This is a genomic window from Oscillibacter sp. KLE 1745, from assembly GCF_000469445.2.
In the GTDB taxonomy this organism is placed as follows: Bacteria; Bacillota; Clostridia; order Oscillospirales; family Oscillospiraceae; genus Oscillibacter; species Oscillibacter welbionis.
In genome coordinates, this window is record NZ_KI271768.1 from 10,372 (window position 1) to 51,670 (window position 41,299).

The 41,299-nt window shown below is 63.3% G+C and carries 43 protein-coding genes; 14 read left to right on the forward strand and 29 right to left on the reverse strand.

Annotation, left to right across the window (positions count from 1 at the left end; genetic code table 11):
* Positions 1-1,751, reverse strand: a 1,751-nt coding sequence (locus HMPREF1546_RS16045) for an FtsW/RodA/SpoVE family cell cycle protein (protein ID WP_021752136.1), incomplete at its 3' end; no start/stop codon positions are given.
* Between the two features lie 302 nt (positions 1,752-2,053).
* Here HMPREF1546_RS16045 and HMPREF1546_RS16050 point away from each other — a divergent pair.
* Together HMPREF1546_RS16050 and HMPREF1546_RS16055 are read left to right on the forward strand one after the other, a co-directional pair.
* The gene (locus tag HMPREF1546_RS16050) at positions 2,054-2,941 is read left to right on the forward strand and encodes a 4Fe-4S cluster-binding domain-containing protein (RefSeq protein WP_025544173.1); all 888 of its coding nucleotides are present in this window, start codon (positions 2,054-2,056) and stop codon (positions 2,939-2,941) included.
* Positions 2,942-2,999: 58 nt separating this feature from the next.
* Positions 3,000-3,917 carry a ketopantoate reductase family protein gene (locus tag HMPREF1546_RS16055; protein ID WP_021748577.1) on the forward strand — a complete coding sequence of 306 codons (918 nt, stop codon included), beginning with the start codon at positions 3,000-3,002 and terminating at the stop codon, positions 3,915-3,917.
* Between the two features lie 117 nt (positions 3,918-4,034).
* On the opposite strand, the gene HMPREF1546_RS16060 is transcribed toward HMPREF1546_RS16055, so the two are convergent.
* Positions 4,035-5,390 (reverse strand): MATE family efflux transporter, encoded by a 1,356-nt coding sequence (locus HMPREF1546_RS16060; protein WP_036629894.1) that lies wholly within the window; start codon positions 5,388-5,390, stop codon positions 4,035-4,037.
* 293 nt (positions 5,391-5,683) lie between these two features.
* Here HMPREF1546_RS16060 and HMPREF1546_RS16065 point away from each other — a divergent pair, with 293 nt between their 5' ends.
* Complete coding sequence (locus HMPREF1546_RS16065) at positions 5,684-5,878, forward strand: hypothetical protein (RefSeq protein ID WP_021748579.1); 195 nt, start codon at positions 5,684-5,686, stop codon at positions 5,876-5,878.
* Positions 5,879-5,900: 22 nt separating this feature from the next.
* On the opposite strand, the gene HMPREF1546_RS16070 is transcribed toward HMPREF1546_RS16065, so the two are convergent.
* The 3 genes from HMPREF1546_RS16070 to HMPREF1546_RS16080 all read right to left on the reverse strand — a co-directional run bounded on the left by HMPREF1546_RS16070 (position 5,901) and on the right by HMPREF1546_RS16080 (position 8,773).
* On the reverse strand, positions 5,901-6,590 hold the full coding sequence (locus tag HMPREF1546_RS16070; RefSeq protein ID WP_021748580.1) for a hypothetical protein: 690 nt from the start codon (positions 6,588-6,590) through the stop codon (positions 5,901-5,903).
* A gap of 46 nt (positions 6,591-6,636) precedes the next feature.
* Entirely contained in the window at positions 6,637-7,680 is a 1,044-nt protein-coding gene (locus HMPREF1546_RS16075; RefSeq protein WP_021748581.1) for a Zn-dependent alcohol dehydrogenase, read from the reverse strand.
* Positions 7,681-7,807: 127 nt separating this feature from the next.
* Positions 7,808-8,773 (reverse strand): metal ABC transporter substrate-binding protein, encoded by a 966-nt coding sequence (locus tag HMPREF1546_RS16080; RefSeq protein WP_051320058.1) that lies wholly within the window; start codon positions 8,771-8,773, stop codon positions 7,808-7,810.
* Between the two features lie 170 nt (positions 8,774-8,943).
* Between HMPREF1546_RS16080 and HMPREF1546_RS16085 the strand changes: the two genes are divergently transcribed.
* The 6 genes from HMPREF1546_RS16085 (at position 8,944) to HMPREF1546_RS16115 (ending at position 13,707) form a co-directional block, all read left to right on the forward strand.
* Entirely contained in the window at positions 8,944-9,372 is a 429-nt protein-coding gene (locus HMPREF1546_RS16085; RefSeq protein ID WP_021748583.1) for a hypothetical protein, read from the forward strand.
* A gap of 368 nt (positions 9,373-9,740) precedes the next feature.
* Positions 9,741-10,319: a 2-oxoacid:acceptor oxidoreductase family protein gene (locus HMPREF1546_RS16095; protein WP_021748585.1), complete on the forward strand. Its 579-nt coding sequence runs from the start codon at positions 9,741-9,743 to the stop codon at positions 10,317-10,319.
* Complete coding sequence (locus tag HMPREF1546_RS16100) at positions 10,316-10,624, forward strand: 4Fe-4S binding protein (RefSeq protein ID WP_021748586.1); 309 nt, start codon at positions 10,316-10,318, stop codon at positions 10,622-10,624. Before HMPREF1546_RS16095 ends, HMPREF1546_RS16100 begins: the two co-directional genes overlap by 4 nt.
* 15 nt (positions 10,625-10,639) lie before the next feature.
* Positions 10,640-11,818: a pyruvate flavodoxin/ferredoxin oxidoreductase thiamine diP-binding domain protein gene (gene porA / locus HMPREF1546_RS16105; RefSeq protein WP_021748587.1), complete on the forward strand. Its 1,179-nt coding sequence runs from the start codon at positions 10,640-10,642 to the stop codon at positions 11,816-11,818.
* Between the two features lie 15 nt (positions 11,819-11,833).
* Positions 11,834-12,766 carry a thiamine pyrophosphate-dependent enzyme gene (locus HMPREF1546_RS16110; RefSeq protein WP_021748588.1) on the forward strand — a complete coding sequence of 311 codons (933 nt, stop codon included), beginning with the start codon at positions 11,834-11,836 and terminating at the stop codon, positions 12,764-12,766.
* A 167-nt stretch (positions 12,767-12,933) separates the two neighbouring features.
* Positions 12,934-13,707, forward strand: coding sequence for an HpcH/HpaI aldolase/citrate lyase family protein (locus HMPREF1546_RS16115; protein ID WP_021748589.1), 774 nt, complete (start codon positions 12,934-12,936; stop codon positions 13,705-13,707).
* 49 nt (positions 13,708-13,756) lie between these two features.
* Here the strand turns inward: HMPREF1546_RS16115 and HMPREF1546_RS16120 are convergent, their stop codons facing one another.
* From HMPREF1546_RS16120 to HMPREF1546_RS16145, 6 genes are all read right to left on the reverse strand, one after another.
* Entirely contained in the window at positions 13,757-14,929 is a 1,173-nt protein-coding gene (locus HMPREF1546_RS16120; RefSeq protein WP_021748590.1) for a 5-bromo-4-chloroindolyl phosphate hydrolysis family protein, read from the reverse strand.
* 5 nt (positions 14,930-14,934) lie between these two features.
* Positions 14,935-15,144, reverse strand: a complete 210-nt coding sequence (locus HMPREF1546_RS16125) for a DUF896 domain-containing protein (protein WP_021748591.1) — start codon at positions 15,142-15,144, stop codon at positions 14,935-14,937.
* A 15-nt stretch (positions 15,145-15,159) separates the two neighbouring features.
* Positions 15,160-15,366 (reverse strand): DUF4177 domain-containing protein, encoded by a 207-nt coding sequence (locus HMPREF1546_RS16130; RefSeq protein WP_021748592.1) that lies wholly within the window; start codon positions 15,364-15,366, stop codon positions 15,160-15,162.
* 16 nt (positions 15,367-15,382) lie between these two features.
* A complete protein-coding gene (locus HMPREF1546_RS16135) occupies positions 15,383-16,174 on the reverse strand; it encodes an RNA-binding protein (protein ID WP_021748593.1) in 792 nt (263 codons plus the stop codon).
* Positions 16,161-17,921 (reverse strand): ABC transporter ATP-binding protein, encoded by a 1,761-nt coding sequence (locus HMPREF1546_RS16140; protein WP_036629895.1) that lies wholly within the window; start codon positions 17,919-17,921, stop codon positions 16,161-16,163. The genes HMPREF1546_RS16135 and HMPREF1546_RS16140 overlap by 14 nt, the downstream gene beginning before the upstream one ends.
* Before the next feature lie 120 nt (positions 17,922-18,041).
* The gene (locus HMPREF1546_RS16145) at positions 18,042-19,001 is read right to left on the reverse strand and encodes an SH3 domain-containing protein (RefSeq protein WP_021748595.1); all 960 of its coding nucleotides are present in this window, start codon (positions 18,999-19,001) and stop codon (positions 18,042-18,044) included.
* A 207-nt stretch (positions 19,002-19,208) separates the two neighbouring features.
* Here HMPREF1546_RS16145 and udk point away from each other — a divergent pair, with 207 nt between their 5' ends.
* Complete coding sequence (udk, locus tag HMPREF1546_RS16150) at positions 19,209-19,826, forward strand: uridine kinase (protein WP_025545130.1); 618 nt, start codon at positions 19,209-19,211, stop codon at positions 19,824-19,826.
* Between the two features lie 63 nt (positions 19,827-19,889).
* On the opposite strand, the gene HMPREF1546_RS16155 is transcribed toward udk, so the two are convergent.
* The 8 genes from HMPREF1546_RS16155 to HMPREF1546_RS16190 all read right to left on the reverse strand — a co-directional run bounded on the left by HMPREF1546_RS16155 (position 19,890) and on the right by HMPREF1546_RS16190 (position 24,537).
* On the reverse strand, positions 19,890-20,378 hold the full coding sequence (locus HMPREF1546_RS16155) for a YbaK/EbsC family protein (protein ID WP_021747362.1): 489 nt from the start codon (positions 20,376-20,378) through the stop codon (positions 19,890-19,892).
* Positions 20,375-20,992 carry a chromate transporter gene (locus HMPREF1546_RS16160; RefSeq protein WP_021747363.1) on the reverse strand — a complete coding sequence of 206 codons (618 nt, stop codon included), beginning with the start codon at positions 20,990-20,992 and terminating at the stop codon, positions 20,375-20,377. The genes HMPREF1546_RS16155 and HMPREF1546_RS16160 overlap by 4 nt, the downstream gene beginning before the upstream one ends.
* Positions 20,989-21,531 carry a chromate transporter gene (locus HMPREF1546_RS16165; RefSeq protein WP_021747364.1) on the reverse strand — a complete coding sequence of 181 codons (543 nt, stop codon included), beginning with the start codon at positions 21,529-21,531 and terminating at the stop codon, positions 20,989-20,991. Before HMPREF1546_RS16165 ends, HMPREF1546_RS16160 begins: the two co-directional genes overlap by 4 nt.
* 19 nt (positions 21,532-21,550) lie before the next feature.
* Positions 21,551-22,555, reverse strand: coding sequence for a biotin--[acetyl-CoA-carboxylase] ligase (locus HMPREF1546_RS16170; protein WP_021747365.1), 1,005 nt, complete (start codon positions 22,553-22,555; stop codon positions 21,551-21,553).
* A gap of 135 nt (positions 22,556-22,690) precedes the next feature.
* Complete coding sequence (locus HMPREF1546_RS16175; RefSeq protein ID WP_021747366.1) at positions 22,691-23,128, reverse strand: DUF523 domain-containing protein; 438 nt, start codon at positions 23,126-23,128, stop codon at positions 22,691-22,693.
* Between the two features lie 4 nt (positions 23,129-23,132).
* Positions 23,133-23,507 (reverse strand): DUF3783 domain-containing protein, encoded by a 375-nt coding sequence (locus tag HMPREF1546_RS19030; protein WP_051320059.1) that lies wholly within the window; start codon positions 23,505-23,507, stop codon positions 23,133-23,135.
* Between the two features lie 41 nt (positions 23,508-23,548).
* Complete coding sequence (locus tag HMPREF1546_RS16185; RefSeq protein ID WP_021747368.1) at positions 23,549-24,073, reverse strand: GNAT family N-acetyltransferase; 525 nt, start codon at positions 24,071-24,073, stop codon at positions 23,549-23,551.
* Positions 24,070-24,537 carry an 8-oxo-dGTP diphosphatase gene (locus HMPREF1546_RS16190; protein ID WP_021747369.1) on the reverse strand — a complete coding sequence of 156 codons (468 nt, stop codon included), beginning with the start codon at positions 24,535-24,537 and terminating at the stop codon, positions 24,070-24,072. Before HMPREF1546_RS16190 ends, HMPREF1546_RS16185 begins: the two co-directional genes overlap by 4 nt.
* Positions 24,538-24,686: 149 nt before the next feature.
* Between HMPREF1546_RS16190 and HMPREF1546_RS16195 the strand changes: the two genes are divergently transcribed.
* Positions 24,687-25,448 (forward strand): MerR family transcriptional regulator, encoded by a 762-nt coding sequence (locus tag HMPREF1546_RS16195; protein WP_021747370.1) that lies wholly within the window; start codon positions 24,687-24,689, stop codon positions 25,446-25,448.
* Between the two features lie 54 nt (positions 25,449-25,502).
* Here the strand turns inward: HMPREF1546_RS16195 and HMPREF1546_RS16200 are convergent, their stop codons facing one another.
* From HMPREF1546_RS16200 to HMPREF1546_RS16210, 3 genes are all read right to left on the reverse strand, one after another.
* A complete protein-coding gene (locus tag HMPREF1546_RS16200) occupies positions 25,503-28,091 on the reverse strand; it encodes a cation-translocating P-type ATPase (RefSeq protein WP_021747371.1) in 2,589 nt (862 codons plus the stop codon).
* Positions 28,092-28,309: 218 nt separating this feature from the next.
* Entirely contained in the window at positions 28,310-29,647 is a 1,338-nt protein-coding gene (locus HMPREF1546_RS16205; protein WP_021747372.1) for an APC family permease, read from the reverse strand.
* Between the two features lie 376 nt (positions 29,648-30,023).
* Positions 30,024-30,476 (reverse strand): YjbQ family protein, encoded by a 453-nt coding sequence (locus tag HMPREF1546_RS16210; protein WP_025545446.1) that lies wholly within the window; start codon positions 30,474-30,476, stop codon positions 30,024-30,026.
* A gap of 105 nt (positions 30,477-30,581) precedes the next feature.
* Between HMPREF1546_RS16210 and HMPREF1546_RS16215 the strand changes: the two genes are divergently transcribed.
* Genes HMPREF1546_RS16215 through HMPREF1546_RS16225 form a run of 3 tightly spaced genes read left to right on the forward strand, consistent with a single transcriptional unit; the run spans position 30,582 to position 31,976 of the window.
* Entirely contained in the window at positions 30,582-30,833 is a 252-nt protein-coding gene (locus tag HMPREF1546_RS16215) for a hypothetical protein (RefSeq protein ID WP_025545444.1), read from the forward strand.
* A 16-nt stretch (positions 30,834-30,849) separates the two neighbouring features.
* A complete protein-coding gene (locus tag HMPREF1546_RS16220; protein ID WP_021747375.1) occupies positions 30,850-31,665 on the forward strand; it encodes a carbon-nitrogen hydrolase family protein in 816 nt (271 codons plus the stop codon).
* A complete protein-coding gene (locus tag HMPREF1546_RS16225; protein WP_021747376.1) occupies positions 31,662-31,976 on the forward strand; it encodes an MGMT family protein in 315 nt (104 codons plus the stop codon). Before HMPREF1546_RS16220 ends, HMPREF1546_RS16225 begins: the two co-directional genes overlap by 4 nt.
* 44 nt (positions 31,977-32,020) lie before the next feature.
* On the opposite strand, the gene HMPREF1546_RS16230 is transcribed toward HMPREF1546_RS16225, so the two are convergent.
* The 7 genes from HMPREF1546_RS16230 to trmFO all read right to left on the reverse strand — a co-directional run bounded on the left by HMPREF1546_RS16230 (position 32,021) and on the right by trmFO (position 40,743).
* Complete coding sequence (locus HMPREF1546_RS16230; protein WP_036629202.1) at positions 32,021-33,217, reverse strand: pyridoxal phosphate-dependent aminotransferase; 1,197 nt, start codon at positions 33,215-33,217, stop codon at positions 32,021-32,023.
* A gap of 360 nt (positions 33,218-33,577) precedes the next feature.
* A complete protein-coding gene (locus HMPREF1546_RS16235; protein WP_021752138.1) occupies positions 33,578-36,136 on the reverse strand; it encodes a DNA translocase FtsK in 2,559 nt (852 codons plus the stop codon).
* 194 nt (positions 36,137-36,330) lie between these two features.
* Positions 36,331-37,170 (reverse strand): undecaprenyl-diphosphate phosphatase, encoded by an 840-nt coding sequence (locus HMPREF1546_RS16240; RefSeq protein ID WP_036631136.1) that lies wholly within the window; start codon positions 37,168-37,170, stop codon positions 36,331-36,333.
* Between the two features lie 164 nt (positions 37,171-37,334).
* Positions 37,335-38,018: a ribonuclease III gene (gene rnc, locus HMPREF1546_RS16245; protein WP_021750890.1), complete on the reverse strand. Its 684-nt coding sequence runs from the start codon at positions 38,016-38,018 to the stop codon at positions 37,335-37,337.
* 51 nt (positions 38,019-38,069) lie between these two features.
* Entirely contained in the window at positions 38,070-38,318 is a 249-nt protein-coding gene (gene acpP, locus HMPREF1546_RS16250; protein WP_021750891.1) for an acyl carrier protein, read from the reverse strand.
* 83 nt (positions 38,319-38,401) lie between these two features.
* On the reverse strand, positions 38,402-39,436 hold the full coding sequence (plsX, locus tag HMPREF1546_RS16255; protein WP_021750892.1) for a phosphate acyltransferase PlsX: 1,035 nt from the start codon (positions 39,434-39,436) through the stop codon (positions 38,402-38,404).
* On the reverse strand, positions 39,433-40,743 hold the full coding sequence (gene trmFO / locus HMPREF1546_RS16260; protein ID WP_021750893.1) for a methylenetetrahydrofolate--tRNA-(uracil(54)-C(5))-methyltransferase (FADH(2)-oxidizing) TrmFO: 1,311 nt from the start codon (positions 40,741-40,743) through the stop codon (positions 39,433-39,435). The genes plsX and trmFO overlap by 4 nt, the downstream gene beginning before the upstream one ends.
* Between the last annotated feature and the right edge of the window lie 556 nt (positions 40,744-41,299).

A 41,299-nucleotide genomic window follows, 5' to 3' on the forward strand; every position in this document is an offset into this window, starting at 1 on the left:
CCCCGCCGGCGGGCCGCCTGGGTCAGGCGCCGCTGGTGCTTGCGGGCGATGGCAAAGCTGGCGTTCTCCCGGGTATCTGTGGCCTTCAGATAGGCTAGGAGCCCCCACGCGGACATCATAGCGGAGCCGCCGTTGGAGACAAAGGGGAACGTGACGCCGGTGAGGGGCAGCAGGTCCACGGAACCGAACACGTTCAGGCAGGTCTGAAACACCAGCAGGGACGATGCCGCGCAGGCTGCGATGGTGTAAAAGCTGGACCTCCCCACCCGGCAGGCCCGTGCGGCGAAAAACGCCAACGTGATGATGGCGCCCACTGCCAGCACGGCGATCAGCAGCCCCCACTCCTCGCACAGCATACCGAACACCAGGTCTGTGTCCGCCGCCGCCACGTTATGGAGCCAGCCGTTGCCGGCCCCCATACCCAAAAGGCCCCCGGAGGCGGCGGCGGACATGGTGCGGGTCTGCTGGTAGCCGGTGGTGGAGGCGGCCTCCCAAGCGTGGCCCCAGGAGGCGAAGCGGCTGAGGATATAGGGCTTGAACTTCAAAATGATGCCCGCTCCAAACACAGCGCCGCCGCAGATCAAAGACAGTGTGGCGAAATCCCCGGACCGCATATAGGCGATCACCAGGAAGGTGACGAAGAAAATGGCCGCGGTGCCGAAGTCGCTCATCAGGCCCAGCAGGCCGATACACACGCCTGTCAACACGATGAAGAGGGTCAGGTTCCGCTTGTGGAACAGCCGCTCCAGTGTGGCGGCGCCGGCGAAGATATAGCAGATCTTGGCGATCTCCGACGGCTGGAAGGACATGCCGCCGATGGAGATCCAGTTGACGGCGCCGTATTTGGAGTTGCCGATCACCAGGGTGATGCCCAGCAGGCCCATGGCGGCGGCCGCCATGAGCCAGCGGTTCTTCTGCACCCGGCTGAGGTCCCGCAGGAACAGTCCCAGCACCAAAAACAGCGCCAGCCCCAGCAAAATAGCCAGGAACTGCTTGAACAGACTGCTCTGGGCACTGGAGGCAGTGATGGACAGTGACAGCGTGGAGAGGAAGAAGGCGATGGTCTCCATCTCAAAGCCCACGCAGCGAGTGGCCCGCAGGGCCGCGTAATAGAGCCACATCAGCACCGTCAGCCCCAGGAAGGCCAGGGGGATGGCGATGGTGGCCTCAGTCCCGGCGGCCACGAGCAGCTGCAGACAGGCCAGCACCTGAAACACCGTCAGCCACAGGAAAGACGGCCAGATGGCGGCGGGGCGCTCCGCCCGGCGCTTCGCCTCCTGCTCCTCCCGCTCCGCCACGGTCTGAGGCAGGAAGATCAACGGCACGCCCCCTAAAGTGATGGTATCCCCCAGCTTCACGGGAACGGAGGACGCCACCTTCTCCCCATTCACCGCCGTGCCGCCCTTGGACCCCAGGTCGTACAGCGTCCAGTTCTCATCTTCGCCCCGGCAGAGGGCGGCATGCTGCCGGGAGATGCTGGGATAGTTCAGATAGATGTCCGCCGTCTTGCTCCGGCCCAGGATGTTCTCCCAGTGGGTCAGGGGCAGGGACGTGCCGTTTGGCAGGCTCAGCTGGCCCCAGTTCTCCGGCGTGTGGGGAATCCGCAGCAGAGAGCGGACCGCCCGGTACAGGATCAGCACGGCCAGAGCCGGAAACAGAAAGCGCACAAAGGCCATATACCACTCCCCCGCCAGCGGATGTGCCGCCAGCAGGGCCGTCAGGTTGTCCAGCAGCCCCTGCAGAATCTCCATGGGTCCGCCTCCTCTCTTGAAACACAATTGCATAGTTTGTTATTATAGCATTTTCTCCGGGAAATGTACAGCCCTGCCTTCACCGGCATCTTTCCACCGGGGCGGCGCTGCAGGCGGGATTTGTGCAGGTTTTCCAGAAGTGTCAGCGTTTTTTCGGAGTTTCTCACGGGGAATTTCCCTTTTACTCTTGACCTCTGTTGAAAAATCCTTTAGAATATAACATTGTCTGCAAGACCTTCAACGCGGTTTTTGGAGACCATTTTTTCACGGATTTTCCATTTTACTCTGAAAGGCCGATCGATATGAAACATCCCTATAAGACGCGGGAGGGCGGCGCCACGGTGACGATCTTTGTCCCTTACGACTGCAAGAACCACTGCCCCTTCTGCATCAATAAAGGCGAGTATGCGGATATGACAGGGTTTTCCCTGGAGAAGATCTGCCGGAGCATCGAGCGGATGGACGCCATCACGCCCGACTGCGACTTCGTCTTCACCGGGGGTGAGCCCTTCGCCAACCTGGAGTCCCTCCAGGTGATGCTGGACAAAATCCCCACTACCCACAAGGTATATATCAACACCACCCTTCCCGTCTCCGAGCACCAGTCCGAGGCGGACATTCTGGCATTTGCGGAGCGGAACAGACACAAGATCACCTGCATCAACGTCTCCCGCCACATGCAGCACTATGTGGTGGAATCCAACGACGGCCTGCTTTCCAAGCTGCCGGTGCCCTTCCGGGTGAACTGCGTGCTGTACAAGAACTATCCCGCCGAGCAGCTGGTGCCCTATATGGAGCGGTTCCGCAAGCTCCCGGGCGCCTCCATTCAGTTCCGGTTCGACTACACCGCCACCACACCGGAGAACCTCTATGAGGAGGAGGGGGACAAAATCCTCCAGGATCTGAAGAAGGTGGCCCGGTACACGGGACTGGACGGCTGCCGGATGCGCTGCGGCTTCCATTTCGACTACAAGGGAATGGAGCTGACATACCACAAGACGCTGCCTTACTCCACCATCGTGGAGACGGACCCGGTGAGCGGCGTCACCTACGACATCCTCTACGACATCCTCATCAAGCAGAACGGCGACATCCACTCCGACTGGGACGGCACGCCCCTGGATGTGGACGCCTATGAAAAGGTCGTGTTTGAGCCCTACGATCTGCGGTGGCTGGCTCGGATCGCGTAAGCAACAGGGGCGGCGGAGCATTCCGCCGCCCTGTTTTGATGAACAGGAGGAATGATTGATGAAACCCATTCAAACAGCCGGCGTCATCGGCCTGGGTTCCCTTGGCGTCCTGTACGCCACGCTCTTCACACGGGCGCTCGGCAAGGAGCAGGTCCCCGTTCTGGCAGACGGCGCATGGATCGCCCGCTACCGGAAGCAGGGCTTTTGGTACAACGACGCACCCTGCGACTTCAATTACACCGATGCCGCCGCTCGCACAGAGCCGGTGGACCTACTGCTGTTCGCCGTCAAGTTCGGCGGTCTGCAGAACGCCATCGAGACCTGCCGCCACCTGGTGGGACCGGACACGCTCGTGATCTCGGTCCTCAATGGCATCTCCAGCGAGGAGATCCTGGGAGATGCCTTTGGTCCAGAGCATGTGGTCTGGTGCGTGGCGGAGCGGATGGCCGCCAAGAAGGAGGGCAACCGCGTCGTCTGCGACCCCATTGGGGAACTGGCAGTGGGCGTCCCCGCCGGGGAGGACACCAGCCGCCTCCAGCGGCTCACCGCGTTTTTTGACAGCATCGGCTTCCCCTATGTCGTACCGGCGGACATCCGCACCCACATGTGGAGCAAGCTGCTGTGCAACACCGGCTGCAACCAGGCCGCCCTGGTGTTCCAGTGCGATTACGGCCCGCTGCAGGTGCCCGGAAAGCCCCGGGACACCATGATCGGCGCCATGCGGGAGGTGGCCGCCGTGGCCAATGCAGAGGGTGTCCCGCTCTCTGAGAAGGACGTGGCCGCATGGGTGGACATCATTGACCACCTGCCCTCCAACGGTGAGACCTCTATGCGGCAGGACGGCAAAAACCACCGGAAGAGCGAAGTGGAGCTGTTTGCAGGCACCATTCGCCGGCTGGCCGCCAAACACGGCATTTCCGTCCCTGTCAACGACTGGCTGTACCAGCAGATCCAGGAGATGGAGCGGAACTACTGAGCCTGTCCAGCAAAGGGACAAGTGCAGGTCTTCTGTCCTGCACTCCAATGATTCCGTCCCGCTGCCTGCGGACAGGCACGCTGGAAAGCCCCGGCACGAAGGTGCCGGGGCATCTTTTTATTTCCGTATCAGCCCCAGCCGGTTCAGCCGGTGGGAGCGCCGCAGGTACCAGATTCCACACAGGAAAATCTGCACCACCGTGGAGGCAGGGGTGGCCAGCCCCAGATGGAACAGAGAGCTGTCCGCCGCCCGGCTCACCAGCAGCGCCACCGGCAGCCGGACCCCCAGGGCCCCGACCATTCCTTGCGCCATGACGAACAGCGTCTTCCCGCAACCGTTGAAAAAGCCCACAAAGCAGAACAGGAAGCTGGTAAGCAGGCAGTCAATGGCGTAGGCCTTGAGATACTCCCAGGCGGCGGCGATCACCGCCGGGTCGTCCGCGAAAATACCCGCCAGCACATCTCCGTGAAAGAATGCCGCCCAGCCCATGAGGAGGCCCGCCATCAGGGAGGACAGCACGCCGTACAGCAGCGCCCGCCGGGCCCTGGTCTCCAGCCCGGCGCCGATGTTCTGCGCCACGAAGGCGGACATGGACTGCATATAGGCAGAGGGCACCAGCATGACGAAGGCGCACAGCTTCTCCGCCACGCCCACCCCGGCGGAGGGAATGGTGCCCATAGAATTGGCGATGGCGATGATCACCAGGAAGGTGATATTCACCAGCAGGTCCTGAAGCGCCACCGGGCTGCCCAATTTCAGAATCCGTCCAATGATGGCACCGTCGAACCGGATGTCCTGCCGCCGGAGTATGAAGGCCAAGTGCTTTCCACGGATCAGCAGCAGGGACAGCGCCACGCTCATTGCCTGGGCAAAGACTGTGGCGATGGCTGCGCCAGCCACATTCAGGCCGAAGCCCCCCACCAACAGCAGGTCGCCGCCGATATTCAGAATACAGGCAATCAGCACAGTGATCAGCGGTACCCGGGAGTCTCCGATCCCCCGGAAGATACTGCCCAAAAGGTTGTAGGCCACAATGAACACCGCGCCGCCGGAGCAGATCCGCACATATTCCACCGTGCCGTCAAAGGCATCCGCCGGGGCGTGCATGAGCATTGCCAGCTGAGGTGCCGCCAGCTCCAGCGCCACTGTGGCAGCCACTGCCACCACCAGAAACAGGCAGATGCCGCTGCCCACAGCCGCCCCCGCCTCCTCCGGCCTGTCCTCACCGATCTTCTGTCCCAGCAGGACCGTGATGCCCATAGCCAGACCTGTGATGACGATGGTCACGGTCTGCATGATCTGGCTGCCGGTGGAGACGGCCGAGATGTCCGCCGCAGTGCCGAATTTGCCCACCACCTGCAGGTCCACTGCGCCGTACATGGCCTGCAGCAGCAGAGCCAGCAGCACCGGCAGGGCAAATTTCAGCAGGGTCGACAGGATCGGCCCCCGTGTAAAGGTCTGTTCTGTTTCCATGATGTCCCTCCTCAACTCCGGAAAGGCGCGAAAAAAAGCCGGACAAGAAACCGGGCGCCCCCCAGCATCTTATCCGGCTTTGTGACTGCGGCCACAAGCCCTCCGATGAACAGCCAATACTTTACCATGCCACCGCAGGGGTTGTCAAGCCCCGTTTTTCCGCCTGCGCAGAGGTTTTACCCCCGCTTTACCATTTCAAGGTGGCAGGCCGTTGGGAAAAAGACTACACTGACAGCAGAGTCCTGCCCCGGCCGTGTCCGGGCGGAGAATATCCGAGATCGGAGGAGTGTCCCATGCTGCCCTGCCAAACCGGCTGTCCGTCCTACCGGGAGGGCTGCCACAAGACCTGCCCTCAGTGGCGGCTGTTTCAGGAGAAGCAGCGCGCCCAGCGCCAGGCCAAGAAACAGTATCTCCAATTTTACAACGCTCTCTGTGCCCAAGTGGTCCGCCAGTGCAGGGCCATCGAGTACCGCCGCATAGCCTGGTGAGGACCGGCCTGCGCCCGGTGTCTCAGTCCTTTCCGTGCATCCTGCCGGGGACGGCGACTGGGCAAGGCTCACTGCGCCTCTTCACGGCCTCATAATAATCCACACAGTCCTCCGCGTCCCTGTACTCGATCATGTTGCACTCCAGCGCCGGAAGCGGCGGGATCAGCAGCGACAGCCAGGCCGTACGCCGCCCGCTCTGATCCGTACAGAGAATCAGCTGTTCGCGCATCTCCGTGTGAAAATACCTGACAAGAACTCTGCCCGGCTCCGCTTTCTGCTTCCCTGCCTTTTCCGCGGCGTCCCGCCGGATGGCCTCCAGCAGCTTCAGGGTCTCCCCGACCTCCTCGGAGATGGAGTCCGCCCCTCTGCCCTCGATCTCAGCCGCATCTTTCATATAGGCGGTTCCGGGCTGCGCCAGCAGGTATTCCACTGTCCCGCCCCTGGCCACGCAGTCGGTCAGGATGCGTCTGTATGCATGGGTGAACCCATAGCCGGACAATGCCAGAAGCTGGATCGCCCGTGCCTCTGCCAGCTGCTTTTTCAGTGCTCGGCTGTGCTCTCCCGGGGCATAGACCCGCTTGATCCCGTTATTCCGGTGGTCGATCCGGATCTGCAGCCGTGTCACAAGCGCGGACAGGAAGCCCACGGTGATCACGCTGGAGATCACCGCCGACAGGATCGTTCCCGCCAGCCACTGCATCCCATCATCCATCTGCCTCTCTCCTCTCTGTCTCTTCGGAGCTGTTGTCCTGCTGTCCTCACGCCATGCTGCAGTCCACCGCCACCTTGATGACACCGTCCCGCCGGTGCTCGAACAGGTCATAGGCCGCCGCGATATCCCGCAGAGGGACAGTGTGGGTGATGAGGGGCGTGGTGTCCAGCTTTCCCGCCGCGATCAGGTCCAGAATCTCCTGGCTGTCACAGCCGTCCACGCCGCCGGTTTTGAAGGTGAGATTCTTCCCGTACATCTCCGGCAGGGGCAGGAGCTGGGGCCTATCGTAAAGCGCCACCACCGTCACCACCGCATTGGGGCGGGCGCACTGCCAGGCCAGGCGGAAGGTCTCCTCCGCCCCGGCTACCTCCAGCACCCGGTCCGCGCCGCCGTGGTCGCTGTGGGCCTGTGTGAAGGCCAGCACCTCCTCCGGCCCCACCGTCAGCACCTGGGGATAGTGCTCCCGGACAAACCGGAGACGCGCCGGGTCCTTTTCGCAGACGATGACCTGCTTAGGCGCTTTCAGCAGCACGCACAACAGAGTGCAGATGCCTGTGGGGCCCGCTCCTAGGATCAGCACCGTGTCCTCCGGCCCGATCTCCGTGATGCGGGCCGCCCAGAAGCCGGTGGCCAGGATGTCGCCAGCAAACAGTGCCTGCCGGTCCGTAACGCTCTCCGGGATTTTCGTCAGACCCTGGTCCGCGTAGGGCACCCGGACGTATTCCGCCTGTCCCCCGTCGATCCGGCAGCCCAGGGCCCAGCCGCCGCTGGGATCCGTACAGTTGTTGACATACCCGTGGCGGCAGAAGAAGCACTCGCCGCAGAACGTCTCCACATTCACGCTCACCCGGTCGCCGGGGCGGACCGTCCGGACGCCGGGACCCACCGATTCCACCACACCTACCATCTCATGGCCCACGGTGATACCGGGCACCGCCCGGGGCACGGAGCCGTGCTTGATGTGCAGGTCGCTGGTGCAGATGCTGGACAGCGTCACCCGGACCAGCGCGTCTCCAGGTTCCCGCAGCACAGGCTTCGGCTTGTCCGTCAGCCGGAAGGTTCCTTTTTCCAAATAGGTATAAGCCAGCATACCATCTCTCCTCTCTGACTCCTATGATACGGCGGAAGCACGCCCCTGTCAAAGGCTTCTCCGCCGTTTCCCATAAAAAAGCCGGGGCTGCGACATCCGCTGCAGCCCCGGCGCTCTTCTTTTCAGATCACAGATTCTCCCGCAGCGTCTCCAGATTCTGCTCCATCAGGGACACGTAAGTGGCCCCCGCCTCCAGTTCGTTCGTGGATACATTGTGGCAGGTGTGGAACAGGGCCGTCTTGACGCCCGCGGCCTCCGCAATGCTGTCCGCCACCAGATGATTGGAGAACTCAATGTACCAGACCGTGGGGATCCCCTCTTCCCGCACCTTGTCCGTCAGGAAGGCGATGGTGGCTGCCGAGGGCTCTGTCTGGGTGCTGCACCCGGGGAAGGCAGCGTAGTAGTCGATGTCGAATTCCTCCGCGAAGTACCGCAGGGGAAATCGGTCCCCGAACACCATGGTCCGGTCCTCCACTCCGGCGAAGAAGTCCGCGAATTCCCGGTCCAGGGCCTCGATCCTGGCGGCGTAGCCCTCCGTGTTGGCGGCGTAAGTCCCGGCATTGGCCGGGTCCAGCTCCGCCAGCCTGTCCCCCACCGCCCGGGTGATGGCGGCGGCATTTTTCGGGGATGTCCACACGTGCTCATCGTAGCCCACCACTTCTCCCAGGCCGGGCCCCTCCGCATGGTCGTGGTCATGGCCCTCGTGGTCTTCCATGCCCTCCACTGTCTCCTCCTCCAGCAGGTCCACACAGTCCACCATCCGCAGGGCCTCGCCCTGCATGTCCACGGACTCCAGAATCGTCTCCACCCAGGCGTCGGATTCGCCGCCCAGATAGAGGAACAGATCGCACTCCTGCACTGCCAGAATGTCCGCCGGGGTGGGCTCGTAGGAATGGCTCTCTGCTCCCGGCGGCAGCAGAAGCCGCACCTCTGCCAGCTCTCCCCCGGCGGCCCGGGCGAAATCATAGGCGGGGAATACCGTAGCCACCACTGTCAGCCGCTCTTCCCTCTCATGCTCCGCCGGAGCCTGTCCGCAGGCGGTCAACAGAAGCACCATCGCCAGCGCGGCACACAACCGAATACGTTTTTCCACAGTCTGATCTCCTTTGAAAATGAGAATTGTTTTCAGATTATGCAGTATAGCACACCTCGTCCTCAAATGCAAGGTCCGGTTTGCGAGTCCCATGCAGCGGATTAGTCTTGGCAAACTTGCAAAACTCTGGTAAAGTTAAGAAAACGCTAAGATTTCAGAGGAGGCGCACCATGAGAAAGGCACTGGAGTTTCCCCGAATCGACGAAGGCAAGCTGGACGCGGTGGAGGCCCTGATTGCAGCCATTGCAGACAAAGAACCCGGTACCGCCGGCGCGGAGCTGGAGGACCTGGCCGCTCTCACGGGCAAAGTCCACACTGATGTGGAATTTGCGGAATACTGGAGCTGGACGGACCTGGACACATTGGCACGGCTCACACTGGCGCCGGAACCGCCCTGTGTCCCCGACCTGTCCCGGGAGGAACTGGTAGAGCTTGTGGAAATCATCCAGCACTGCTCTGTCACCGGCCGGGAATGGGCGATGCGCTACTACACGGCGCTGCTGCGCCGCTCCCTCTCCCTGCCCAATGTCATGGACTTTGTGGCCTCCGGTGAAGATGTGGAGGTCATTGCAGAGAAGCTGCTCCAGGCGGCCCGGTAAGCGGCTTTCAAATACATCCCGCGGCTCCCGGCGCCCACGACGGTGCCGGGAGCCGCTTTTCACCTGTGCTGCGGCTGCCCAGCCTGTCAGCCATACTGGAGTATGCTACTTCCAGCGAGCAAAGCGCCGAAAAAAAGGACTCTTTTTTATGCAAAAAGGCAGGAATACAGAACAGAGTCCCCAGCTATTTGCGCACTTATAACAAAAAGAAGCCGCTGGCATTCACAGATTTCTATACTGTCTAATTTGTTATAGAATTGACATTCCTCGCAGAAAGGGACTATACTATACATGCTGACAAGCACTCAAAACGGCAAATTTCGAGACGGCCCCCGCTTGGGGGCCAAACCGAACGAGGAGGATCAAGCATGAAAGACATTGTAGAGATCCGATGGCACGGCCGGGGCGGCCAGGGCGCCAAAACGGCGTCGCTGCTGCTGGCGGACGCGGCGTTCAACACGGGCAAGTATGTCCAGGGCTTCCCGGAGTACGGTCCCGAGCGCATGGGCGCGCCCATCACCGCCTACAACCGGATCAGCTCCGAGCGGAGCACCGTCCATTCCAACATCTACTTCCCGGACTATGTGGTGGTCGTGGATGAGACCCTGCTGTCCGCCGTGGACGTGACCGCCGGATTGAAGAAGGAAGGCGCCATCGTCATCAACTCCAGCAAGTCCCCCGCGGAGCTGCGGCCCCTGCTGAAGGGCTACGAGGGCCGGGTCTGCACCATCGACGCCGGTAAGATCAGCGAGGAGGAGCTGGGCAAGAACTTCCCCAACACCCCCATGCTGGCCGCCATCGTGAGGGTGTCCGGCGTCATCGGGGAGGAGGAGTTCATCAAGGATATGGAGGGCTCCTTCAAGCACAAGTTCGCCAGCAAGCCCCAGGTCATCGAGGGCAATATGCGGGCGCTGAAGAGATCTCTGGAGGAGGTGCAGGTAGGATGAGCCATCTGGCGAAGGATATGACCCCGGACGTGACCTGGAAGGACATCACCCCGGGCTGCAACATTTATGAGGGCGGCACGTCCAGCGTGGTGGAGACCGGCGACTGGCGGACCATGAAGCCCGTGATCGACTGGGACAAGTGCCGGCAGTGCCTGCTGTGCGCACCGGTGTGCCCGGATATGTCCATCCCGGTGAACGGCGAGGGCAAGCGGGAGGACTTCGACTACTTCTTCTGCAAGGGCTGCGGCATCTGCGCCAACACCTGCCCCTTCGGGGCCATCACCATGGTCAAGGACGAGAAATAAGGAGGGGAAGGAACAATGGGAATCAGAGAAAGACTTTCCGGCAATGAGGCAGTGGCCTATGCCATGAAGCAGATCAACCCGGATGTGATGGGCGCGTATCCCATCACGCCGTCCACGGAGATCCCCCAGTACTTCTCTACATACGTGGACAACGGGGAAGTGGACACGCTGTTCATCGCGGTGGAGAGCGAGCACAGCGCCATGTCTACCTGCATCGGCGCGGAGGCTGCCGGCTGCCGTGCCATTTCCGCCACCTCCTCCTGCGGCCTGTGCTACATGACGGAGATGCTGTACGTGGCGGCCTCCGACCGGCTGCCCATCACGCTGGCCGTCTCCTGCCGCGCCCTGTCCGGCCCCATCAACATCAACAACGACCACTCCGACGCCATGGGCGTGCGGGATGCCGGCTGGCTGATGCTGTTTGCGGAGACGAACCAGGAGGCCTACGACAACTACCTGCAGGCCATGCGGATCGCGGAGGCGGTGAGCCTGCCCATCATGGTGTGCCAGGACGGCTTCATCACCTCCCACGCCATCGAGAACATCGAGCTGGTGGAGACAGAGAAGGTCAAGGAGTTCGTGGGTGAGTACAAGCCCGCCCACGCGCTGCTGAAGCCCGGCGAGCCCATGGCCGTGGGCGCCTACGCCACGCCCGTGTACTACATGGAGGCCAAGCGGCAGCAGGCCCAGGCCATGATGGACGCCAAGGACGTGATCCGCAAGGTGGGCAAGGAATTCGGCGAGATGACCGGCCGGACCTACGGCCTGATCGAGACCTATATGATGGACGACGCTGAGGAGGCCATCGTCATCATCGGCTCCTCCGCCGGCACCGCCAAGGAGGCCATCAACGAGCTGCGGGCCCAGGGCAAGAAGGTGGGCCAGATCAAGGTCCGCTCCTTCCGTCCCTTCCCCAGTGAGGACATCTGCGAAGCCCTGAAGAACGTGAAGGCCTTCGCCGTGATGGACAAGGATGACAGCTTCAACGCCCACTGCGGCCCCATGTTCGCGGAGGTCACGGCCAGCCTGTACGCGGCGGGCATCAGCGGCCCCAAGGGCATCAACTACATCTACGGCCTGGGCGGCCGCGACGTGCGGGTGGAGAGCATCCAGCACGTGTTCGCGGAGCTGGAGAAGATCGCGGCCACCGGCGAGGTGGGCGAGACCTATCGCTACCTGGACGTCCGGGAATAAGGAGGGAAAACAGTCATGGCATATAGTCTGAAAGAAAACCTGATGAAAGAGGACCGCCTGTCCGGCGGCCACAGAATGTGCGCGGGCTGCGGCTCTCCCATCGCGGTGCGGACGGTGCTGCGTGCCCTGAACCCGGAGGACAAGGCGGTGGTGTGCTCCGCCACCAGCTGCCTGGAGGTCTCCACCTTCATGTACCCCTACACGGCGTGGAAGGACAGCTTCATCCACAACGCCTTTGAAAATGCGGCGGCCACGATCTCCGGCGTGGAGACGGCATACCGGGCGATGAAGAAGCGGGGCAAGCTGGATGATACGTACAAGTTCATCGCCTTCGGTGGCGACGGCGGCACCTACGACATCGGCTTCCAGAGCCTGTCCGGCGCCATGGAGCGCGGCCACGACATGGTGTATGTCTGCTACGACAACGAGGCGTACATGAACACCGGCATCCAGCGTTCCTCCTCCACCCCCCACTTTGCCGACACCACCACCACGCCTCAGGGCACGGTGATCCCCGGCAAGATGCAGCAGAAGAAGAACCTGACGAAGATCATGGTGGCCCACGGCATCCCCTATGTGGCCCAGACCACGTTCATCGGAAACTTCAAGGACATCACGGAGAAGGCCCACAAGGCCATCTACACCCCCGGCGCGGCGTTCCTGAACGTGATGGCGCCCTGCCCCCGCGGCTGGCGGTATCCCAGCGAGAAGCTGATGGAGGTCACCAAGATGGCGGTGGAGACCTGCGTGTGGCCGCTGTACGAGGTGGTTGAGGGCAAATACATCCTCAGCTACAAGCCCAAGAACAAGCTGCCGGTGGAGGAGTACCTGAAGATGCAGGGCCGCTTTGCCCACATGTTCAAGCCCGGCAACGAGTGGATGATCGAAGAGGTCCAGAAGGAAGTGGACAAAAACTGGGAGGAGCTCCTCAAGCTCTGCGAGCTGTAAGCAGTCCTTCCGCACTCTCCATATCAGTACGAAGGGGTTGGCCTTTGGGCCAACCCTTTTGCTGTTTTTGGCATGATTTTTGGAGGGTTTTGCCCGCTACTCCGGAATTGACAGGCATCCTCCGGGGGGTATAATAGAATCAATGATTTTCAGGAGGATCGGATGCTATGGAAAATACTGTTTTAGAAAAATTTCACCAGGGCCGCCAGAGCCTGGGAACCTTCTCCGCCATCGGCAGCCCCCTGGCGGTGGAGAGCCTGCGTTATACCGGACTGGACTATGTGATCGTGGACACGGAGCACTCCCCCGCCGGGATCGAATCCGCTGCGGCCCAGATCGCCGCCGCCCAGGGCGCAGGCCTGACGGCCCTGGCCCGGGCCAATGAGATCTCCCGCACGGCAGTGCTGCGGCTGCTGGACGTGGGTGCCCAGGGTGTGGTGGTCCCCTGCGTGGAGACCGTGGAGGAAGTCCGGGAGCTGGTCCGGTATGCCAAGTTCGCGCCTCTGGGGAACCGGGGCTTCTGCCCCACCCGGGACGGCGGCTGGGGCCACGCCGCCCATGCGGTCTCCATTTCCGGCTATATGGAGACCAGCAACCGGGAGACGCTGCTGCTGCCCCAGTGCGAAACTGTGGGCTGCCTGGAGCACATTGAGGAGATCACCGCTATGGACGGTGTAGACGGCATCTTTGTGGGGCCCTTTGACCTGTCCATTGCCCTGGGCCACCCCGGCGAGTTCAACGCACCGGTGGTCCATGACGCCATCCTGCGGGTCCAGGCGGCCTGCAAGCGCAGCGGCAAGCTCTCCATCATCTTTACCGGCAGTGCGGCAGCCAGCCGCCAGCGGTTTGCCGAGGGCTTTGACAGCGTTACCATGGGCATGGACTCCCTGTTCTATGTAGAGATGTACAAAAATCTGGTAGCGGACGTTTGGGGCAAGTAAGTCCCCGACGCAAAGAAACCCGGCGCGGATTTCCGCGCCGGGTCCCTTTTTATTCCGTCTCTTCCAGCTTCTGTTCCGCTGCGAACTCTCCCAGGCCAAAGTCCTTTTCCACACTGGCAGTATCCCGCTCCAGCATGGTCTCCATTACCCGGATGTCGCTGTCCACATCCATGGCGTCGGCCTTGTACAGCTCGTCCAGCTGGTGCTCAAAGCCCTTGATAATCAGGTCCATGGTGGACTCGATCCGGGCTTTGGCCTGGCGGAGGTTCTCCCCCTCCACCCCGGCAGCCTCAAACTCCGCGTAGGAGTCCAACAGCTTCTGGGTAGTAGGCAGGTAGTAGTTCAAGAAGGTATCGATCCGGTCTCGCTTCTTCGGGTCCTCCTCCACCGCCCGGAAGATCTTGGCGGTGATGGTCTCCAGCCGGTCGATCTTGGCAGAGAGTCCCGGGTCCGCGATGGCGTCGTTGGCCCGGCGGATCCTCCGCAGGATTCCGGAGCAGCCCTCCTCCGTCTCCTTGGGGGGCGGCGCCGCGGCCGCCTCCTCCTGCCGGCGCTTCTGTTTCAGGTCCGCGTCCGCCTGGCCGCTGCGGAAGAGATACCCCAGCTCCATGTTCAGATACGCCTCATCCCCGAAGTAGCCTTTATCGATCATCTTCTGCAGGTCCTTCTCCACCCGGTCCCTGGAATAGCCCAGGGTGCGGCACAGCTGTTCCACTGCCATAGCCTCGTAATTCCCAACCACGGCCAGATACTTGTTGTACCGCTTCAGACTGCGGCCGATGGAGACCCCGCTGCAGAACATAGCCCCACCGGCAGCAGCAATGGCTAAGGCCCACAGCAGCTCTTCGATATACCAAGGCTCCACGCCGCCCAGCCAAATCATCATCTCGATGGTGGACCAGCAGGCCGCCAGGCCGCAGACCGCCAGCACCGCGCCAATGATCTTCAGCCACTTGGCGTTAGACTTCTTCACCGCCGGGGACTTCATGGCGCTGCGCACGGCCTTTTTGGTCCTGCCGGCAGTCCCGGCGGATGCGGCGGCCGCCGGCTCCGGCGCCGCCGTCTGCAGCGGGGGCGGGGCCTGCCTCCGCTTCTGCCCGTCGTTTCCGAAGAGTTTGACCAGCAGCATCACCAGGGCGATGGGCCACAGGCCGACGGCGAAGAGGATTACGATGGCTATCCAAGCGCCAACGCCTTCCTGCTTCTGTTTCTTTCCGGCCACGGCACTCAGTCCTCCTTCTGCTTCAGTTTCCGCTTGTTGCCCTGGTCATCCACCACATAGGTGTGGTCCAGCTGGCTCTTCAGGTTCCCCAGCACGGAGTCGATGTACTCCCGCCGCAATGCCGCCTGCTCCATCCGCTCCCACTCCGTCAGGCCCTCCGGTGTCTTGGCCTTCCGGGCCAGCTCGTTGATGCGGTCGATCTGCTTTTTCTCCATGTTTCGCTCCTCCTGTCAGGTCTCAGGCCGCTGGCGCTCGAATACCAGGTCGATGCTCTCGATAAAGCCGTAAGGCCGGCGCTGGCTTTTGGGGATGCATCCCACATATCGCCAGCCATCCGCCGCCCGGCGGACGATGACCTCCCGATGAGCAGCGGTCTCCCGCAAGTAAAACCCGTAGACCTCGCCGCAGGATACCTCTTCAAACTCGTATTCCAGCACGCTGCACCCTCCTCTCTCAAATATATCGCTTCACCACAATGGCGGTGCGGCCCTTTTTCGTGACGCCGCCCACCGCCGCCAACTGAAATTTTCCAAATCCCCGGGCGGAGACCGTGTCCCCCTCTGTAAGCAGCTTGTCCGCCTTCGTACAGGGCCGCCAGTTCACCTGGACATGGCCGGAGGAGATCAAATCTGCCGCCTTCCCTCTCGCCATCCGAAAACCGGTGGAACACACCGCGTCCAGCCGCAGGGAGCTGACCGTGTCCCGCACCTCCTCGCACCGCACCTCCGGGATGTGGAGGTGGGCGGCGGGGATCTCCGTCACCGTCAGCCTCGCCCGGCCGGCGCTGTTCCAGCTGGAGAGCAGGAAATCCGCCACCGTGTCCAGCACGATCAGGTCCGCGCTCTCAGGAGACACCAGAATGTCCCCCACCTTCTCCCGAACGATGCCCATTCCCATGAGGCTGCCCAGAATGTCCCGGTGGCTCAGCCGGTCCTCCGTCCGAAAGGCCGCCCGCAGACACCGGAGCGGAGGCTCCGCCGTCTCCGGCTCCATCCAGTCCGGCAGAAAGAGCAGGATGTTCCGCTCCGCCCCCTGGTAGCCTCCCTGACGGAGCCAGGCAGTCTCCGGGATGCCCGCAAGACGCAGCAGGTCCCCGGCCATCATCTGCTGCTGTGGGGAGAGAAAGTCCGTACAGGCGGGAATATTGCGCTCCTCCGCCTGGGCAGCCCGGTCCAGGACCTTGGCCAGCAGCAGCCGGTCCTCCCCCTCGGCCCCGCAGCGGTCCAGCAGCTTACTCTTTTCCATGGCCGATCAGCTCCTGCGTCCGCACCAGCTCCGCATAAGCGCCATTTTTCGCCATCAGCTGGTCGTGGCTGCCCAGCTCCGTGATGCGGCCGTCCTCAATGACGGCGATCCGGTCCGCATTGCGGACGGTGGAAAGCCGGTGGGCAATGATGATGGTGGTGCGGCCGTGGGCCAGCTTCTCAAAGGTCTCCTGGAGCTTGGCCTCCGTCACGCTGTCCAGGGCGGAGGTGGCCTCGTCCAGAATCAGCACCGGCGGGTCCTTCAGGAAGATCCGGGCGATGGAGATGCGCTGCTTCTGTCCGCCGGAGAGCAGGGTGCCCCGTTCCCCCACATAGGTGTTGAACCCCTCCGGCAGGGCCACGATGTCGTCATAGATCTCCGCCAGCTTCGCCGCCCGGGCCACCTCCTCCTCCGAGGCGCCGGGCTTGCCGTAGCGGATGTTCTCCAGAATGCTGGCGGCGAATAGGAATACGTCCTGCTGCACCACGCCCACATTCTGCCGCAGGGACTCCTGCGTCACCTGCCGGACGTCGTGGCCGTCGATGCGGACCGCGCCGTCCGTCACATCGTAGAACCGGGGGATCAGCTGGCACAGAGTAGATTTACCACCGCCGGAGGGCCCCACCACGGCGATGGTCTCGCCGGGGCGAATGTGGAGGTCCACGTCGTGGAGCACCGCCATGTCATCCTGATAGGCGAAGGACACATGGTCCACGTCGATGCGCCCCTCCACCCGGGAAAGAGTGGTGGCATCGGGGGCATCCTGCATGGCAGGCTCCTCCCGCATCAGCTCCACAAACCGGGCAAAGCCGGCGGTGCCGTTGGCAAACAGCTCCGCAAAGGTGGAGAGCTTGCGCACCGGGTTCACGAAGGTCGTGATATACAGGCTGAAGGTGATGAGATCCACCGTGTCCATCCGGCCCTGCATGATGAGGAAGCCGCCCACGGAGATCACTGCCACGGAGAGGATGCACAGGAAGAACTCCATCACCGCGTTGAACCGGCCCATGGCCCGGTGGAACGCCCGCTTGGAGGTCTTGAAGCTGTCGTTGGACACGTCGAACTTCTCCAGCTCCGCCTCCTCATTGGCAAAGGCCTTGGCGGTCTTGATGCCCGAGAGGCCCGACTCGATGTCGGCGTTGATGGTGGCCGTCCGCTGCTTCACCTTGATCGAGGCGTCCTGCATGGACTTGCGGCACTTCCACACCACCAGGAAGAACACCGGGATGATGCAGGCGATCACCAGAGCCAGCTGCCACTGGATGGTGAACATGATGGCCAGTGCTCCCACAATGGTAACGCCGGAGATGAAGATGTCCTCCGGTCCGTGGTGGGCCAGCTCCGTGATGTCGAACAGGTCCGCCGTCAGGCGGCTCATCAGCTGGCCGGTGCGGTTGCGGTCATAGTAGTCGAAGCTCAGCTCCTGCATGTGGCGGAACAGGTCCCGGCGGATGTCCGCCTCCACCAGGATGCCGAAGGTGTGGCCGTAATAGCAGATGATATAGGTGAACACGGACCGCAGGATGTATGCGCAGAACACCACCGCCATCACGGCGAAGAAGGTCCGGTAGGCGCTCTCAGGCAGCAGCTGGTACATGCACCACCGGGAGACGTAGGGAAACGCCAGATCGATCACGGCGATCATCAGGGCGCAGCACATATCCAGGAAAAACAGCTTCCGGTGGGGCTTGAAGTAGGACAGGAAGATCCGCAGGGCGGAGCTCTCCTGAAACTGTCGGGTCGTCATGGTACTCTCCTTTTTCTTTATCAATTCATATCTAAAAAATGATAGCACACTTTTCCCCCGCGCGCAATGAAATATCCCCGAATGTCATCCAACATCCGGGGATATCGCCATGTCGTTTTTTCAGGAATTGGACAAATACTCGCCCATCATATAGCCGGTGGTGGTTACGCCGCCGGAGGCCACAAAGCTGATCTGATACCAGCCGTTCCCGGCGCTCTGCACCACCCGGACGGAGTCGCCGTTGGAGAGGGTCGCCAGAATCTCACTGCTGGTGTTGGCCTGCGCGCGGACCCGCACGCCGTTCCCGGCGTTGACCACCACCGCGGTCCCCGCTGTCAGCGTGCTGCCGGACGCGGTGCTGCCGCCGCTGGCAGACGTAGATGTGCCGGTGCTGCCGCCCCGGACCCGCACCAGGCAGGTGCCCTTGCCGGAGCCGTCCGTCACCGTCAGGGTGGCCTGTCCGGAGGAGATGGCCGTCACCCGGCCGGTGGAATCCACGGAGGCAATGCCGTCATCGCTGCTGCTCCAGGTATAAGTGCCGCTGCCGCCGGAGACAGTCAGGGGAATGGGCTCATCTCCCACGGACATGGTGAACTCCGTCCGGGGGGAACCCAGGTAGGCGATGGTCAGTGTCTCCGGCAGGGTGGAGGGATCCGTCTGGGCGGGCGTGGTGGTGCCGCCGTCATTCGGGTCTTCCATCTCGCCGGTGCCGCCGCTCTCCGGCATGGTCACGCCGTCTCCCTCCTCCGGGTCCGCCGTATCAGGGTTCGGCGGCTGGGGCGTCACATCCTCTGTGGAAGCGTCCTGGGTCTCCTCTCCGCCGGAGAGGCGCTGGGCGATCCGGTCGCCGAAGAGCAGGTAGACCAGCAGCGCCGCCATAATGACGATCAGCACAATCAGAATGGGACTCAGCAGATTGGGCTGGCGGCCGCGGGCGGCCGTCCGTTTGCCGCCCCGTCCGGGGGCGGTCCTGCGGATCTGTGCACCGCTCTGCAGCGCCTCTTCCTCCTCGCAGAAGGGGCAGCTCTTGTATGTATCGGAATACTTTTCCCCGCAGATGGGGCAGCGTTTCATGGCCATGGGTCATCCTCCCGCGTAACAGCTTTTCATAATTTACATAATATCGGCTTTTCCCAGTGCCGTCAAGACCGGAAGCGTCGATTCCCTGGGAAATTTACGCTTTTTCTGCGGTTCCGCTTGCTTTTGGGGAGCGCCTCTTCTATAATGGACGCAAAAGAACGCGGTTTTGTTTCACAGAACTGGGAGATTTTAGGGGGAATCGGGAACATGAACACCATCCTGATCGGGATTGCGGGAGGCACCGGCTCCGGAAAGACCACTCTGACCCGGCATTTGAAGGAACACTTCGGCAAAGACGTGACCGTCATCGGCCATGACAGCTATTACAAGCGCCAGGTGGGCAGGACCTATGAGGAGCGGGCCAAGGTGAACTATGACCACCCCAACGCCTTTGACACGGACCTGCTGATCCGCCACCTGCAGGAGCTGAAGGCCGGACGCTCCATCCAGTGCCCCGTCTACTCCTTTGTGGAGCACAACCGCACCGACCAAACCGTGGAGATCCAGCCCGCCAAGGTCATCATTGTGGAGGGCATTCTGATCTTCCAGAACCCCACTCTGCGGGATATGTTCGACATCAAGATCTTTGTGGAGACGGACGCGGACGAGCGGATCCTCCGCCGGGCCCTGCGGGATGTGGAGGAGCGGGGCCGGACGCTCCAGTCCGTGGTCTCCCAGTATCTCACCACTGTGAAGCCCATGCATGAGCAGTATGTGGAGCCCTCCCGGAAGTACGCGGACATCGTGGTGCTGGAGGGCGGCCACAACCTGGTGGCCCTGGACATGATCATGCAGCGGATCCAGCACCACATCGATGGGAAGTGACGGCCCGCCGCCAGATGGGCACAAGCCGCCCGCCGGGATTCTCCGGCGGGCGGCTTGTGCGTATTACAGCGGACACCAGATCACCGGCACACCATGGTCCTCCAGCAGCGCGGCCAGATCGTCCAGATTCAAAAACGTGGTAGCGGTGTTCTCCAGCGGATGGACGCCCACGGTCCGGCCCCGCAAAGACGCATCCAACACCACGGTGACCGTGCCGGCAGGCGCTCGGAGGGCCCCCAGCGGCGTCACCTGTCCCGGCAGCAGGCCCAGAAGCCGCTCCAGGTCTGCGGCGTCCGCAAATCTCAGAGGACGGCTGTCCAGTGTCCGGCGCAGGGCCTTCAGGTCTGCCGTCCGGCCGCCGTCTATGGCCACCAGATAGTACCGCCGCTTCTTGTCGTCCCGCAGGAAGAGGTTTTTCAAGATCCGCTCCTCCCCCGGCAGACAGAGTGCGTGGAGCTCCTCCATGCTCCATACCGCCGGGTGCGCCGTCTCCTCATAGGGGATATTCCGCGCCCGCAACAGGGCATACAGGTCCTGGCGGTCTATCCTCATACCCCCGCGAAGCGGAACACCACGCCCACCACGGCAGAGGCGGCGATGAACACGATGGGATGGAGATTCTTCGTGGGTTTCACCCAATTGGTCAGTGCCAGCAGCACCGCCGCCAGGATCAGGCCCGGCCAGCTGATGAGGCCCGCCAGGCCGCCGTCCCCCAGCTGGAACTGGTTGAACAGCCCCGTCTCCGGCGACGCCACCACGATGTTGGTGAGCACCTCAAGTACCACGGACACGCAGGCCGCGCCGATCAGGCCCGTAGAGGCAGGCCGCAGTCCGTAGAAGGCCCGGTCCACATATCGGTTCTCCCGGAAGTTCCGCAGCAGGGCGGCAATAATCAGGATCACGATGATGGAGGGCGTCACCTCTCCCAATGTGGCGATCACCGCGCCGGGGACACCGGCAACGGTGAAGCCCACATAGGTGGCCATGTTGATGCCGATGGGGCCGGGGGTGGACTCGGACACCGCCAGCATGTTCATGAGCTGGGCCTGGGTGAACCAGCCGGTGGCCTCCCCGATGTCGTGGAGGAAGGGCAGCGTGGCCATACCGCCGCCGATGGCAAAGAGTCCGGTCTTGAAAAACTCCCAGAACAGGCGCAGATAGATCATGCCCCCTTCACCTCCCAGTTCTTCAGCAGGATACCCAGCACTGCGGCCGCGAGGATGAACCACACCGGGGACACATCCATCACCGCGCTGCCCACCAGCACTGCCAGGAAAATCGCTGCCGTGGGCTTATCCACCACGGACTTCTTCAGCAGCTTCACCGTAGCGTTGAAAATTAGGACGCACACGCACACCTGAATGCCCGCAAAGGCGTTCTGGACCCAGGCCAGGTCCGCGAAGTTGTTGATGAGCCCCGCCAGGATGGAGATAATGACCAGAGACGGGAACACCACCCCCAGGGTGGCCACAATGCCCCCGGCGATGCCCTTGTATTTCTGGCCGATGAACGTGGCCGTGTTGACAGCGATGATCCCCGGCGTGCACTGCCCGATGGCATAGTAGTCCGTCAGTTCCTCCTCTGTGGCCCAGTGCTTGTTCTCCACCACTTCCCGCTGGAGAATCGGCAGCATCGCCATGCCGCCGCCGAAGGTCATGACCCCCATCTTCGCGAAGGTCCAAAACAATGTCCAAAGCTCTTTCAACCCTATCTCCCCCTGTCTCTCACTCTGTATATCCGTACAGGCCCCGGACGGACACCTCGCCGGACCGCACGGTCTTCACCGCGCCGTCCGGCCTCCGCACCACCAGGCCGAATTCCTCATCGATGTCCAATGCCTCCGCCGTCTCGCCGCCTCCGTCCGGGCGCAGCAGCCGCACGGTCCGGCCCAGATTCACGCATCGCCGCCGGTACTCGGCCAGATAAGGACCAGTCTCTCCTGCCGCCAGGGCTGCGCAGAGGCGGTCCACCTCCCGGATGATCTCCGCCGCCAGGGCGGGCCTGGACACAGCGTGGCCCAGGGCCTGGACCAGGGAGGTGGCGATCTCCCGCACCTCGGGCGTGAAATCCTCCGGCCGCTGGGAGACATTGATTCCGATGCCCAGCACCAGCTCCTGCACGCGGGCCGTCTCCCCCTCCAGGGAGAGCTCGGTCAAAATACCGCAGAGCTTTTTCCCATCCAGCACCGGATCGTTGGGCCATTTCAGGCCGGGGCTGACGCCGCACAGCCGCTCTACGGCCCGACACACCGCTACTCCAGCCATGGCCGTCACCGGCGACAGCCGCTCCGGCGGCAGATCCGGCCGCAGCAGGGCCGTCAGGTAGATCCCCTGGCCGCCGGGGGACTGAAAGCTCCGGCCCAGTCGGCCCCGGCCAGCCGTCTGGCGGTCCGCCACCACCACAGTGCCGTCCGCTGCGCCCTCCGCTGCCAGCTGTCTGGCCCGGAGATTGGTGGAGTCCACCTCTGCCAGACACACCAAGGTCCGGCCCACCCGGGCCGTCTCCCCCAGAAAGCGGCGGATCTCCGGCTCCGTCAGCACGTCCGGCGCATCCAGCAGACGGTAGCCCCGGCCGGTGCGGGCCTCCACAGTGTAGCCCTCCCTCCGCAGCGCATCCACCGCCTTCCAGATGGCCGCGCGGCTCAGTCCCAGCCGGTGGCTGATCTCCTCGCCGGAGACGAACGCCCCCTCCTGTTCCCGCAGCAGGGCCAGGACATCCTGTCGGCTCATGTTTCTCTCTCCTCTCCCATATTCATGGCTTCGAGTCTACCACGTTTTCCCCTGGTTGTAAACCGTGCCGGGGAGGAAAAGAACGGCGCCGCCCCGTTCTCCGGGCGCTGCGCCGTCCGTGGCTGTCTGGCCTGTTTAGATGGGGTCCGCCAACTCCGCCACCCGGGACTCTCCGTACACCGGAATGCCCTGGGCGCGCAGCAGCTCCGCCGTGACACCCTCTCCCGCCGTCAGCACGCCGGTAAAGGTGCCGTCGTAGACCATCCCGCTGCCGCAGGAGGGACTCCGCTCTTTCAGCAGCGCCGCCTCGCATCCCAGCAGGCGGCAGAGACGCAAGGCCTCTTCCGCGCCCCGGCGGTATTGGGCGGTGACATCGCCACCGTCCCGGGTCATCACCCGGTCTCCCCGCCGCTCCGCCGGCGGACGGGGTGTGGGCAGACCCCCCAGCTGCTCCGGACAGACGGGGACCAGGATGTGCCGCTCCGCCAGATCAGAGATCCAGGGCTGGAGCTTGGAGCCCCCATCGTACCGACAGCGGGCCCCCAGCAGACAGGCAGAGATTAGGATCCGCATCTTCTCACCGCCCGTTCATGGCCTGGTGCTCCCGCAGCAGCTCCTGATAGAGCTTCACAGCGGTCCAGGTCCGGTTGTGGGGCGTCAGCACCGCCTTCAGGCAGTCCCGCCCGATCCCCGCTTGACTCAGCGCCGGCAGAAGGCGGTCCACCTGGTCCTCCAGGCCGCACAGCACCACCATCCGCCCACCCAGAGGGCCGCCGTTGAACGGCAGTACCGTGCCGGGGTCATCATCCAGCCCCGCCAGCACCGCCAGGGGCTTGTTGTAGTCCTGCCGGGCCACCGGCACCACCTCCGCCCCGAAGGGCCCGGCGGCGGCCGCGGCAGCCAGAATGGTGGGCAGCTCCTCAAAGCCGAACAGCAGCAGTTTTCTGCTCATGAACATTCCTCATTTCTTCATGTTGCACGGGGCCGTCCCGGTCAGACGGTCTCCGCCGGACCAGCCCAGCGGCGGGCGTAGTCCCAGATATCCAGCATCCGCCCCTCCCGGCAGAAAGCCCTGTGGTGGACGGCGGTGCGGACAAAGCCCAGCCGCTCCAGAATTCGGACGCTGGCGGTATTCTCTGCCACCGTGTCTGCCAGCACCAGGGCCGGTGCCAGCCGTTCCAGGCGCCGCAGTGCCTCCGCCGCAGCCGCAAGTCCCAAGCCCCGGCCCCAGCAGGCGGGAAGCAGCTGGTAGAACAGCCCATAGATCCCGGCGGCCGTATCCACCGGCGGGCAGCCGGCCAGTCCCCGGAATGCCGTCCCCTCCCGGAGGGCAAAGACCGTGGAGAACGGCAACCCCCGCTGGCAGTCCAGCAGGTGTTCCAGCCGGTCTGCCGCCCCCGCCTCCGTGCAGGGGGCAGCAATATTGGTCCATCGGATCACCGCCGGGTCGGCCCACAGAACCGCCGCCTCTGGGAGATCGTCCCAGGACAGCGGCTCCAGTGTCAGAGCGGGTATCATACAATCCGCCTCCCATTCAGCACCGCCCGGTCCAGCCGGTCTCCCTGGTATTGGAGCTTCAGGGAGAAGAAGGGGACGTTCTCCTCCAGCAGGCGGAGGAAAATTTTGTCCCCCTCCCACATGGGAAGGCCCCGCAGCTCCGCTTTTTTAATCCAGGCCAGCTCTCCCTCATCGCAGGGGTGGGGCGTGCCGGTCCAGCCAGTGGCGGTGAAGAGGTGCATATACTCGGTGGGTGCCTCATCGGACACAAAGGTCACCAGGCCCCGGTAGCGGTAGTCCGTCAGCGTCAGGCCCGTCTCCTCCCAGGTCTCCCGGAGGATGCAGTCCTCGGGGCTCTCCCCATCTTCGAATTTGCCGCCCACGCCGATCCATTTGTCATGGTTCAGATCGCCCTTCTTTTTCACCCGGTGGAGCATCAGGTAAGTGTCGCCCCGCTCCAGATAGCAGAGGGTGGAATTGATCATCTGCCATCCCCCCTTCCGTGATCCTTGAAATGGTGTTATCCTATTATAGTTCATTGCCATGGAAAAAGAAAGCCTGGTTTTTTTCGTGAACCCCCTTGACCTTGCCGCAGCGTCAACTGTTATACTCCCAATCGACAGGAGGGATCCCTATGGAATACACCGTCAAGGCGCTGGCCGATCTGGCCGGCGTCACGCCCAGGACTCTGCGCTGGTATGATCGGATTGGACTGCTGAAACCTCTGCGGACCACGGAGGCCGGATACCGCCTCTACGGCCCAGCGCAACTGGATCGCCTGCAGGACATCCTGTTCTACCGGGAGCTGGGACTGGACCTGGCCTCGATCCGGACCATTCTGGACGACCCGGCCTTTGACCGCCAGGCGGCGCTGCAGAGCCACCTGGCAGAGCTGGAGGCCCGTCGGGCCCGACTGGACGATCTGATCCTGACTGTCCAGCGAACGATTAACGACATCAAGGGAGGAACGAAGATGACCGATCAGGAGAAATTTGAAGCCTTCAAGCGCCGCACGGTAGAGGCCAATGAGACCGCCTTCGGGCAGGAGATCCGGGAGAAATACGGAGATGAGGAGATGGACCGGGCCAACGCCTGCGTCCTGGCGCTGACCCAGGAGGAGTATGCCCAGTGGAAGTCCCTGGGGGGTGAGATCCACACCGCTCTCGTCACAGCCGTGAAAGCAGGGGCGGACCCCGCCGGGCCGGAGGGCCAGCGGATTGCGGCGCTCCATCGGCGGTGGCTGTCCTACTCCTGGGAGTCCTACACGCCCCAGGCCCATGTGGGCCTTGCAGAGCTGTATGTGTCCGATCCCCGGTTCACCGCCTACTATGACCGGGAAGTCCCCGGCTGCGCCGCCTTTCTGCGGGATGCCGTCCGGACCTACACCGGCGCGTAAGGAAACAGGGCCGCCCCATAAGGGGCGGCCCTGCCGCTTTGATTTGGAGTGGATTTACTTCTTGCCCATGCTGCGGATGGCTTTTAAGACCTGAATGACCACCATGGAGCCGAAGGCCAGCCCCACAATGCAGCCCACCAGTCCGACAGACAGCTCCGCCACCTGGAACAGAGGCTCCAGCGGTGGGATCAGCAGCACGGCCGCCAGCAGCAGCGCGCCGACGGCGAAGGCGCCCAGCAGGAACTTGTTGTTCCAGAAGGCCCGGGTGAAGAGCACCGGACGGCCGGACTTGCAGTTGAAGCCGTGGAACAGGCGGCTCAGGCATAGGGTGGCAAAGGCCATGGTGCTGGCCACGGCAGCGCCGCCGCTGGCCAGGCCGATGTGGAAGGCAATGATGGTGGCCAGGGCGATCACCAGGCCCTCCGTGCCCACGCTCAACAGGAAGGGCTTTGTCAGGATACCCTCGCTGCGGGGACGGGGCTTTTCCTGCATCACCGCGTCACTGTGGGGCTCCAGGCCCAGGGCGATGGCGGGCAGGGAGTCCGTCAGGAGATTGATGAACAGCAGGTGTACCGCTGCAAAGGGCACCGGCAGCCCCGCGAGAGAGGCATACAGTACCGTCAGAATGCCTGCTGTGTTGCCGGAGAGCAGGAACTGAATGGCCTTCTTGATGTTGGCATAAACATTCCGGCCGTTCTTGACGGCCTGGACGATGGTGGCGAAGTTGTCATCCGTCAGCACCATACCGGCAGCGTCCTTCGCCACCTCGGTGCCGGTGATGCCCATGGCCACGCCGATGTCCGCCTGCTTTAGGGCCGGGGCGTCGTTGACGCCGTCGCCGGTCATGGCCACCAGATTGCCCCGCTCCTGCCAGGCCCGGACGATGCGGATCTTGTGCTCCGGGGACACCCGGGCATACACGCTGACCCTGGGTACGAACTCCCGCAGTTCCTCATCGCTCATGGACTCAATAACGGCACCCTCCACGGCCTCGGTGCCGGGGGTGAGGATGCCGATCTCCTTGGCGATGGCGGAGGCGGTGACCTTGTGGTCGCCGGTAATCATGATGGGCCGGATACCGGCGGCGATGCACTCACCGACGGCCGCCTTGGACTCCTCCCGGGGCGGGTCCATCATGGCGATGAGGCCCAGGAACTGGAGGTCGTTCTCATCCTCCAGGCCGATGGCGGGGGCGGTCAGCATCCGCTTGCCGAAGGCCAGCACCCGCAGGCCCTGCTGGGACAGCTCCTCATTCATCCGCTCGATCTCCGCCTTCTCCTCCGGAGAGAGGCGAGTGCGGTCCAGCATCACGTCCACGGCCCCCTTGGTCAGCATGGTCAGGCCGTCCGGCAACTGGTGGACCGTGCTCATCAGCTTCCGGTCGGAGTCAAAGGGCAGCTCCGCCAAACGGGGATACTTGCCCCGCGCCTCCGCCTCGTCGAAGCCGTAGCTCTCGCCCAGGCGCACCAGGGCGGTCTCTGTGGGGTCTCCCACCTCTCCGGATTCGTTCACCGTGGCGTCGCTGCATAACAGGGCGGCACGCAGCAGCTCCCGCTGTTCCGGGCGAGAGAAGTCCGCCCCGTCCGCCGGGATGATCTGGCCCCCGGTGCAGAGCTTCTTCACAGTCATCTTGTTCTGAGTCAGGGTACCGGTCTTGTCGGAGCAGATGACGGACACGCTGCCCAGGCCCTCCACCGCCTGGAGCTTGCGGATGATGGCGTGCTCCCTGGCCATCTTCTGGGTGCCGAAGGACAGTACGATGGTGACGATGGAGCTGAGGGCCTCCGGAATGGCGGCCACTGCCAGGGCCACGGCAAAGAGGAAGGCGTTCATCACATTCTCGCCCCGCAGGAACACACTGACGGCAAAGAGGAGGGCGCAGATGACCAAAATGCCGATGGAGAGCTTGCGGCCGAACTGGTCCAGGCTCACCTGAAGAGGGGTCTTTTTCTCCTCCGTGCTCTTCAGCAGGGCGGCGATCCTGCCCATCTCTGTGTGCATACCGGTGGATGTCACCAGGAACCGGGCCCGGCCATAGGTGACGAAGCAGCCGGAGAACACCATGTTCTTGCGGTCTCCCAGCGGCACGTCGCCGTCGATGTCCGCCAAGTCCTTCTCTACCGGCAGGCTTTCGCCGGTGAGGGCGCTCTCCGCGCACTTCAGGCTGGCGCACTCCAGCAACCGGCCGTCGGCGCAGATAGAGTCGCCGGCCTCCAGCACCACCACGTCGCCCACGGTGACCTCCCGGCCGGGGAGCTGGACCACCTGACCGTCCCGCACCACCTTGGCGGTGGGGGCGGACATCTGCTTCAAGCTGTCCAGGGACGCGGTGGCCTTCACCGTCTGCACCGTGCCCAATATGGCGTTCATGGTGATGACCGCCAGGATGACCGCCATGCTCTCCACATCCCCCAGGATGGCGGAGACGACGGCGGCTAAGATCAGAATGATTACCAGAAAGTCCGCGAACTGCTCCAGAAAAATCCGCAGGACGCTCTTCCTCCCGCCCTCCTGCAGCTCATTGGGGCCATAATGCTCCAGGCGGCGGGCGGCCTCCGCGCCAGTCAGGCCCTCCGGGGTGCTGCTCAACTCCTGAAACAGCTCTTCCCGGCTCTTCTGCCAGATGGTCTTTTCCGTTTTCATAAAACTCCTTCTTTCCGGCAAGACGCAAAAAAGACGAGACTTTTGCGTCAATGCCTCTGCATTGATACAAAAGTCTCGCCGTTTCAACCCGAAGCGGGGCCGAAGCCCGTACTGACGCCGTTGGGTACACAATCAAATGTGCCAGCTACTCCCTTTTGGTACTGAAGGCACTATACTCCATTTTCCCCACATTGTCAATCCCTAATCTTCCACTATTTTCATTTTTTCCGCCGGTCAAACAGCCAGCCGATGCCCATGACCGCGGCGTACACCACCAGATAGTACAGCACGGTCACTCCATACCCGGCAAAGGCGGCATACACCATAAAAGCACAGGCGCACAGGGCCAGAGCCGGCATGACGAACCGCCGGAAAGGGTTCAGGTCCGTGCTCTTCCGCATGAATTGAATGAACATGGGCACATACATGCCGTACAGGGTGATGATCGGCAGCTCCGAGGAGTCGAAGCTGAAGGGACCGAACCAGGGGCCGCCCACGTTGGCGCCATAGAAGTACACCAACCACAGTGCGGAGAGGCCCAGGCTAACCAGGGCGGAGTTGCCCGCCATATTGGTCACCGGGTCCACCTGGCGGAACAGCTCCGGCATCGGTCCTTCGTTCCGGACCGCCAGAGCGTACATCCCCCGACAGCAGGAGAGCGTTAAGCCGTTCAGGGTCCCCAGGCAGGAGATGACGATCAGCACGAACACCACTGTGCCCGCCGTCTCCCCGAACACCCGCTGGAAGGCCATCTTGGCCGCTGCCTCGCCGCTGGCCATCAGCTCCTCCGTCGTCACTGCGCCGGTGAGACCGATGTAGTAGAGAATATAGGTGAGCACCACGATAAAAGAGCCCACCACCAGGGCTCGGGGCAGGGTCCGCTTGGCATCCCGCAGCTCCGCGTTGATGGAGGTGGCCAAGATCCACCCCTCATAGGCGAAAGCTACCGCCACGGTAGAGGCCATCAGCCCCTCGCCGGTGGAGATGGCGCCGGTACTCATGGTGGCGAAGTTCTCCGCCATGCGGCCATTCATCATGCCCACCGCCGCGCCGCAGACGGCCATCAGCGCCAGGGGGATCATCTTGATGACAGTGGTGGACACCTGGAACCTGCCTGCCAGCCTGGGTGCCAGGGCGTTGAGCACGTGGTCCAGGCACAGCATCGCCCCGGCGATGGTCATGCAGGCGCCGCCGGTGATGTCCCAGCCCAGCAGTACACAGAAGTACCGGGCGGAGATCCAGGCCAGGGCGGACACCAGGCAGGGCGTGTACAGCACTGCCATGAACCAGCCCACGTAGTAGGCGTACCGCCGCCCCACGGTGGCCTCGGCGTAGTCCACCAGGCCGCTGACCTTTTCATACCGGGTGGCCATGGTGGCGAACACATAGGAGCAAATAATCATGATGGCGCCCACGATTCCCCACGCCAGGATCCCCAGAGGCATGTTGCCCTTGGTGGCCTGGAGCACCTTTTCCGCCTTGAAAAACACACCGGAGCCAATGACGATTCCCACTACCATGCAGATGGCCGTGGGCAGGCCGTACCGCTTTTCCATGGCTCTCCCCTTTCTCTATTTAAAGCTTTCCTGTGGCATCCCTTTAAAGGGCAGTAGAAGAAGGATACCACAACTCTGCACAAATTGCAATCTATTTTCTGCGCTTTTCGACAGCAGTATGCAAAAAAAACGCCCCCATTCCGGGGCGTGTTTCTTTGGTCATGCTGTGATCTTTTTTGTAAGCGCCGAGCTGCTTGCTCTCCCATTACTTGGAACACAATGTCCCGCATCCGGTCCCGGGTGTCGCATCCCCCAGCCGCTTGGCGCGGCCGGGGGCCCTGCATCTCACTGGTGCGGGCAGGCAGAGCCCGCCCGCGCCAAGGTCCCGGCTCCGCCGGAACGCTTGAATGCCGGACGCTCGGCACCCACGCTGCACTCACTCTCCCATCACTTGGAACACAATGTCCCGCACCCGGTCCCGGGTGTCGCACTCGATGAGGGTCAGGTTCTGCCAGGGCCCTACGGTGATTTTGCCGTTCACAAAAGGCACCGTGATGAAGGGGGACAGCAGCGCCGCCTTGATGTGGGAGGAGCCATTGTCGTCATGCCAGGTCTCATGATGCCAGTAAGGCACCACCCGCCCCTTCTCATCCAGATAGGGGGAGAACACATCCAGCGCCGCCTTCAGGTCGTGGTTCACAATGCCCGGCTCGAACTCCAGGGTCGTCAGGCCCGCCACGCCGCCGGTGGTGAAGCCGGTGACCGTCCCGGCAGAGATGCCGTGCTGCCGGCATGCCTCCTCCACTGCGTGCTGAAAGTCCTCCGTCACGTCGATCATGCCCATGTGGGCCTTGGTGTGGTATGTCTTTTTCTCCGTGTAAACTGCCATCTTCCATGCCTCCTCTGTTTTTTGCATTGTAACACAGTTCCGCCCATGTTACAATGGGAGAAGAGCATTCCCCGCCCTCCGGCGGGAGAGAGGAGGCAGCCGCCCATGGAGTGCGGAATCGTCACCGTGGACCTCCACGGCAGGAACACCTATCAGGCCAAGGTCACGGTGGATGCCCTGCTCCGCCGGGCCGGGGCCGGGACGTACCGGCTCCGCCTGATCCATGGCTGTCATCAAGGCACGGCCCTGCGGGACTTTCTCCAGGTGGAATACGGGCACCACCCGCAGGTGAAGCGCCTGCTCCGCTCCCCCGACGGGGGCGCCACAGATCTGGTGCTGCGGGAAATGACGGAATGATTGAGGAGGTGCGCCTATGCGCATTGCGCTGATCCAGATGCCGGTGCTTCCGGACAAAGGGAAAAACATCCAGACCGCCTGCGGCAAAATCCGGGAGGCGGCCAAGAATGGAGCGGACTTCGCCGTGCTGCCGGAGATGTTCTGCTGCCCCTACGACAACAGCTGCTTCGGCGCCTACGGCGAACCGGAGGGCGGCGAGGCCCAGACGGCCCTGTCCCGCCTGGCAGCGGAGCTGGGGCTCTACCTCGTGGGCGGGACTGTGCCGGAGCTGTCGGAGGGTCGGATCTACAACACCAGCTACGTCTACGGCCCCGACGGCCGCCAGCTGGCCAAGCACCGGAAGGCCCACCTGTTTGATATCGACGTCCAGGGGGGACAGCGGTTCCGGGAGTCGGACACCCTCTCCCCGGGAAATGCCATCACCACCTTCGAGACGGCCTTCGGCACCATGGGGCTGTGCGTCTGCTTCGACCTGCGGTTCGAGGAGCTGGCCCGGTGCATGTGCCTGCGGGGGGCAAAGGTGATCTTCGTGCCGGCGGCCTTCAACATGACTACCGGCCCCGCCCACTGGGAACTTCTCTTCCGCCAGCGGGCAGTGGACAACCAGTGCTTCACCGTGGGGGTCTCCCCCGCCCGGGACGAACAGGGCTCCTACGTGGCCTACGGCAACTCCATCGCCGTGGATCCCTGGGGCGCCGTGCTCTGCCGGGCCGGGGCGGAGGAGACAACCCTGTACGCGGACCTGGACGTGGAACGGCTGGAGGCGGTACGGGCCCAGCTGCCCATCCTCTCCGCCCGGCGGACGGATCTGTATGAGGTGCGGGAGAAGTGAGCGGCACAGTCTTCGGCGCATTCTATGACGTGGTCCGGCGGATCCCCGCCGGAAGTGTGTCCACCTACGGCCAGGTGGCGCGGCTGGCCGGGATGCCACGGAGCGCCCGGCTGGTGGGATATGCCATGGCGTCCTGTCAGGACCCAACCGTGCCCTGCCACCGGGTGGTGGACCGCTTCGGCGGCACCAAGGCGGCCTTCGACACCTTTGCCCCCGGCACCCAGCGGGCCCTGCTGGAGGCGGAAGGTGTGGCCTTTCGCCTGGACGGCACGGTGGATCTGGAACAGTGCCTCTGGACACCGGAATCATAAAAACATGAGGAGAGCGGCTTTTGCCGCTCTCCTCTGCTCGTTTCTCACAGCTTCCGGCTGTTGTATGCCTCAATGCCGTGGGCCAGGACCTCCATGGCCCGCCGCAGATCCGCCTGCTTCAGGATATAAGCCAGCCGGACCTCGTCCCGGCCCTTGCCGGGGGTGCCGTAGAAGCCCTCGCCGGGTGCGAACATGACGGTCTCCCCGTTGTCCTGGAACTCCTCCAGCAGCCAGGTCTGGAACTTGTCGGTGTCATCCACCGGCAGCTTGGCCATGAGGTAGAAAGCGCCCTTGGGGCACTCGCACACCACGCCGGGGATCTGAGATAGGCCCTCCATGCAGGTATCCCGCCGCCTGTGGTACTCCTCCCGCACGGCGGAGAAGTAGTCGGAGCCTACGCCGTACAGGGCGGCAGCGCCCAGCTGGTCCAGCGTGGCCGCGCACAGGCGTCCCTGGCAGATCTTCAGGGCCTGGGCCATCAGTTCCCGGTTCCGGGACACCAGGATGCCCACCCGGGCGCCGCAGGCGGAGAACCGCTTGGAGATGGAGTCCACCACCACCACGTTCTCGGCCGCATCGTCAAACTGGGCCATGGAGGCCAGAGGCTCGCCGCCGTAGACGAACTCCCGGTACACCTCGTCGCTGATAAGGAACAGGCCGTGCTCTTTGGCGATGTCCGCCATCAGGCGCATCTCCTCCGGGGAGAGGACCACGCCGGTGGGGTTGCCGGGGTTGGTCACCAGGATGGCCCGTGTGTGCTCGTTGATCAGGGGCTCGATTCGCGCCCGGTCGGCGTAGCGGTAGCCCTCCTCCGGAGTTGTGGGGATAGGCCGGATCACGCCGCCGGTGACACTGACAAAGGTGTTGTAATTGGGATAGAAGGGCTCCGGGATCAGGATCTCGTCTCCCTCGTCCAGAATGCAGGTCAGGGCCATCTGCAGCGCCTCGCTGCCGCCGGCAGTGGCGTAGATGTCCGATTGCTCCAGGTGGATGCCCAGGTTGGCGTAGTAGCCCTGCACCGCCGTCAGAAACTCAGACACGCCGGGGGCCGCCGCATAGGCCAGCACTGGGTCCTGGAAATTCTTCACCGCGTCAAAGAAGGCCTTGGGCGTCTCAATGTCCGGCTGGCCGATATTCAGATGATAGATCTTGCGGCCCTTGGCCTCTGCCGCCAGCTCATAGGGCAGAAACTTCCGCATGGGAGAGAGCTCACACCGCTGAATCTTGCTGGAAAATTTCATAAAAAAGACCTCCTTGGTCGGATTTTGTAATCTCATTTACGGCGGCCGGCAATAAAAAACGCCCCTGACATCTCTGTCAGGGGCGAACATTCCATTCCGCGGTACCACCCTGATCTGCCTCCGAATGGGAGGCATCTCATGTCATCCGGTAACGGGGATGGGCCGTTCCGCTCCTCGCGGACTGCTCCAGAGTGGCTGCCGTGCGGCGTGGGCTGGGGGCTTGCACCGTCTCCCCCTCGCTTCTAAGCCGGTTTCGCAGGGCTGGCTCTGTCATCGCGTTTATGATAGTCCCATTATACGTCTTTGCGGGGATTTGTCAAGCAGAGGTTTTCAGAAATCTCCGCTGAAGGCCTGCATCCGTCAGGTCTCCTCTTCCGTCGGGAAGGGAGGCTCGTCCGCCTCCGGGGCGGGCGCGCCGCCCATCTGCATCTCCTGCCACTGGGCACGGGTGATCAGCAGCTGCCTGGGCTTGGAGCCCTCGAAGGGCCCCACGATGCCCCGTTCCTCCATCTGGTCCACCAGGCGGGCGGCCCGGGAGTAGCCCAGCTTCAGCCGGCGCTGGAGCATGGAGACAGAGGCCTGCCCGGTCTCCAGCACCACCTCCACGGCGGCGGGGAGCAGCTCGTCCCCCTCGTCCTCTCCGGCCTCCGGCGCCGCGGCCGCGGCGCCCTTGCCGCCTTTCTCCTTCTCCTGCATGGACTCCTCGATCTTGGCCATGACCTCATCGGAGTAATGCGCCTCACCGGACTGCTTCACGAACTCCACCACCCGTTCGATCTCCTCCGGGGAGATGAAGCAGCCCTGGACGCGGGTGGGCTTGCCCTGGCCCAGGGGAGCGTAGAGCATATCGCCCTTGCCCACCAGCTTCTCCGCGCCGGTGTTGTCCAGGATGATTCTGGACTCCAGAGAGGATGCCACAGCAAAGGCGATGCGGCTGGGAATGTTGGCCTTCATGAGGCCGGTGATCACATCTGCGGAGGGCCGCTGGGTGGCGATCACCAGATGGACGCCGGCGGCGCGGCCCATCTGGGCCACCCGGCAGATGGACTCCTCCACCTCCTTAGCAGCTACCAACATCAGGTCGGCCAACTCATCAATGACCACCACCACGCTGGGCAGCGTCTCCAGGTCCTCACTGGCCCGGGCCAGGCGGTTGAACTCCTCCAGCTTCTTCACACCATGCTCAGAGAAGGTCTTGTACCGCTTCATCATCTCGAACACCGCCCATTGGAGGGCACCAGCGGCCTTTTTGGGATCCGTCACCACCGGGATCAGCAGGTGGGGAATGCCGTTGTAGGGGGCCAGCTCCACCATCTTGGGATCCACCATGATAAAGCGGACCTCATCCGGGGTGGACTTGTACAGCAGCGACACAATCAGGGAGTTGGTGCACACGGACTTGCCGGATCCGGTGGTGCCGGCGATCAGCACGTGGGGCAGACGCTCGATATCCCCCACGATGTTCCGGCCGCCGATATCCCTTCCCAGGGCGAAAGCCACTTTGGACTTGTGCTCTGTGAACTCCCGGGACTCGATCACGTCCCGGATCAGCACCGGCGTCACCTGCTTGTTGGGCACCTCGATGCCCACCACGGAGATCTTGTCCGGAATGGGGGCGATCCGCACGCCGGAGGCCCCCAGGGCCAGGGCGATATCATCCGACAGGTTGGTGATCTTGCTGAGCTTCACGCCCTGGTCCAGCACGAACTCATACCGGGTGACGGAGGGGCCGTGGACCACGTCTCCGGCAGTAGCGTCCACACCGAAGCTGGTGAGGGTCTCCGCCAGGCGGCGGGAGTTGTTCCGCAGCTCTGCGCCGGTCTCGGCATAGTTTTCCTCCCGGCTCTCCTGCAGCAGGGTAATGGGGGGGAACTGATAGGTGTCCGCATCCTCCGTCAGCTTCTGCTCAATCTCCGCGGTCACCGCTGCCGTAGCGGCGGCTACCTCCTGGGCCACGGCCTTCTTCCCCGCCGCCGGGGCAGGCGGGGCGGCAGGCGCCGCGGGGGCGGGCTCCGGAACGGATACCTCTTCCGCCACGGGCGCCGGGGTGGGAGCGGCCTTGGCGCGGGCCGGAGACGGCGCAGGTTCCAGCGCCGCCTGCTCCGCCTCCTTGTCGGAGAGCACCTGGTCCGGCGTCTTCATCTTGTCGGACTTATGCCGGAAGAAGCCGGTAAACCGGCCGGACTCTTCCTCCGGCTGTGCGGGCGGCTTCTCGCCGTCCAGGGGAATGTCGATGGCGGGCCTGCTCTGGCGCTCTCCCCGCCGCTGGGGCGGCTCCGCAGGAGCGATGTGGACGGCGGGCGTAGGCTCCGGCTCCTCCTCGTACTCCGGCCGGTTCCGTACCATCTCCAGAACGGCGGAAGGCGTCACATGCAGGGCCGCCAGCAGCAGAACCGCCAGCAGCAAGCCGAAGAGGAAGAGAGACACCACCTTGGAGACCGCCAGCACCGCCGCCTCCGCCAGCAGGCCGGAAACGGCGCCGCCCGCCTTCAGGGCAAGGCCCGCCGTCCAGAGATTCTTCAAAACGCCCCAGCCGTTCAGCGCATAGTCTCCCCCTGCGAAAATGGTGTGGAACAGCGCTCCTGCCAGCAGCGGCAGCAGCAGGGCGCAGGTGGCCCGCAGGGTGACCGGGCGGCCCCGGTGCAGCAGCAGGATCCCTCCTGCCAGCAGCATGGCAGGGCCGGCCAGCCAGTAGCCGTAGCCGAACAGTCCCTTCAGGAGCTTGGCCAGCAGGTCGATGAGGATCGCCTGCACGCCGCAGTAGCTCACCAGCACACACAGCGCCAGCACCAGCAGTATCACGCCCCCCACCTCCCGGCGGATGGGACGCTTCTGAGGCTGCTTACCCTTGGCCGTGCGTGAGCCGGAGCGGCTGCCGCTCTTTTTCGTTGTCGTCTTCTTCTGCGTTGAGGATGCCATGCTTCTCTCCTTCGAGGTTCCAATCTCCTTTGTTTACCGTCAATGCAGCGCAACGGAGATGCGCCGCAAAATCTTCGGTTTTCCAGAGGCCCTTTCCTGAGCGGCCTGGCCGAACCTGCCCGTTCCAGGGTCTGGCTCCGCCGGACGCCTGATGCCGCTTCCGCCGCGGACGTGCTCTGCGCACCAAAGGCAAGTTACTTCAGCACAAGTGTCAGCGCCAGCACGATCAGGCCCACTGCCCAGCAGTAATACGCGAACCAGCCGAACTTGCCTTTATCGGCGATCATCTTCAGCAGGCGGATACAGATATAGCCCACCACGGCGGCCACCGCCACTCCCACCAGATACACGGGAATGTCCGATACGATGATGGAATTCTCCTGAATGGCGTCCTTCAAGGTCAGGATGTTGGCCCCCAGGACGGCAGGGATGGACAGCAGAAAGGAAAAGCGCACCGCAAACTTCCGGTCAAAGCCCACAAAGCAGCCGGCGGTGATAGTGGTGCCGGAGCGGGAGATGCCGGGGCAGGTAGCGATGGCCTGGGCAATGCCCACCAGCAGCACATCCAGCAGCTTGGCGCTCCGCTCCGTCTTGCGTCCTTTTTTTACCCGGTCGCTGGCGAACAGCAGAAAGCCCGTCACGATCAGAGCCCCCGCCACGAAATAGATATTGCCGGACAGGCCCTCCACCAGATCCTTCACCGGCAGCACCACAAACAGGGGCAGCGTGCCCACGATAATCAGCAGGATCATCCGCCGTGCCGGCGGGATGGGGTTGGGTGTGGTGCCGCGAACCAGATCGCGGACGCCGTCGATCAGCTCCACGATCATGTCCCGGATATCCTGCCAGTAGGCCGCGAACACTGCCACCAGGGTTCCCAGGTGCAGCAGCACGTCAAAAAAGTCCGGCGTCGCCGGAACGCCCGCCTGGCCCAGGAAGTGCTCCGCAATGGCCAGATGGCCGGAGCTGGAGATGGGCAGGAACTCCGCCAGGCCCTGGATCAGGCCCAGCAGGATGGATGACAGCAAAGACAATGGATTCAATCCCCCAGTCATTTAAAATCGCACATACATGCTTGAGTATATCACGGCCAGGCTGAAAATTCCAGTCATATTTCCGCATAGCCCGGAGAAAAGCAAAAAACAGACCGGCCGTTCAGGACCGGTCTGCTCATTTGTATGCAGCGGCCGAAGGCGGTTCACGTCTCCTCCAGCGTCTCCAGCGCGGCCTTGGCCGCCGCCTGTTCGGCCTCTTTCTTGCTGTGGCCGGAACCGGCGCCGATGGGCAGTCCGTTGAGCTGCACCTCCGCCTGGAAGGTCTTGTCGTGGTCCGGCCCCGCCTCGCCGGTCATGTGGTAGGTGAGCACCTGATCCGCCTGGCGCTGGACCAGTTCCTGCAGAGCCGTCTTGTAGTCCCGGCGGCGCTCCTCCACTACCTCTTCCTTCTCTGCGTCCAGCAGGCAGCGGTGGATCAGGGCGGAGGCCGCCTCGATCCCCCCGTCCAGGTACACAGCAGCAAACACCGCCTCCGTGGCGTCTGCCAGGATGGAGATCCGCTCCCGGCCACCGCCAGCCTCCTCGCCCCGGCCCAGCTTCAGATACTGGCCCAGGCCCAGCTTCTGCGCCACTTCATACAGGCTCTGCTCACACACCAGGGCCGCCCGGATGCGGGTCAGGTCCCCCTCCGGAAGGTCCGGGTGCTGGCAGAAGAGAAACTCCGCTGTCACAAAGCCCAGCACGGAGTCCCCCAGGAACTCCAGCCGCTCATTGCTGCGCAGCCCACCGGCCCGGTGCTCGTTGGCGTAGGAGCTGTGGTTCAGCGCCTCCTCGAGAAGAGCCTGGTTGCGGAAGGTGTAATTCAGTTTTTTCTCCAGATCCCGCATATCGTCCACTCCCAAAAGGAAGCCCCGCTCTGCGCGGGGCGTTCCTGCAAGTTATCCGTTCAGCTTGCCTGCCACGTAATTCACCGCGTCGCCCACGGTCTTGATGGCCTTGACCTCGTCCTCCGCCGTCTGTCCCAGCTCGAACTCCTCCTCCATGGCCATCACCAACTCCACCAGGTCCACAGAGTCGGCGCCCAGGTCGTCTTCAAAGGAGGTCTCCAGCGTCACCTCGTCCAGCTCCATACCAAACTGCTCGGACACCAAATCCTTCATGGTCTGAAAAATTTCCTCATTCGACATGTCGTTCACCCCTCAAGGAAAAATGGTTCTGTGCCTTGCTGGGGTAATCATACGGCAATCTCTACGGCGGTGTCAATAGGAAATCAATTTTTTTCCATGCCGGGCTGGACCCGCATGTGTTCGATGTTGGCCTGAATGTCCGCGATGAAACCGCTTTCCGCATACTCCTTGGCCCGCAGCACCGCATTTTCGATGGCCCTGGCGTTGGAACCGCCATGGGCCTTGATCACCGGCTTTTGGATCCCCAGGAAGGGTGTGCCGCCCACCTCGCTGGGATCCAGCAGCTTTTTCATCTGCCCCAGATCCCCTTTCACCAGACCGGCGGCCAGCTTGGTCTTGGTGCTGGAGAGGAACATCTCCTTCAGGGACTTGAGCAGGAACTTGCCTACGCCCTCCATGGTTTTCAGCATCACATTGCCGGTGAAGCCGTCGGTAACGATCACATCGGCGGTGCCCATCATGGCCTCGTTGGCCTCCACATTGCCGATGAAGTGGATGCGGCCGGCCTCCCCAGCCTCTTTCAGCAGGGCGTAGGTCTCATGGCGCAGGGTGTCGCCCTTCTCCTCCTCCGCACCGATGTTCAGAAGGCCCACCCGGGGCTTTTCGATGCCCATGACCCGCTGGGCGTAGTAGCTGCCCAGGTACGCAAACTGGAGCAGGTACTCCGGCGTGCACTCGGCGTTGGCGCCGCAGTCGCAGAGGACCGCCCGTCCCCCGGCGGTGGGAATCTGGGGCCCCATGGCGGCCCGGCGGATGCCCCGAATGCGCTTGACCACCAGCGTGGCCCCGGAGAGCAGCGCCCCGGTGGACCCGGCGGAGACAAAGGCGTCTCCCGCGCCGTCCTTCAGCAGGTTCAATCCCACGGTCAGGGAGGAGTCTGGCTTCTGCTTGAAGGCCATGGCGGGGTCATCCGCGATCTCCACCACCTCTTTGGCGTCCTTGATCTCCACCCCTGCGGGCAGACTCTTCTGGCCGCAGGCCTCCACGGCCTTCAGCACCTCCGCCGTCCGGCCCACCAGAATGATCTCCACCCCATGGTTCCGGTTGGCGTCCAGCGCACCCCGGACGATTTCCAGCGGCGCGTTGTCTCCGCCCATTGCGTCTACGATGATCTTCATGCTTCCCGCACCTCCTGCTTGATTTGGTCGATGATGGCCAGTGAACGGGCCGACAGCTCCGCGTTCTTATTCCGCTTCCCCTTCACCCGATGGTCCAGGGGCGGCATGATGCCGAAGTTGATATTCATGGGCTGGAACATCGTGACGGAGGGATTGGACACATACAGCCCCAGAGCGCCGATGGCGGTCTCCCGGGGGAAATCGACGGGCGGCCTGCCGGTCAGGCGCCGGGCGGTCTCCACCCCCACCAGAAAGCCGGAGGCGGCGGACTCCACATATCCCTCCACGCCGGTCATCTGGCCGGCAAAGGAGAGCCGGGGCTCCGCTTTCAGCCGGTAGTACCGGTCCAGCAGCCGGGGAGAGTTCAAAAAGGTATTCCGGTGCATGACGCCGTAGCGCAAAAACTCCGCATCGTGGAGGGCGGGGATCATGGAGAACACCCGCCGCTGCTCCGGGAATTTCAGGTGGGTCTGGAAGCCCACCAAGTTGTACACCGTGCCGTCGGCGTTGTCTCGCCGCAGCTGCACCACGGCGTAGGGCTCCTTTCCCGTGCGGGGATCCTTCAGCCCCCGGGGCTTCAGGGGGCCGTAGCAGAGGGTATCGTGGCCCCGGCGGGCCATGACCTCCACGGGCATACAGCCCTCAAATACCATCTTGTCCTCAAAGCCGTGGACCGGGGCCTCCTGGGCCGTGGTCAGCTCCTTCCAGAAGGCGTCGTACTCCTCCTCGGTCATGGGGCAGTTGACATAGTCCGCCGTTCCCCGGTCATACCGGGAGCCGAACCAAGCCTTGTCCATGTCCACGCTCTCGGCGGTGACCAGGGGGGCCGCCGCGTCGTAGAAGTGGAGGGCGGTGTCCGCCCCCAACAGGGACTGGAGCCGCTCCGCCAGGGCGTCGGAGGTCAGGGGGCCGGAGGCGATGACCACCTCCCCCTCCGGGATCTCGGTCACCTCGCCGGGCACCACGGTGATATGGGGGTGGCTGCGGATCTGCTCCGTCACCATGCGGGCGAAGCCGTGGCGGTCCACCGCCAATGCGCCGCCGGCCTCCACCCGGGTGGCGTCGGCGCACTGGAGGATCAGGGAGCCCAGCCGCCGCAGCTCCTCTTTCAAAAGGCCCACAGCGTTTTCCAGCTGGTCGCTCCGCAGGGAGTTGGAGCAGCACAGCTCCGCGAAGTATTCTGTCTCATGGGCGGGGGTCTTTTTTTCCGGCTTCATCTCCCGGAGGGTGACGTCGATACCCCGCTGGGCCAGCTGCCAGGCAGCCTCCGAGCCGGCCAGGCCGGCGCCGATAACTGTTACATTCATAGTTTGGATCCTTTATCTATCGTTGGTTGATGGTGCGTCCCATGGGACGGGGAATCTGGCTCCCGCCAGGGGGCCGTTTCCACGGGGGATGCGCCCCCCATTCTCTTTTTGTTCTTGACAAAAAGAGAATACGCCGCGCCCGGTGGAAGAGAAAAAATCGCTTTTGGTCGCAACTTTGCACATTCGTGCAAAGTTGCTGTACGGAGGTCGGCGTGAGATGGTGCCTGCGGGTTTGCGAGGGCTTCCCGACGGGCGCGGCGGAGTACGGTGCAGACTTGAACACTGACTCCCGCGGCGCGGTTCCGACAAAAATCGGGGTGCAAGGACGCATTTGACGAGATTCTCTTTCCGCGCGTTCCGCTTCGCTACGCGCTGCCCCGGCGGTCGTGGGGGCTTGCACCAGCTCCCGTCAACCGCCAAGCCAGCGGCAGCGAAAAGAGAAGCACCTCAATGCGATGACCACCCCGACGATCTCCGCACCATCCGCCACGGGACGGCAGTTACAAACTTGCAGAAGGGAAAAGCGTGCCCGAAGGCAGGCCAAAATCGGCGCTTG

What these genes read in the sequence shown, in the direction of transcription:
- HMPREF1546_RS16050 (WP_025544173.1), top strand. Translation starts at nt 2,054, where the DNA reads ATGAAACATCCCTATAAGACGCGGGAGGGCGGCGCCACGGTGACGATC.
- HMPREF1546_RS16055 (WP_021748577.1), top strand. Translation starts at nt 3,000, where the DNA reads ATGAAACCCATTCAAACAGCCGGCGTCATCGGCCTGGGTTCCCTTGGC.
- HMPREF1546_RS16060 (WP_036629894.1), bottom strand. Translation starts at nt 5,390, where the DNA reads ATGGAAACAGAACAGACCTTTACACGGGGGCCGATCCTGTCGACCCTG.
- HMPREF1546_RS16065 (WP_021748579.1), top strand. Translation starts at nt 5,684, where the DNA reads ATGCTGCCCTGCCAAACCGGCTGTCCGTCCTACCGGGAGGGCTGCCAC.
- HMPREF1546_RS16070 (WP_021748580.1), bottom strand. Translation starts at nt 6,590, where the DNA reads ATGGATGATGGGATGCAGTGGCTGGCGGGAACGATCCTGTCGGCGGTG.
- HMPREF1546_RS16075 (WP_021748581.1), bottom strand. Translation starts at nt 7,680, where the DNA reads ATGCTGGCTTATACCTATTTGGAAAAAGGAACCTTCCGGCTGACGGAC.
- HMPREF1546_RS16085 (WP_021748583.1), top strand. Translation starts at nt 8,944, where the DNA reads ATGAGAAAGGCACTGGAGTTTCCCCGAATCGACGAAGGCAAGCTGGAC.
- HMPREF1546_RS16095 (WP_021748585.1), top strand. Translation starts at nt 9,741, where the DNA reads ATGAAAGACATTGTAGAGATCCGATGGCACGGCCGGGGCGGCCAGGGC.
- HMPREF1546_RS16100 (WP_021748586.1), top strand. Translation starts at nt 10,316, where the DNA reads ATGAGCCATCTGGCGAAGGATATGACCCCGGACGTGACCTGGAAGGAC.
- porA (WP_021748587.1), top strand. Translation starts at nt 10,640, where the DNA reads ATGGGAATCAGAGAAAGACTTTCCGGCAATGAGGCAGTGGCCTATGCC.
- HMPREF1546_RS16110 (WP_021748588.1), top strand. Translation starts at nt 11,834, where the DNA reads ATGGCATATAGTCTGAAAGAAAACCTGATGAAAGAGGACCGCCTGTCC.
- HMPREF1546_RS16115 (WP_021748589.1), top strand. Translation starts at nt 12,934, where the DNA reads ATGGAAAATACTGTTTTAGAAAAATTTCACCAGGGCCGCCAGAGCCTG.
- HMPREF1546_RS16125 (WP_021748591.1), bottom strand. Translation starts at nt 15,144, where the DNA reads ATGGAGAAAAAGCAGATCGACCGCATCAACGAGCTGGCCCGGAAGGCC.
- HMPREF1546_RS16135 (WP_021748593.1), bottom strand. Translation starts at nt 16,174, where the DNA reads ATGGAAAAGAGTAAGCTGCTGGACCGCTGCGGGGCCGAGGGGGAGGAC.
- HMPREF1546_RS16140 (WP_036629895.1), bottom strand. Translation starts at nt 17,921, where the DNA reads ATGACGACCCGACAGTTTCAGGAGAGCTCCGCCCTGCGGATCTTCCTG.
- HMPREF1546_RS16145 (WP_021748595.1), bottom strand. Translation starts at nt 19,001, where the DNA reads ATGGCCATGAAACGCTGCCCCATCTGCGGGGAAAAGTATTCCGATACA.
- udk (WP_025545130.1), top strand. Translation starts at nt 19,209, where the DNA reads ATGAACACCATCCTGATCGGGATTGCGGGAGGCACCGGCTCCGGAAAG.
- HMPREF1546_RS16155 (WP_021747362.1), bottom strand. Translation starts at nt 20,378, where the DNA reads ATGAGGATAGACCGCCAGGACCTGTATGCCCTGTTGCGGGCGCGGAAT.
- HMPREF1546_RS16160 (WP_021747363.1), bottom strand. Translation starts at nt 20,992, where the DNA reads ATGATCTATCTGCGCCTGTTCTGGGAGTTTTTCAAGACCGGACTCTTT.
- HMPREF1546_RS16170 (WP_021747365.1), bottom strand. Translation starts at nt 22,555, where the DNA reads ATGAGCCGACAGGATGTCCTGGCCCTGCTGCGGGAACAGGAGGGGGCG.
- HMPREF1546_RS16175 (WP_021747366.1), bottom strand. Translation starts at nt 23,128, where the DNA reads ATGCGGATCCTAATCTCTGCCTGTCTGCTGGGGGCCCGCTGTCGGTAC.
- HMPREF1546_RS19030 (WP_051320059.1), bottom strand. Translation starts at nt 23,507, where the DNA reads ATGAGCAGAAAACTGCTGCTGTTCGGCTTTGAGGAGCTGCCCACCATT.
- HMPREF1546_RS16185 (WP_021747368.1), bottom strand. Translation starts at nt 24,073, where the DNA reads ATGATACCCGCTCTGACACTGGAGCCGCTGTCCTGGGACGATCTCCCA.
- HMPREF1546_RS16190 (WP_021747369.1), bottom strand. Translation starts at nt 24,537, where the DNA reads ATGATCAATTCCACCCTCTGCTATCTGGAGCGGGGCGACACTTACCTG.
- HMPREF1546_RS16195 (WP_021747370.1), top strand. Translation starts at nt 24,687, where the DNA reads ATGGAATACACCGTCAAGGCGCTGGCCGATCTGGCCGGCGTCACGCCC.
- HMPREF1546_RS16200 (WP_021747371.1), bottom strand. Translation starts at nt 28,091, where the DNA reads ATGAAAACGGAAAAGACCATCTGGCAGAAGAGCCGGGAAGAGCTGTTT.
- HMPREF1546_RS16205 (WP_021747372.1), bottom strand. Translation starts at nt 29,647, where the DNA reads ATGGAAAAGCGGTACGGCCTGCCCACGGCCATCTGCATGGTAGTGGGA.
- HMPREF1546_RS16210 (WP_025545446.1), bottom strand. Translation starts at nt 30,476, where the DNA reads ATGGCAGTTTACACGGAGAAAAAGACATACCACACCAAGGCCCACATG.
- HMPREF1546_RS16215 (WP_025545444.1), top strand. Translation starts at nt 30,582, where the DNA reads ATGGAGTGCGGAATCGTCACCGTGGACCTCCACGGCAGGAACACCTAT.
- HMPREF1546_RS16220 (WP_021747375.1), top strand. Translation starts at nt 30,850, where the DNA reads ATGCGCATTGCGCTGATCCAGATGCCGGTGCTTCCGGACAAAGGGAAA.
- HMPREF1546_RS16230 (WP_036629202.1), bottom strand. Translation starts at nt 33,217, where the DNA reads ATGAAATTTTCCAGCAAGATTCAGCGGTGTGAGCTCTCTCCCATGCGG.
- HMPREF1546_RS16235 (WP_021752138.1), bottom strand. Translation starts at nt 36,136, where the DNA reads ATGGCATCCTCAACGCAGAAGAAGACGACAACGAAAAAGAGCGGCAGC.
- rnc (WP_021750890.1), bottom strand. Translation starts at nt 38,018, where the DNA reads ATGCGGGATCTGGAGAAAAAACTGAATTACACCTTCCGCAACCAGGCT.
- acpP (WP_021750891.1), bottom strand. Translation starts at nt 38,318, where the DNA reads ATGTCGAATGAGGAAATTTTTCAGACCATGAAGGATTTGGTGTCCGAG.
- plsX (WP_021750892.1), bottom strand. Translation starts at nt 39,436, where the DNA reads ATGAAGATCATCGTAGACGCAATGGGCGGAGACAACGCGCCGCTGGAA.
- trmFO (WP_021750893.1), bottom strand. Translation starts at nt 40,743, where the DNA reads ATGAATGTAACAGTTATCGGCGCCGGCCTGGCCGGCTCGGAGGCTGCC.